The sequence below is a fragment of the Rhizobium mesoamericanum STM3625 genome, assembly GCF_000312665.1.
In the GTDB taxonomy this organism is placed as follows: domain Bacteria; phylum Pseudomonadota; class Alphaproteobacteria; order Rhizobiales; family Rhizobiaceae; genus Rhizobium; species Rhizobium mesoamericanum.
In genome coordinates, this window is the sequence record NZ_HF536773.1 from 521,997 (window position 1) to 579,667 (window position 57,671).

Below are 57,671 nucleotides of genomic sequence, written 5' to 3' on the forward strand. Positions count from 1 at the left end.
CGAATGCCCGCATCCAGTGCGTACCCCTTCCCCCGCTCAAGCCGGTTTTGGCGCTCGACAACCTCTGCTCCCTCGGCGCGGGCGATATCAGCCGTATTGTCGCTACAGTTATCGGCAACGACAACGAGCCGGTCGCAGTGCCTCATCTCCCGCCTGATATTGCGAACGGTCTCGGCGATGCCGGAACTTTCGTCATGTGCCGGAACAAGAACCGCCACCGCGGGTCGGATTGCTATGGCCTCCGTTCGGGCTTTGCCTGCAAGCAAGCTTCCAGCCAGGCATTCGATCGCAAACACCATGATTGGAACAGCAAGTAGTAAAGACAAGATCGCAGAGGCGAACAGTATTGCCATATACAACAAAGTATTCCCCCTTGCGCGCCATCATGTTCTCGAACAATATCACGCATTGCTCCATTTATCCCACAATCATGACGTAGTTCTTTCTGCGTAATTCTTTCTGCTGACATCCGATCCGCTGTCTCCTCGCGAATACGCCCAATTGCTGACCGCAGGATAATTGCGCCAATACGGCGATCTCGTAGTCTGTAAATCGAGCACAAAATCAAATGCTTGGCTTACACGCTACCGCAGCCGAAATGCGCCCTTTCGGCAACTCAATGTGCACGGGGAAGATCATGCCGATATTGGACAGTCCTCTCGCTCGAAATGTGCCCGTCGGTCGACGGAATCGCCATTATTTTCTTGGCGCGCCGTTCGATAACATCGGTCAGGATGCGGCCGTCAGGCTTGTCACGGATAGCGACGGTTCGACAAAATTCCGCTACATCGTGACGCCCAACGTTGATCACGTGGTCCGCCTTAGCGGAAACCGCAAGCTTGCTCCGTACTACGACGAAGCCTGGATGTCGCTCTGCGACAGCAAGCCGATTTCGACGCTGTCGCGCGCTGTTTCGCTCGGCCTTCCTCTTGTCACAGGCTCGGATCTAACCGCACGACTTTTCAAAACCGTGATTAAGGATGGCGACTTGATAACGTTGATCGCTGCCAACGCTCAGATCGTGCGCGATTTGGAAAGCGCTTATCCTGGAATTCGTTTCAGAAGCATGGTGCCTCCATCAGGTGTCTTGCACCATCCCAGCGCGCTGCAGGCATGCGTCGACTTCGCTGCGGCAGAAAAGGCTCGCTTTGTATTCATCGCAATCGGGGCCCCACAATCGGAAAAGATCGCGCATGCCCTCTCTCAACGGCCGGATGCCTGTGGCATTGGGCTCTGTATCGGGGCATCTCTCGAGTTCCTCGTTGGAGCACAAAAGCGTGCGCCTTTATGGATGCGCCATGTGGGGATGGAATGGGCGCACCGGTTGGCGTCCGACCCTAAGAGGCTTTGGCGGCGATACGCGTTTGCGGTGGCGCCGCTCGCCCAGCTCTTCGTGAAGGAGCTCGTCAGCCGCGCCCGGAAGCACCCTTCATAGTTTCGCAAAACGACGGCGGCATTCAGCGGCGCCACCCCGGCAATTCCGGTTTCCTCCGCACGACACCTGCTGGCCGATTGCCAGCATTGAGCTTTGCGAGAATCTGCCGTAGAGCTTCTTGCCAACGGGAGGAGGAAAGGCCCAGGTGAGTGTCGTCGGTTCGAGATTGACGGAGTGGCTCGTGCGGGTGATCTGCGCGATAGCATTGCTGTTTGCCGGCTCCTCCTATCAAGCTCCAGGCATCACGAGCAGCGCCGCAGCCGCCGCGGAGTTTGCCCAATACATTCTGCCGGACGGTACGCTGCCGGTCATCTGCACGGACGGCAGCAAAGGTGCCGCCGGTCATCACGATAAGTCGCATGCCCGTGGCTGCGAGGCGTGCCGGATTAGCCCGTCGATCCTTCTGCCTTTGCCCGACGCGAGCAAGATCGCAGTCCTTCGCATCAGTACCCGCACCGCTCCGCCGACGATGGTTGAGGGAAGGCGCGAGGGGCCGCACCCGCCCAATAAAGGGCCAAGAGCGCCCCCCACCCCGATGTTTTAGAGTAGGCCGCGTTGCGGTCGACGCCCTAGCCCAGTGCCGTTGTCGGTTGCCGGTGACCATCACGCCGGCCGACTGGGCCACGGCGCAATTTGCGTCTCTTTACACCCAGGCACGTTGCAAGATCGGTACAATCGCAGTCAACCACAACGCGACGGCCAAACCGAGAATAACCATCATGAAAAAGCTAATGATCATCATCACCGGCCTGGTCTTTGCCGGTCTGTTTGCTGCAAGTGCTTCCGCCAATGACATCAAGGTGGGCGCCATCGAGATACACAACCCCCGTGCTCGAGCAATGGTGCCCGGTGCCAAGGTCGGCGGTGGCTACCTGAACCTGACCAATACCGGTTCGACCGAAGACCGACTCGTCAGCATCACGTCAGATCGCGCCGCGACGACCGAGGTTCACCAGATGAGCGTCAACAACGGCGTGATGACAATGCGCCCAGTCGCCGGCGGTCTCGTCATTCCCGCTGGTCAAACGGTTGAGCTGAAGCCAGGTGGCTTCCACATCATGTTCATGGACGTTGCGCAGCCATTCAAGCAAGGGGAAACGATCAGGGCCACCCTGAGCTTCGAGAAGGCGGGATCGATTGGCGTCGAGTTTACAGTCGACACTGCTGGCGGGGCGAATACATCCACAAGGGACGGCCACTCGGATATGGGCGGCATGGACATGTCCAAGCCGAAGTAGGGCCGCGACCGGCACGCTTGCGTGCTCTAGCGCATTAGAACCATGATCAGAATATGAGACAGAACATGTCCAAACATACACGCCTGACCCTACTCTCGGCTCTTGCACTCGTCATTTTTGCCGGCCAAGCCTTTGCGCACGCTCATCTGGCCAAGAGCGTGCCTGCCGACAAGGCAACGGTCGCAATTTCCCCTGCCGAACTTGATCTGCACTTTTCCGAAGAGCTGGATCTCAAGTTCTCCGGCGTGGAAATCACCGCCTCGGACAATGCTTCGGTAAAGACCGGTGATGCCATGCTAATGGATGAAGGAAAGACCATGATTGTTCCTCTTCCAGAAAAGCTCGATCCCGGCGCCTATAAAGTGGAATGGCACGTTCTTTCGAAAGACGGACATAAGACCACTGGCGCATATGGCTTCAGGGTCAAGCCATGACACCAGACGTGGCGCTTATCCTGTGCCGCTTCCTGTTTTATGGCTCCGCCATATTTCTTTGGGGCGCGTCAGCTTACATCTGCTGGATTGCGCCTGCAGATCTGGCGGCACAGGTGAGCCGACGGCTCCGCCATTGTTATACCCTCTCAACGCTTCTGATCATCATCACGACCGCGTCTCTCCTCCCGCTGAGAGCGGCGGCGATCGGCGAGGGCTGGGCCGACGCATTCGCACCGCAAATGCTGCTCTCCGTCCTTACTGGGACCAACGTCGGGCAGGCCTGGAGTGTCCAGGCCGGTGCCGCGTTCCTATTCATCGCATCTTGCCTGGCAACAGGCCGTTTCAGGTACAGCGCGCGCGCGGCGAGCGCCGGGTTGCTGCTCGTCAGCGTCACGATCAGCGGCCATGCCGCAATGAACAGCGGTTGGTTACGGATGGTGCATCGTCTCAACGATGGGGTTCATCTCCTGTCGGGTGGCGCCTGGCTCGGCGCTTTGGTCCCCGTCTTTATCACCTTGCCGATGTTGGGAGATGCCCGATGGCAGAAGGATGCACGGAAAACGCTGATGCGATTTTCGACAGCGGGCCATGTTGCGGTGGCACTCGTCATTACGACCGGCATTATCAATACGGCTCTGATCGTCGGATCCGTTCCGATGGATTGGCAGTTCGGTTATCAGTTCCTGCTCAGCATCAAGATCCTCATCGTTCTCGCCCTCATCGCGCTTGCGATAGGCAATCGCTACCTTCTTGTTCCAAGGCTCGCTCGCAACCCGTCACTCGAGCCCCTCCAGTGGGCGACTGCTGCCGAAATAGTCCTCGGGTTCGCCGTGCTTGGCCTTGTCTCCGTGCTTGGCACGTTGCAGCCGGTTTGAGCGTTCGATGTCGTGGTGTCGCTGATCTTTCGCTTTATCCCCCTGATCCAGCGTGCCATTTTCGGGACAATCTGCACAAATTAGGGGCGAGACGCTCAACTGCACGTTGCGAGCTGATAACGCGTTGGCCATGACATGTTCCGCAATGAGGCGGAATGATTTAGCCATCATCTTTAAGGTGCTTGTCGGCGCACGCTGGCTGCAAAATACCAACCAAATTGCCTACTGCTCTTAGACTTGCGCCTGAATCGATGTCGTGCGAGCGTAACTGCGAATGACTTCAGCCCGCGACAGTCGGAGGGGAGCCTTGCCAGATATAGCTGCCTTGACGCCGACATTTCGGCGAGACATCGAATACTTCGAGCAGCTCCATGAATCTGTCCTCAGGTTCACGCCGAGCACCATGGTGCATCATATAATTATACCAGATGAAGACATTCAGCTTTTTTCTCGCTGGAAATCAAGTCGGTTGGCTATTCACACAACGAGCAGTCTTCTTCCAGAAGGTTTTCTCTCAATATCACTCTTGTCAAAGTTTTTGGGGTCACTGCCGTACGCTAGGAGCGTTCCTGCACTGAGATCGCTCAGCCGTGGGGAACTGTTCCTTGACACAAAACGTCCATGGCCCCCAATACGCGGTTGGATACTACAGCAAATATTAAAATTCGCGGCTGTCGGCTCAATGAACGTAGACGCCGTTCTGATGCTGGACTCTGACGTCGTTCTCATTAATCGCATCCTACCGGAGGATCTAGTTCGTGACGGAGCTGTCCGCTTTTACAGAAAGCCGAAGGCGGTTTTTCCTGAAATGACCAAACACATCGCCTGGCATGGGACTGCTAGGCGCATTCTCGGCATCCCGGAGCCTCTTCCTCCTGAGATGGCTGACTACATTTCATCATTCCTTGTTTGGAATCCTTCAATCGTTCGAGCCATCCAAAAACGACTTGAGGAAGTGAACCACAGGAACTGGCCAAATGTATTAGCTCGGGAACTTACATTTTCAGAATGGACAATTTACGGATCGTATGTGGACCATCTCGGTACCGATACCGACCGCTCGTTCGTCTCCAGCAACTCTTTGTGTAGCAGCTATTGGGATGCCAATGCACTCAAGCGCGAGGATATTGCTACATTTGTCGCGTCTGTAAGTCAGTCAGACTTAGCAATATTAGTACAATCGACTTCTAGAACATCCCAAGACATTCGGAAAGAAATCATTGAAGCCGTTCTGACGCGATTCGCGCGACAAGAAAACGAGATGTCTTTCACAGCGTGCCCATTGTAAGCCAACTTGGAGGCTTTCGCCGAATTCCGCCTCTTCCCCACAGGGATCATGAGTGGAAAATTCCAGGTCTGAATGGCCTGGTTCAACGGGGGCAGGTCACCGTCCGATAGCGCGGCCAAACGCTACCATACGCAGCGAGCTCAACCGACGGTCGGTCTCTGAAGCCCAATTCGTCGCAAAAACGATGAGAAGCTTGACGGAACTACTTTCTCACACTTCCGACTTCCGAGCGAGCCGGCTTGATTTTGGCGAGTTTGATAATCGCGAACCAGTCAAGGCTGCACCTGGTGCAAAAGCCGCATCTGGCACGCTATCCCGGATCCAAAGCCCACTTCCAAGAAGCAGCAGAAAGAGGACGTAGACGGCGTCCCAATAGTAGACCGTCATTCCGACCAGGCCCCAATTTAGAACTGTGATGATATATGCAGCGCGGTATTCCGCCTGCTTTTCATCAAGACCGCTTTTCAAAGCGATTGACACAACAGAAATTAAAACCGCCAGCCCCAATAGCAACGCCGCTGGTATTCCATGCATTACTGCGAAGGCAAGCCAGAAGTTGTCAATGCTAGGGGGCATCCAGACGGGCCTGTCCCATCGCCCCAATGCTGTTCCAAATAGAGGGTGATTTGCAACAGATAGCCACGCATAGTCGAAGATCAGGCGTCGTGACCAGTATGACATCGGATCAAACGTTAGTCTTCCAAGTAGGACCTCGATTAACGATCGATTTGACACTATCCAGAAAATCCCTTGCACAACCAAGTAGGCGGTGATCGTGACAATGCTAAGAAATTTTGTCCCGATGGCATCAGCCAGTCGCTTCCAGGCTAGCAAAAGGCACTGAATTGCGATCCCCAATACGGGACCGGCGGAAAGCGAAAGCGCGGCGGTGAATGCCACAATGCCAGCCTTCGCGTATCTCGCGATAAAGCGATTTTGGAAGCCGACGACGAGAAAAGTGAGCGCAAAACCGCTGCTACAAAATGCGCCAAAGAGTATAGAATGGTCAAATGGCCCTTGTACCCTTGCTAAACCAGCTCGGAATTCCATTCCAAAATCGTGATAGGTGGGGAGAATAGTGCCAAATACGTTCAAAATGACCCTTTGCCCGGTTGTGGCTTCGAGGAACGCGAATGGCAGCATTACAGCAATCACAACAAAGAGCGTCGTAGCCATTGCTCGAAAATCATCGGCTGAACGGACGCACGACCGCGCAAGAAAATACGGGCCAATCGTTTCCACAAAGGAAATTCCAATCGCTTGAAATGCGATCGACCCATCCACGACGAGAAACGATGCGGCCCTCCAACAGGCAAAGAGGATGACCGCGAAATCGGCAATTCGCATTTTTCCCGCGCGGCCCATCACCCAAAGAAAGACGCTGGGGAATATCGTAACGCACAGTGTTAAGCGATAGACCGACATCCGAGCGGACCCGATCGGAAAAACCCAAGGAATTGCCAGCGAAACAATGACTAGCGCAATCAGCCGTCGCCGCCATACTGCTCCGGAGTCACAGCTTCTCCCCTCCGATTGTAACTTTGCCTGACCCCGGTGCCGTGTCCCAGTCGGATGTTCGGCTCTTTGAAGCGATGCCGCCGTCTCTGGGGCGGCAGTAAATGCTAAGTCATCGTACATATCTGTTTCACGACCATCCGCCGGTCGACCGCTAGGCTTTGACATGAGGGGATGTCGGGTGGTTTGAGTTGAAACTCCGCTCAGCACTGTCACTGTCGAAGTAAATCCACGCCCTGGCTTTGACGGCTGCAGACGCACCAGGCGTTTTCGATCCGACGGAAGCCGACCGGCCATTGGCAAATTTGACCCTGACGTTAAAAGTTAACTTATTCAATAAACTCGAATTGATTTGGGAGATAGAAATCCTTTCGACGTAGAGGCATAACCAAATCTTGCTTCAACACGAGAAAAGAGCATTCGCGCTTAGTCAAACATGGCATAAGCGCTGCGATTTCTTTGGTGGGGCATCGGTTGGCAAGTCCGGAAAAGAGCGAAGTTGAGCTATCCGCAGGACGCGGTTAGCCATAGTATTTTGAAGTCCGAAGGGTAGCGCCAGTACGTTCCGACAGGGCAGAAGGTCTATAGCGAGACCACAAAATGTGGTTCTCGCTGCGAACGATCTGTCCCTAGTAGCCGGTGCGATGCCAACGCAACTTGCGCCACCTGCCCCGCAAACCTCGATATAGCCGCTCAAGGAAGAATATCGGGTGACAAGCTGCTTTTCCGGGGCCAACGGCCATACGCCATTTCAGACCTCGCCAGCCCGGGACTTGCTCCAGGTTCGGGACTATTTCACGAGCCAGATCGACCATAAGTTCAACCTGCTCTAGGTCGACCTTCCGATGATCATACAATCGACTCGACACCTCCAGGCAGTATCTTGATAGCGCCAGGGTCGCGCTGGCGCGCAGCGTTGCTGCTTCCGGAATGGTCCCTACGATCCCTGCAAAAAGGACATCGAAAGCCGCGCGGCGCTCGTGAAAATCGTTCAGGCTGTCGACACCAGTCGAGAGACTCTTGTTGTGCTCGCGATGCCATGCCTGATCAGCGCCATGAATATAGGCCACGTCCGAATATGCAGATAATCTCAGCCACATTTCCATGTCGTGAGAGTGGGCTAACTCTTTCTGTCCGCCAACTCGATCCACCACACTGCGACGCATCAACACTTCAGGAGAAGTGATGACGTTCCATGCTGTCTTACAACGGTCGGCGAGCCATTCCCTGCCGGGCCATATTGTCCAGCGCCTGGCGGTGGTGCGCGGCACGGGGAATTTACCGCCACTGAAATGTAGTGGATGGCCATAAACCAATCCAACCGACGGAAAGCTGCTCATGACATCGGTTGCGCGCTTCAACGCGCCGGGCGTCAGAATATCGTCGGCGTCGAGTCGAACCAGAAACTCCCCTTGAGCGATCGCCAATCCATCATTGAAGGTTTGGACCGGCCCGGCGTTCGTGCGGTGACCGATCACTCTCACACGGGCGTCGTTCGCCGCAAATTGCTGTGCAACCCGTAAACTTTCATCGGTCGACGCATCGTCGACCACAACGACATCGACATTGACGCCATCCTGGGACAAAGCGCTCTCAACGGCCGCCGACAGGTAGCGTGCGTAATTATAGCAAGGGATGATCACGGTAACCGTGGGCCGTGACAACTGCGACTTCCGTGGCTTGACTGTCAGCCTACGTGAAACACCAGGCACGGCTTCTCCCCGCCATGAAGCGGATCGCATCGACATTGCGTTGTGCGTCGGCAAGCGCAGAAAAGTGTTCATACTGACCTGCCCCTGACCGCGTACCTCAAGGCGTGCCACTCCATTTTCGCCCGGAATTTGGCAACGTCGAATAGGGTGCGGCTCATCGAACCCAGCCTCTTGTCTAATGGCTGCTTCTCGGAAACTGTTTGTTGGTAGATTTCGATTAGCCGATCGGCCATAAAGTCGAGGCTGAAGCGCTCTTCTATTACCGATCGCCCGAAATTACCTAGTATCGTCCTTCTATCCTTATCTACAGCCAGTTTTTCGAGTATTGATCTGAGCTCGACACGACCTCCACCGCCATGACCAAAAAGGCCCTGATATAAAAAGAGGTTCACCGACTGCTCGTCAAACAGCCTCCAGAAACCCGCGGTCCCCTGCACGATCAGAGGCTTTGAAAAGGCCATGCCTTTCAACGCTGAGCTACCCATTCCGAGAACAATGTCCGAAGCCTCATAGACGGCATCAGGTTCAAGGAGTTCCCCTGTTACCGTAATGATCTCGCGACCATGGCGACAATTGACTGAAGCTGCTGCCGTATCGACGTCAGCTTTACCGGCACCGTCCCCGGCGACGATTAAACGCAGCTTGAAACTACTCGCCATACTCCCGACAACGTCAATTGCTTCCAGCACACCTTGGACTTTCTCAAGGTCTGTGGTTAGTCGACAAATGACGCAAACGACTATTTCGTCATCGTGGAATCCCCATCGCGACCGCGCCGCGATCACGTCGCGAGTCTTGTTGCGTTCGTCATCAATCGGCGGCTCAAGTACCCATATTTTCTGGGCCGGTCGGGTCTGCGCGAGTTGTTGGGTACCGACGATGAGCGACACGTGGCGCGGAAAAAGATGCGAAATATCCATGGACAGCACGGTTGCAAGCATTCGCGTGCCTGCGAAAAAATGGGGTCCGAAAGTACATTCGATCGCCGGTCGCCACTCGTAGGTATGTATTAAATCTGCATCAATACGGCGCGCCAACGCCGACAGTTGGAAGGCGGTGGCAACTGAGGGAAAGTAAGGGGCCCTGGGAATGGGCACATAGTCGAGTCCCAGCTGCCGGATCATAGATGACAGCACGCCGTCTGGGGCGGTGATGGTTACATTGTGCCCCCTGTCGCGTACCGCTGCAGCCAGTTCGATCGCGTTAATCTGGCTTCCCCCCATTGCGAGCTCATGCGGATAGACGAGAATATTCACTTCGACGCTCCGACGTTCGCCTGTGTGAAATTGCGAAACAACCGCAGAACATCGTCTCGCTCCCTTGCCTGCGAATATCCTTCGGCAATTGCCTTTGACGCCAGCTCACCCTTTTTCGCACACCATCCATCTGTCTTGTTCTCAATCGCGATGATTCTTTCGACAGATTGGGCGAAATGCAGCACGTCACCGACCTGCACCGGGCTACAAAATTCGGTTTGAAAGAATTCGCCACCGCCGAAGCCATGGTTTCCTATGACATAGCACCCACAAGCCATGGCCTCGGCAGCGGGAAGCCCAAACCCTTCCTGATGGGTAAAGGCCAGGAAAATACGGGATCGGCGGAGTTCTTCAGCGACCTGGCGATGCGACAAGCCATCCAAAGCAGCAATTTCCCAACCTTCCAAGACACCGCGCGCGCGAAGTATTTCCAAAACTTGAGTGGCGTCGTCTTGACCACGGCGCGGCATATAAGCGATCCGCCGTGAACGGCTCGCGCCGCCCGGATAGAATAGGTCAGCGTCTATACCGAGATGAATTCTCTCAAGCCGACATCCGGGATAGGCGTAACGAAGCATTTCGAGATTGTGGTCCGAGACTGTTATGACGCCAGCAAGATCCGGCGTAGCGGCATACCAAGCTGAACTGGGACCGCGTTGCCATGTCATATGTGCATTTTGATTGAATATTGCATATCGCACTCCCTTAGGCAGAGCTGCGAGGACCGCGACATCCAATTCCGAAACAACAAGCAAGTCGCCCTGCCGCACCGTGACGTTTGAAACACCGGCAACTCGCGTGCGGTTCTCGAACCAATTGCACCGAAAATGTGGTTTCTGGTGTAAGACGAACGCGTTGACACCTGCTGCATTTAGAATATCGACAAGTCTGTATATGACGCGAATTCCACCGGCCGGCTTTGGATAGTCGGGCGTCAAAAAGTAGATCGCCGGACTTGTTGACTGTGCGTTAGAAGCAGAGACGCGCAGTGCTCTTCGGCGCGCTTGCACTGTCGTTGCAGCTTTTCGCAGAGCAATTTTCACCTCGTTCGAAAAGTCGAAAGTGTATCTGCTTATCGCATGTAATGAAGCTACCATCCTGATCCAAGCCGCCTCTCGGAAATAATAACTCTAAAATAACGCATACAGCATCCACGTCTTACCACCCTATATCTTAAATATACTTAATATAAACCACCGAATGGCTACGACTTTTTGGTAGCATAATTACCGATTTTTGTTCCGTTTACTGGTAAGCGACAAAGTTGTTTTCTGGCACCAGAGGGGTCGATGGCTGCCGAGCACAAGTCGTATTCGCTTGTTCCCTCTGTGTATCGAGTAAGAGAAAAAGGGAACCATTACGACATGATTGCACCAAGCGTTAGGTTGGGTGACGGCGTCGTTATTCACCATCCAGATCTGGTAAACCTTTACGGTTGCTCAGTTGGCGCAGGCACCCGCATCGGGACATTCGTCGAGGTTCAGAAGAACGCTTCGATCGCAGAAAACTGCAAAATCTCCAGTCACTCTTTCATCTGCGAGGGTGTGACCATCGAAGACGGCGTCTTCGTAGGTCACGGCGTGATGTTCACCAACGATCTGCATCCACGTGCCGTCAACCTCGACGGTTCCCTTCAGTCCGATGCGGACTGGTCGGTCGTGCCAACGCTCGTCAAGCGTCACGCCTCAATCGGCAGCAACGCGACCATCGTCGCCGGCGTAACGATCGGCGAAGGCGCGCAGATTGGCGCGGGTGCGGTCGTCACCAAGGACGTGCCTGCCTACGCAATTGTTGCCGGCGTACCGGCAAAAATTATTGGCCGCGCGAAGGATGCGCCAGTCGAAGTGATTTCATCCGGGAGAGCAAGATGATCGGAGTTGCCGTCGTCGGTTATGGGTATTGGGGGCCTAATCTGGTCCGAAATCTTGCCGAAACGCCCGGTGCAAAACTCATTTGGGTGTGCGATCTCAAGAAGGATCGCCTTTCTGGCGTCCAGCTGCGCTATCCAACGGTCCAGATCACAGATGATTTCGACGAGGTGCTGCGCGACCCAAGCGTTGACGCCGTTGCCATCGCCACACCGGTATCGGCTCATTACATGCTGGCGATGAAAGCCCTGATGGCCGGCAAACATGTATTCGTCGAAAAGCCGATGGCCTCTACCTCCGAGGAGGCTCGCCGGATGGTGGACGAGGCCGCGCGTCGACGTCTCATTCTTGCGGTTGACCACACCTTTATTCACACAGGTGCCGTCCGCAAGATGCGGGAGATCATCGAGAACGGTCTTGGAGACATCTATTACTACGATTCCGTGCGCGTTAATCTCGGCCTGTTCCAGCACGATGTCAGCGTCATATGGGATCTGGCCGTCCACGATCTGTCGATCATGGACTATGTCCTGCCGGAAAAGCCGGTGGCGGTCTCGGCAACGGGCATGGGCCACGTTACCGGCGAGCCCGAGAACATCGCCTATCTGACGCTCTTCTTCGAAAGCAAGCTGATCGCACACATTCACGTCAACTGGCTCGCACCCGTCAAGGTTCGCCGAACGCTGATCGGCGGCAGCAGCAAGATGATCGTCTACGATGATCTGGAGCCGAGCGAGAAGATCAAGGTCTACGACAAGGGCATTACGCTAAACGGCAATCCGCAAACGGACGGCGAAAAGGTCTACGACATGCGCGTGGGTTACCGGACCGGCGACATGTACGCCCCTCAACTCGACATGACGGAAGCACTCGGCCGCGAACTCAAGCAGTTTGTCGATTGCATTGCGACAAACAGCCAGCCGATCGCCGATGGGCATGCGGGACTTCGCGTCGTGCGCATTCTTGAAGCTGCCACCCAGTCGCTTGCACAGCGCGGGCGTGTCATTGAGCTCGAGCCGGCGAGGCTGATTGCATGATCCCCCTTCTCGATCTCAAGGCTCAGTATGCCGCCATCAAGAGCGAGGTTGAGCCCGCGGTACTGCGCGTGCTCGCGTCGGGCCACTACGTCCTTGGCGAAGAAGTCGCTCGTTTTGAGGAGGAATTCGCGGCCTATTGCGATGCCAAACATGCGATCGCGGTCAATACCGGTACGAGCGCTTTGCATCTTGCCCTGCTCGCTGCTGGCGTTGGGCCCGGGGACGAGGTTGTTACCGTTTCTTTCACTTTCGTCGCGACTGCATCGGCTGTCTGCTACACGGGCGCTCGCCCGGTCTTCGTTGATGTCGAGCCGGCCACGCTGACAATGGATCCAGCCAGGCTGGAGGCCGCCATAACACCGCGGACCAAAGCCATCATGCCAGTTCATCTTTATGGTCAGATGGCCGATATGGACGCAATTATGGCCATCGCTGACAAGCATGGAATTCCCGTGATCGAAGACTCCTGCCAAGCTCATGGCGCAGAATACAAGGGACGCCGTGCGGGAAGCATCGGTGTATCAGGCTGCTTCAGCTTCTACCCCGGCAAGAACCTCGGCGCCTGTGGCGAGGGCGGCATCGTCGTTACCAACGATGACGACCACGCCAAGAAGATCAGGATGCTGCGGGACTGGGGCCAGGAGCAACGTTATCACCACACGCTGAAGGGCTTTAACTATCGTATGGACGAGATCCAGGGTGCGATCCTGCGGATCAAGCTTCGACACCTCAAGGACTGGACGGAAGCACGACGCGTTCGTGCCGCTCGGTACACAACGCTTTTGACCAATTCGCGCGCGGTGCGCGTCCCCGTTGCGATGATGGATCGCCGCCATGTCTATCACGTCTACGCCGTGCGCAGCCTCGACCGCGAGCGACTGCAGCACTCGTTACGGTCAGAGGGTATTCAAACCGGGCTCCACTATCCGATCCCGATCCACCTGCAGAAAGCGCATGTTGATCTTGGGTATCGTTCCGGAGATCTCCCGGTATCGGAGGCCGCAGCGCGCGAGGTGCTCTCGCTGCCGATCTATCCAGAGCTGACATTGAGGCAAGTCGATCAGATTGCAGCTGCTGTGGAGCAGGACGCCTATGTCAGCTGACCCCGTCACCGGCGTGCGTCTTGTTCTGGCAGTGCATGGGCGTCAGCAGACCTCCGTGGACCCCGACTATGTCAGTCATCTGGCAGAGGAGTTGACGCGCTCCTATGGTACCGCGGGCCTCGTGGAACTCTATGCGCGCTTCGCGACCGGTGACGGCTTTGTCGATAGCTTCATGCGCAAGTCAATCTGGAAGAGCCTCGCGCGCCAATGCGGCAGTGGCTTGCAGGTTGGCAGCGGAGCCGGTTTCAAGCATCCGGAAACCTTTGAAATCGGTGACGGGGTCTTTATCGGCGCACAAGCCTACATCCAGGGCAGGTATGACGGTACCTGCCGGATTGGAAACAATGTCTGGATCGGGCCCCAGGCCTATTTTGACGCGCGTGACCTCGTTATTGAGGATCATGTTGGATGGGGGCCAGGCGCGAAGGTCCTGGGCTCGAGCCATACTGCAATGCCAATCGACATGCCGATTATTCGCACTGACCTCGAAATTAGGCCGGTGCGCATCGGTGCATGGGCAGACATCGGCACCAATGCCACCATTCTTCCCGGCGTGACGATCGGCAAGGGCGCGATCGTTGGTGCTGGGGCAGTCGTCGTCGACGATGTTGCACCCTTTTCTGTCGTCGCCGGCGTGCCTGCGAAATTCCTGCGCTGGCGAACGGATCAGGATTCGAGCGGCCCAAATTCGGAGAGTTAGAGTATGAAGGACAAACGGATTTTGATCACCGGTGGCGCCGGTCTCATCGGCTCGCACATTGCGGATCTCGTCGCTCGCGAGGAACCCAAAGAAATCGTGATCCTGGACAATTTTGTCCGCGGCAGGCGTGAGAATCTGGCTGACGCTGTGGATCGGGCTTTGGTGACGATTGTCGAGGGCGACATCAGGGACCGTGCGCTTCTCAACGAGGTCAGCCAAGGCATCGATGTTGTCTTCCATCAGGCTGCCATTCGCATCACGCAATGCGCTGAGGAACCTCGGCTTGCTTTTGATGTTCTGGCAGGCGGTACCTTCGACGTGCTTGAAGCGGCGGTTCAGGCGGGCGTTTCCAAGGTTGTGGCGGCATCGTCTGCCTCGGTCCTTGGGCTGGCCGATACCTTTCCGACCACCGAGGACCATCACCCCTATAACAATCGCACCATTTACGGTGCTGCCAAAGCCTTCAACGAAGGTCTCCTGCGCAGCTTTGCGGAGATGTACGGCCTGCGCTACGTCGCGCTTCGCTACTTCAACGTCTACGGTCCACGCATGGATGTTTACGGCGCATACACGGAAGTTCTGATCCGCTGGATGGAGCGCATTGCCGGCGGCTTGCCGCCGATCATCCTCGGTGATGGCACGCAAACGATGGATTTCGTGCATGTGCACGACATTGCACGCGCCAATCTGCTTGCAGCAAGATCTGATGTCACCGATGAGGTATTCAATGTTGCAAGCGGCAGCGAGACGAGCCTTCGTGAACTTGCCGGTCTGTTGACCAGGGTCATGGGCTCTTCGTTGGAACCGCAATTCGGGCCGGCGCGCAAGGTCAATGCCGTGCCGCGGCGCCTTGCCTCGACTGCCAAGGCGGAGAAGCTCCTGGGCTTCAGCGCAAAGGTGACAATGGAAGAGGGATTGCGCGATCTCGTAGCGTGGTGGCGCCTGGAAAAGAGCCTGAACGCAGGAGAGGCAGCATGAGCCAGATCCCGGTTGCCAAACCTGTCCTCGACGAACAGGAGGTCGAGGCGGTTCGCCGCGTCATTCTGTCCGGTTGGGTCACTCAAGGGCCCGAGGTGGCCGCCTTCGAGGAAGAGTTCGCCGATTTTGTCGGTGCCGCCCACGCATGTGCCGTATCCAATTGCACGACCGCGCTCCACCTTGCGCTCAAGGCGGTTGGCGTTGAGCCTGGCGATGAAGTTATCACTGTTAGCCACACGTTCATCGCAACCGCAAATGCGATCCGCTATTGTGGCGCTGTGCCTGTTTTCGTGGATATCGAAAAGGATGGCTACAACATCGATCCCGACTTAATCGAGGCCGCCATCACGCCCCGAACGAAGGCCATCCTTTGCGTCCATCAGCTTGGAATGCCCTGCGACTTGCGCCGCGTCGTTACGATCGCGGCCCGCCATCTAATCCCGGTGATCGAGGACGCAGCTTGCGCAACGGGTAGCGAAATCCTCTGGAAGGGTCGATGGGAAAAGATCGGTAAGCCGCACGGCGATATTGCCTGCTTTTCCTTTCACCCCCGCAAGGTGGTAACGACCGGCGACGGCGGTATGCTGACGACGGCCAACCCGGAGTATGATCGAAAGTTCCGCTTGTGGCGGCAGCATGGGATGAGTGTGACGGATGCAGTACGCCACGGCTCGAAGCAGGTGATTTTCGAATGCTATCCCGAGCTAGGCTATAACTATCGCATGACCGACATGCAGGCGGCGGTTGGGCGTGAGCAGCTGAAGCGGCTGCCGGCAATCATCGCGCGGCGGCGTGAGATTGCGAGGCAATATGCCGAGCAACTTGATGCAACAGCAGCGATCGCGTTGCCAGTCGAACCCAAATGGGCTCGCAGCAATTGGCAAAGCTTTTGCGTAAGGTTGCTGCCTCATCTCGATCAACGTGAGGTCATGCAGGAACTGCTTGATCGAGGCGTCTCTACAAGACGCGGGATAATGAACATCCATACCGAGGAAGCCTATGCGGAAGACGGATCACATCGCATTTCGAGCAGCCTTGAGCGAAGTCTTTCAGCACAACGGCACGCGATAATTTTGCCTCTGTTTGTACAGATGAGAGATAGTGAATTGAACTCCGTCGCTGGGGCGATGAAAGCAGTGGTTCACGTCTGTGACCCGGCTATCAAGCGGGCCGGTTAAGAATAACCCACCCTAGCCCTGACCCGCAGCCGGCGACTTATGATCTGCGATCGAAAACTCGATAGACATCGGCAGTTCCGACTTTGCGGTACATGCGTTCTATCCGTAAAACCTCGTAGTAATTGTTCGCACCCGGCGTAGCAGCATGTGGCGGGGCAACAGCTGTCTGCTGTTATGGTTAGGCCCCGAGTTGTCGGAGGGCGAGGCAGGACCCTCATCAGCAATCAATGCGTAGATTTTGCTCGTAAGGTCGGAGAATCTCCGTCCAAATGGTGCCGGTTCGGCGAGGTACGCTGGCATCAGCGGGTGCTATCCTCTTGCTCGCAGATAACCTCCCCTCACCCGCCAGGACCATAATCTTAGACCAATAAATTTGAGGCCTGGTCCTACGCGCTGCGAATGCTTTGGATCAGCGGCCGAAGTGCCGGTGGGAACATGTCCTGGGGTAGAAGACCGGCAAGGATTCTAAGGGAATAAACTCCTGCCAGAGTGGCAATGACCAAGCCAAGAATTGTGGCTTGCCAGAGCGGCAGTAACTCGAAGGCACAGAACACGAAAGCAGAGACAGGAAGATAGACCAAGATCAGCCGGCGGTTTGCGACCGACCAGCGGAAACGCGTAAGGCGCCGAGCGATCCAATATATCAGTATGCTGTGCCAGACATAGAGGCCGAAGAATGCAAAGCCCGCTCCGGCGGTACCGAATTTCTGAACAAACACCCAGGCAAGGCCAACATGGACCACGGTGGCGGCGACTTCCGTCCAGAAGAAGATTGCTTTGGCGCCTCTTGCCAGGACGATGAACCCAATCGGCCACGCTATGATGCGCAGCATCATTCCCAGACAAATCCATCTTAGGAGGTCGACGGCCGCCTGAAAATCAGAGGAATAGAAGAGCGTCATGACCAGAGGAGCGAGCGTAAGCGTCCCAATCAAGGCGGGGCCAGCCAACAGCATGCTGACTTCGGCCTGCTCGTTGACCAGACGATTGCATTCGAAATTGTCAAACGCAACGGCGGTGAGCCGAGGATAGAAATCGGTACCCATTGCCTGCAAGATGAAGCCGGCATACAGGCCTCCGAGTGCCCAAGCAGCTTGATAGAGGCCCGCAGCATGTATTCCGCTCTCGGAAGAAACGATGAGGCGAACAGCGTAAGCGCTGCCCATCGTCAAAAAGCCGCTCGCCATGAAAACAGCGCCAAGCTTGAAGAGGGCGCTGGTTTCCTGAAGCAGTTGATCCGCAGAAATCGAGCACCTGGATACATCGACCCGGCGACTGAACCACCACGATACTGCAAAGCTAGCGAAGGCGGCAGAAACCAGGCACGGTGCTATACCGTGCTCCCCCAAGAAGTAGATAAGTGGGATGCCAACAACCACGCTGAACAAGCCTGCGAGTACGCTCATGAAGGCAAGACTTGAAATCTCGCGCATCCCCTGCAGGACAGCCGCACAACCTCCAGCAACCACCTGAAAGAAGACCGCCAGTGAAAGAACCATTACTCCCGATGCGTGCTGCTGGTTTCCAAAAGTGAACTGGGCGATCCGCGACGAGGACAGCAGCAACAGAAACGCTCCAATCAGACCAAGGAGCAACGAGGCAGATCGCACTATCGTCACGACCCTTGATATCCGTTCCCTGTCTTCCCCGCCGGCGGCGGCAATCTGGCGAACGCCGCTCGCGCTGATGCCGAGCCCGGCGACCGTCTGCGAGATATCGACGATCGAGCTATAAAGCGCCATCATGCCAACACCCTCTGGGCCGAGAAGCAGGGCCATCGCCTTGTTGCGAAGGATCGAAAATCCCACATTGATGATTGAGGATCCACCGACAAGTGTGGTCGATTTGAGGATCTGACGGTAGCTTTGACCGTCGTTGCCGCTTCTAGATCCAGTCATTGTGCAAAACTGCCTCCACCTGCGACCGGACAATCCCCAAAGATGCGGCCAACATTGCGGAAATGCAGCCCAAGGAGCGCTCTGCCAGCATCATTGGCTCGCCTGAGCTTGGGATGGTGAGGCGGGCGCACCGTCACCTTTGATTACATTGCTATGCGTTATCGCAAGCTCACCTTTTGGAATGCTCCGTGCCACCTTCACGACGTCACCCGGCATCAAGATAGTTGTATCGGATGCCGGAAAGTCATTGAGCTTCCCGTCTTCGCGTCTCAGGATATGGAAGGTTACCCTCTGATCATCAGGATGCCCAATTGAAGGATTAGCCGATAGCGTCTCAAGCAATATGTTTTGATTGGTCTCGCGCTTTAGGCGTTCCTGGGCCATCGAAGCACGCTCCTTCTGTAGTTCGACCGCAGCCTCTGACCTGCGATCGTCATACAAGGCTTGGAGATCCCTGCTTGCTTTGCTGAATTCCTGCCGGGCACGCATAACAGCTGTCTCTAAGTCCAGTCGTTGGCCCTGGTCGGCGCGTAAATCGCGCTCAGTGTCCATCTGCCGCGACGCTGTAGCGATACCGCGCTGAACAAGTTGGGCAGCAGTTGCCAATTTGGCCTCGCTGGATTTGATATTCGCCTCGACGTTCGTCAATTTCTCTTCAAGCGAACTGATCTCTTTCTCCAGGAAATCGCGCAGTTCTGTCAAAGATTTCGCCTGCTGCTCCATTGCCCTTCTTCGCGCACCGAAGATGGTCTTTTCCTGATCGAAAATCGCAGCAGCGAATTGGTTGGTTTCATCGACGGCTTGTGAAAAGTGAAGCTCGGTCGCATCGGACATCTCCGCCTGAAGCCGCTCGCTTCTGGCAGTGCTACGCACGATCGAGTCATCGCTAGCCCTGATTTCTCCGAGAAGTCGTGTAACTTCAAGGGAGCTTTTGCTGTCGGCTCTGACCTCACCGCCGCTGGATGCAAATGCCTGGATTGTCGTAAGGCCCGTGCGATACTCGTACACACCTGGTTTGGCGACGTCACCGACGACATAGATCGGCGGATAGCTGATGATCTCGACCGTCGCCTCAGGTGCCGAGACCAGACCGAGCTTGGTACGCAACTGCTCTGCAATATCAGCCGCCAAACCTGCATTATCATGATTGTTTGTCGCCACCGTTCCCAGTACCGGCAATGAGACCGTCCCCATGTCGGAGATGGTGTACTCACCGCTGATCCCTGCCCAGGGCTCATAGACCCCCTTTGTGGGAACCCACTGTACGATCGAGACTCGTATTTTCGACTGCGGCAGGAGTAGTTCGGCTCGCGCCACATCCGCCTGTAGGACAGCCAGCGGCAGGTAGAGTAACATTGGCGCGACAATCCTGCCGAACGATAGTAATGAAGAAAATACCGTCTTGATGGCCAAAGATGCACCCTCCAACGCAAGACAATTTCCGTGTGCAACATACGCACAGCGCTAATTTGCGAGACATATTTATTCCCGCATTACAATATTTCCAATACAGTAAAGTTGCCGACCACCTACCTATATTTGATAACAATACCAGAAAATTAGCAACATTATCAAAGACGACGTCAATCGAGATTGGCGGAATGCTCTCCAGATCTTCTAGTATCCATACTTATCAATAGTATATCGGCACTTGTTCAATACAACACCCGCCATATTGGTATTGGCGGCGAGTTCCTGTTCGCAGACGTCAACCTCGTTGAGCGTGCTATGTTCGGCCGCGGCAACCAAAATCACGCAATCTACGTTTGGCAGAAATGCCAGAACGTCATCGTTTGAAAGCATCGGCGGCAGGTCATAAAGCAGAACGTCCGGCGCCATAGTTTGCTGGAGGCGTTGCAGCTGGTCATTTGCCTCACTGCTTTGCAGGAGTTCGGCGGCGAATTCGACCGGACGATTGTTGGCAGCAATTGCCAGATTGTCACCATGCCGCCTGAAGGTTTCAGATATGCTGCTATTTCCCTTCAAAAATGCCTCCATGGAGGCAGCATCTTTCATTCCGAGGGACTTCCCAACTTGTGGACGACGAAGATCCAGGTCAAGAAGAAGCGTCCGGCAGTCCTTTTGATGTGCCAGACTGAAGGCCAGATTGAGGGAGACGAATGTTTTCCCGCAAGCTGGCGTGGGAGAGGTGATGGCCACAGATTTCCAATTGTTCTGCCGCAACCGTTGCATCAATTTTGTGCGCAGCATATCAAAGGCGGAATGTTCAGGCACGAGCCGTTCTGCAGCCACAATACGATTACGAGAGAACAGACCACGCTCGACACGAAGTTCGGGCAAGCTCTGCCAATCCATTTGCTCTGACGCTCTCGGTTCTGCCCCCCCCGCCCCAGGCGAACGTCCGCTCGCGAAATGCTTTGCGGCTTCGTGAGTAATGACGTGTGGATACTCCATGTACGGCTTACCCTTCCTTCCAGGAATTATTGAATGTCCCACAACAGTGCCCCGTCCCTCGCATCAGCCAAATTTCAGTCCGGAAAATGCAGATTTTATCCCTCTCCGTAAGAGTCCAGCATCCTGCGACCTCTCTATGTAGGGGATGACTGCCAATGGCTGGCTCTGGAGCAGGGTGGCGAGTTCCTTCGGGCGCCGTATCGTCCGATTGAGAAATTCGAGGAGCGCAACAAAGAGCACACTTAGTGCAATGCCTGCAGCCGCGCCGAATGCGACGATCAGCCTGCGCTTCGGTTTCAGGGGAGTTTCCGGCGGCGTCGCTTCCTCGAGAAGGGTAAGGCGGCCCCCGTTTGAGCGCGTTTCGACTTGCTCACCGAGCGAAGCGTCAGCTCGCCGCGCTATAGCAGCGTCGTATTGGGTTTGAATATGCGCTCTTTCTCGCTCGAGTGAATTCAGGGCGGTTTCTGTAGCCGGGGTCGCATCGATCGATTGCGTGATGAGCGTAATTTCGTCTGAAATCTTAGACCGTTCCGCCTCGATGCCTCGAAGACGCTTATCAATGTCGGCGAGCTGCAGTTCAATTCCGGAACGTGGTCCGATGCCTGTCACGCGGTCCACGTTAGGACCGCCAAGGGGCGCTGCCTCGGCTTGCAGGGATGCGATGCGGGCGCGCAATCTAATAATGTTCGGGCTCGTTTCCGAGAAAATCGCCAATTGGTCTGCGAGAGCCTTGTTCAAGTCGGCCAGCACTTGCTGCTTAGGGGCGACCACACCGGTCGTGGTCTGCCCGGTTGCAGCAAAGGTGTCAACCAAGACGCTTCGCCTTGTGCGAAGATCCGCAGCTTCCCGTTCCAACGACGTTAGCCGCAATTGTTGGTTTTCTTGCTGCTGCCGACGGAAACCCAAACTCTCCGGTAATGAACTTCTCTTTTCCGTTTTGAACTTCAGCAATTCCGATTCTGCACTGTTGAGTTCGTTGCCAAGCCTTGTCACCTCGGCATCGAAAAACTCCAGGGTATCCCCGGCGCGACCCGTTCGTTGACGCTGGTTTGTCAGTAGAATGAGTGACGCAAGCTGGTTTGCGCCCTTTGCTGCCAAAGTAGGTGTATCTGCTTCAAAAGCGACACTGAAAACAGCCGCGGCTCCCAGGCCCAATAGCTGTTGATCGAACACCAGGCGGGAACGCATATCCTTGACGATATCGTCGGTTGGGGGCAGAGCCTTTTCGCGATAAAGTTCAAGTTGCTTGGCAAGTTCAACCAGGTTGGCACGAGTCGTGATTTGCTGCTGCACGATTAGCAATTGATCAAGCGAACTCGTCGGAACCGTCGGTTTCACCATATCAGCAGGGATCACCGGAGCTTCAACGAGGATTTTGGCAGTTGACCGATAGACTCGTGGCATGAGCAAAGCTGCGACAATCGATAACGCAACCGCGGTGAAGAATATGACCGCTATATACGGTGTTCGGCGAAAAAAGATCGCCAGGTAGAATTGAATGTCCGCACCCGTCATAAAACACACCCAACACTTAACTCACGCAATATTGCCCGTCGATATTCCTCGGCTTCATCCCGGCAGGATAGCTCTTCAATAGTATATCTTCGCACTCGCCTAAGCACTCACGCTCATCCTTTTGACTAGCTCCCGCGCTCAAAGGCGATACCTGAGCAGGAAGAGCTCGAGGCGGCGGCACTCGGGCCTTTGAAGCGGCTCCTGGATCACCAAATGGCTGAGCCCCCTCGACCATTGATCAGGCTGATTGCCCAATCCGCTCTTAGTAAGGTCGGAGAAGTTGTATACCGTTGGAGTCGTCCCAAGTGACATTAGAAGCGGGAGGGTGCGGCTTGCCGATTTATTACCACCACGAAGGCGCCGCAGACTTGGTCAAGCATATAATAAATGGACTGATTGTGGAGGCTGGCAACGTCGATCATCTCACCAGGGCACTTCGACGGATGGCCGACGGTGGAACCCTTCGCAACGACTTCGCGAAGAAGATCGCACAGGATGGTGAGCGTTACTTATGATATCGGTAGAATGCTAGTCGAATTGCTTGGTTTATACTGGAACCGCCATGCTGAGATCCAAACCTCATGAGGAACGAAAGCTTCACGCTTGCGAGGCCCATCCAGAGGTCAGCGATGCTAGTATGAAAGAGCAGGTTGCGCATCTTGATGATCATCAATGGCTTCGCGACCCCTTAGGGTCAAATTGCCCTCACATGCAGGCGGTCCGCTCTTGATTTACACGACGATTGCTGCCGCCCCTCTAAAAGAATACGACGCTTGTGTCGTGGGCTCAGGCCCGGCGGGAATTGTTTTCGCGCTGGAAATGGCGAGGTTTGGAAAGAGAACTCTGGTCCTCGAGTCTGGTGGCCTCAGGCCAGACAGGCAGCAGGTATCTCTGTCAGATGCCCTGCTTATCGACCCCTCCAGACACGATGACATGGCAATTGCGGTCTCTCGGCAGTTAGGAGGCACATCAAACCTGTGGGGTGGACGCTGCCAGCCCTACGATCCTATCGACTTTCGAACCAGGCCCGGAGTGGACGCGCAGTGGCCGTTTGCGCTCTCAGAATTGGAACCGTTTTATTCGATTGCTTGTCGTTACTTGTCGGCTGGTAGTCCTGTTTTCAAGGAGGATGAAGTAGACCAACTAGCGAGCTCCGCCTTTGACGTCCGTCTTGAGCGGTTCTCAAATAGACCGGCAATCCAGAAGGCATTTTGGCGTGAGCTGTCCTCGTCGCCACTTATCGACATACGGTTGAACTCGACCGTTACATCAATCGGGTATCTGGAAGGTGTCGTTGCCGATGTTACGGTAAGAGATCCAAGCGGCATAGAGACAATAGTTCCTGTAAAACGCCTCGTACTGGCGAGCGGCGGCCTGGAGAGCACGCGACAGCTACTTGTTCTGCAACGGAAGTACCCCGGCCTTTTTGGCGGCCCTGACGGTCCTCTTGGCAAGTATTACATGGGGCACATAATCGGCGAAATTTCCGATATCGTGTTCAACGATCGGAAGGTCGCCGAGAAATTCGACTTCTTCCTTGATGGCAATGGATCCTATGCGAGGCGACGCTTCATTCCTTCTGATAACACGCAGATGGCCGACAATCTGTTGAATGTGTCTTTTTGGCCTGTTGTCCCACCCGTAGCGGACGCACGCCACGGCAGCGCGACACTGTCGGCCGTGTGCTTGGCTCTCGGCTTCGCGCCCCTAGGCCGCCTTTTGGTGGCTGACGCCATCCGTAAGCGGCATATTCCAGAATCAATTGATTGGTGGAGCCATATCCGCAACGTGGTACTTGGTTTACCGGAGGCTCTCGCTTACATCCCGCGTTTTTTCTATCATCGATATTTCTCATCGATGCGACTTCCCGGTTTCTTCATACAAAATGCAGCCAAGCGCTACGGTTTGTCCTACCATAGCGAACATAGTCCAGCTTCTGAAAGTCGCGTTTGGTTGTCTGATGAAGTCGACCGATATGCCATGCCAAAGCTCGCAATCGATCTGCGGTTCTTTCGCAAGGATGCTGAAGCATTATTAAGAGCACATGACCGATTGAACCAATGGCTATTGGATACCCGCATCGGGCGGCTTGAATATCGCCAGCCGTTGGCGGCGTCTTTGGATGCTATTTTAGCTCAAGCTTCGCATGGGACGCACCAGATTGGCACTGCTCGCATGGGAACAGATCGGCGCAACAGTATTGTAGATAAGAATCTGGCAACTTTCGATTGTTTGAACCTGTATGTTGCCAGCTCTGCCGTTTTCCCGACATCCGGCCAATGTAATCCAACGTTGACGATTGCTGCTCTTTCGGCGCGCTTGGCTCAGAAATTGGCGTGCGATTGATCGCCCGATGGACCAGAATGATTTTCTGCGGGGCAGCATTTTAGGCGATGCTCTCGATGATTTTTCGCCAGGCGACGCGAGCCTGCCGTGGCCGCGTGACGTGATCCAAACATCCCCCGGAAAACCCGGTGCGGCTCACACAGTAACTCATCTCTATACTAAGTTATAATCTTGGAATTCTAAGCTACCGAAATGGGAGTACCATATATTGATGGCTCCAAAAGAAAATGTTTTCTTCAACAATACGATATGTCGCAATTCCGATCGGCTCAGCGGAGATGTCGGAGAGCAGCGACAAAGTGACGGAGCGGCCACGTTCGATTACTAAATCGCAGGAGCAAAAATAATATGACTGCTTCGGTACTGAACGATCATGGCAAAAGCAGCCAGACGCATGAAAGCGGCCGGATTGAACAAAAACCGCTTGCCGTCATTACGGTGACCTATAATAGCGCGGACGTGCTACCTAACTTGCTGTCATCTTTAGAGGAAGGCTTAGTCGGCGTTTCCAGGTTTGAAGTTATTGTCGTGGACAACAATTCGAGGGACGATTCCGTTGCCATAGCGAAGGCGCATCCCATCGGCGCTCGAGTCATTCCAACCGGCCGAAACGGCGGCTATTCTGCCGGCATCAATGCTGGTGCAGCAATCGTACCGGCCGACTGGAACATACTTATCCTCAACCCAGACCTACAGCTCATACCCGGCGCGGCGGTCACAATGTCCAATCGCCTTCGCGATCAGACAGTCGGCGTCGTAGTTCCGCAAATTCTCAATTCGGACGGCAGCCTTTCTCTATCATTGCGTCGCGAACCATCGCTGATGACAGTCTGGAGCGAGGCACTACTTGGCGGGCTCATATCACGTCGACTTGGCACTGGAGAGGTTATCGGGGATTTGAAACGCTATGAATCCCCCACAAACGTCGATTGGGCGACTGGGGCCATTTTGATGGTTTCTGCCCGCGCCCGACAAGTCGTCGGCGACTGGGACGAGCGGTTTTTCCTTTACAGCGAGGAAGTCGACTACATGCGGCGCGTGCGTATGCAAGGTCTCGCCGTCGCGTACGAGCCGCAGGCAAAGGCGATGCACATTGGCGGAGATACCAAGGCGAGTCCATTCTTGTTTGCAGTGCAGACGACCAGTCGCCTACGCGACTTCAACGCGCGCAGCGGTCCCGTACGTCGAATGCTGTTTCGGGCGGGCGTCGCGACGGGCGAGGCTATTAGATCCTTCCGTGATCAGAGCCATCGGGCAGCGCTTAAGGCCGCACTGAGCCCGGTCCGTCCTATTGTTGTCGCCTGATTGCTTCGCGTGAAAGCCCGGTCTTCCTCGGAGCGCCGCGCGCAGCTTGGCTGCCGATTGGCACCGGCAGCGGCCCTATCAAGGGCGATCAGCTGATCTGCCACGGGTAATTTCCTCAGATTGGATTAGAGTCCGGCTGGACAAGCCCGTCAGCAATCGGCCCGCTGATAGCGATCTCGACAGGCGGTCGACGCGCAGCAACGATCGGAGGATGCGCCTTCACTACCGATGCTGCGCTCCATCCTGTCGAGAGCCTCTTTTTGTGCCAAGACTTGCTCGCGACCGATCACTGCCGCCGTTCAAGTGGGCGACCGGCGCAGAAATAGTCTTGGGTTCCGTCTGGCTTGGACTTGTCTCCGTGTTTGGCACATTGCAGCCAATTTGAAGAGACACGACGCCTCGTAAGGGACCTACGTCAAATGACGGTGTGGCCGTTTTTTTGCTTTATCCCCCTGATCCGGCATGCCATTTTTGGTGTAACCATGCAAAAGGTAGAGAACCCACATGTTTTCAAAGACTTCCAAATTTAGCGGCTTGTTCGCAGCTTGCCTCCTTGCTCCATCACTCGCCTTCGCTCATACTGGCGTTGGGCAAACACTTGGTTTCGTTCACGGTTTCGCTCATCCCGTCTCGGGGCTGGATCACGTGCTGGCGATGGTTCTTGTCGGCGTTCTTGCCTTCCAACTCGGCGGTCGAGCGCTTTGGCTCGTTCCGACAACCTTCGTCTCGGTAATGGCCGCCGCCGGCGCGCTCGGCATGATGGGAGTTTCTGTCCCCTTTGTCGAAGCCGGAATTGCATCCTCCGTCATCGTCCTCGGGGCCGTCGTCGGACTTGGTATCCGTGCCCCTGTCGCAGTCGCGGCAGCGCTCGTCGGCCTCTTTGCAGTCTTCCACGGCCACGCGCACGGCTCCGAAATACCTTCAGCGGCTGACGGCATCACCTATGCGGCAGGCTTCATGTTGGCGTCGGCAGCACTGCACGTCGTCGGCATTGCCCTCGGTCGTCTGGTTGGCAAAGTGAGCGAGCCCCAGCAAGCAACTGTCGTGCGCTCGGCAGGCGGGCTTGTTGCAGTCGTCGGCATCGGCCTGCTCACGGGCCTCATCTAAGCGTTGGAACGCCCGGGAGAACAACCCGGGGACGTACCCCTCAGCGCACGCCAATGCCAGCCGTCAGCCCGCCATCGATTCGGTGATCCGATCCAGTGATAAATGCAGCCTTGTCGGACGCCAGAAAGGCCGCAAGTGCAGCGACCTCCTCGGGCTCGCCGATGCGGCCAAGCGGATGCGCCTCGCCAAAACGGCGAAACACGGCATCGATGTCGGCATCCCCTCCTTCAAAGGTGCGGGCGGCGAGTTCCAGGATCGGCGTGCGTACCGAGCCGGGGCTGATCGATATGAGGCGAATCTTGTCGGCCGCGAAATCGATCGCCATTGCCCGCGTCAACGCGTGAATTGCTCCCTTCGACGCAACACAGGCCGAGACGCCGGGCTGACAGGCGAAACCTTGAACACTTGAGATGTTGATGATCGTCCCGCCGGTGGCGACGTCAACATGGTCTCGCTGATCAAGGTGCTGCGCCGAGAGGAGCGCCGCAGGACTACAGTCGGCAGAGCAGACAGCACCATTCCGATGCGCCCCGACCATGGCCACCTTTTGATCGATGATCAGACGAAAAAGGTCAATCCGGGCTATTCATGCATCGGACGGCTCAAGGGCCTGGCGGAGCTCAGAGGCGTGATCGCGGCGGTCGATCAATTGGACGTTCAAGCAACATGAATGTGAAACGGCGGATCGAAGATCACATACCTACCGCTCTGTCACGGCGCGCTCTTAGCGCCTGCATTAGCAAACTCTGCACGTTTGCGGGTGTCGCCGGCTTGCTGACGACGCTCAGTGCTCCTCGAATTCGTCCGGTGACCGCTTCCGGGTTGCCGGTCATGAAAATCACGGTCACGCCGAATTCATCTATGAGACGTCGTCCGATTTCCGGGCCCGTGGCCCCATCAGAGAGATTGACGTCGACAAAAGCAATATTTGCCTTCGGCGCAAGCCTCAGTGCTTGCTCTTTGTTGGTTGCGAGACCAATCACATCGAGCCCCATATCCTTGACAGTCGACTCAAGGTCCATGGCAATGAGAAGTTCGTCCTCAACGATTAACACGCTTTGACTTGCAACCGCGCTTGTGCGTGGTTTGCTTTCGACAGCGCTGTTCATGAAATCGTCCCTTGTTCTACTCTTTTACAACACTGGCTACGCTCAACTTCACGTTGGCCGAGAGATAACGGCGCTCCAAGCGATAGGTTCCCCGTTGTAGCGAAATAGTGCACCTGCAAATCCCTGTTAACATTAACAAATCGTTTACAGCAGGTGGAACGCACGTGAAAGCCCCAGCGATTTTGCCGGGATATCAACCCTTTGTCTTGAGAACGAGAGCGGGTTCGCTGCGGAATTTTTGCGGAAATACCAACTTCAGGTTCTCGATTTTCGGCAGGTCATTAACAACGATGTACGGATAGGTCGGGTGAAGCGTGAGAAAATCCTGATGGTAAGGCTCTGCGGGATAGAAGCCTTTAAGGGGCGCGACCTGCGTTACGATCGGGTCCGCAAAAGCGCCTGCCTTGCGCAGCTGCTCAATGTAGCTCTCTGCGACCCGTCGCTGCTCCGGGCTTACGACGAAGAGTGCCGAGCGGTACTGGGTGCCCATGTCGGGACCCTGCGAGTTAAGCTCGGTCGGATTATGAACGACAGAAAAGAAAATCTGCAGCAGCGTCCCGTAGCTGACCTCGGACGGGTCAAAGGTCACTTCCACAGACTCTGCATGACCAGTGGTCCCGGTGCTGACGGTCTCATAGCTCGCCGTATTGCTGGTCCCGCCGGCGTAACCAGAGACTGCCGATCTCACACCCTTCACATGCTGGAAGACCCCTTGAACGCCCCAAAAACACCCGCCTGCGAAGACGGCAGTTTCCACGCGCGCCTTGACGGGCTCGTCGACAGCGGCCGGCGGGAGAACGACTGCTCTCTCAGCGGCCGAGACTGGCTGCCCGAACAGGAAGCCCGCAGCCAGAATGGCCGGAAAACAACTCTTGCGGAAGAAGAAGGCGGTCATGACGAAGTCTCCCGATTTCTGGATACAAGGATCGTACATGGCCTTGCGCCAAGCAAACGAAAAGCAGGTACCTCACGCCTATGTGAGCGCCGCCTTGGCTCATTGCGGAACAGCGTTTTGTCTGAGTTGACAAGCGGTTGTGGAGTGCAGAAAGTGCAGCCCGGACCAGCGCCAGCACCTTGGGGGGACCTATGTCCGTACGCGCGTTTTTCGCCATCGCCGCCGTTGCTCTCTCGTCAATTTGCGCGAGCCTTCCCGCCAAGGCGGCGGATACGAGGCGCACAATCCTGACGATCCAGGATGCCGATTATTTCGGCTTTGATCTGCGAACCGAGCAAAATCTCACACTCGATCAGTGCAAGGCATCCTGCATCGGCGACAAATCCTGCAAGGCCTTCACCTATAATCCGAAGGTAAAATGGTGCTTCCTGAAGTCCGATTTCAAAACGATGAACGCGTTTCCAGGCGCCATCGCCGGCAAGATCGTCGAAGCAGCATCGACAAAGCCGGAACCAGACATCGGCGCGGCCCCCCGCCTAAGCTTCCTGTCGGGCGACATCATCCAGCAGGCGCGCGATGACAAGGCCAACCTTGAAGTAGCCGACGATCAGCAGGGCCAGAGCGCCGAAAGCCTGATTGCCAACGGCCGCCTTGACCTGACGGCGGGCAATATCGTCGACGCTGTAAAGTCCTTCCGCAGTGCGCTTGCTCTTTCCCCCGACAACGCCGATCTCTGGCTGGAGACGGCACGTGTTGCCGACAGCTTCGCCAAGACCGACGACAACGACGGCAGTGAAATCTACGGCCAGGCCGTACTCGCCGCGGTAAATGGCTACAATTTGACCCGTACGACGTCGAGCCGTGCCGAAGCACTTTCCGTACTCGCCGGAGCGCTCGAGAAGAACACCAACTATCGCGCCGCCCTCAATGCCTACAAGGCAAGCCTGGCGCTGGTGAACTCCAGGGAGATTCAGGCAGCTTTCCTGCAGCTGAAATCGACGCAAGGCTTTCGCATAACCGACCATACAGTCGACGCCGACAGTGCAAATCCCCGCGCCTGCGCGACATTTTCCGAATCCCTCGTCAAGACCTTGGATTATGCGCCTTTCGTGACATTGAATGGTGCCGCGCCGAAAGCGCTCGAAACCAAGGACAAGCAGGTTTGCGTCGAAGGCCTGACCCACGGGGAAAACTACAAGATCACCTTCCGTACTGGCCTGCCCTCATCGGTTGACGAGGTCCTTGAGGCTCCGGTCAGCTTCGATATCTACGTCAAGGATCGCACGGCAAGCGTGCGCTTTACTGGCGACAGTTTCGTGCTGCCGTCGACCGCGCGGCGTGGACTCCCGATCGTTTCGGTCAACATGACGTCGGCCAATCTCAAGCTCTACCGCATCGGTGATCGTGGCATCGCACCGCTTATGACGAGCTCGCAGTTCCTGACCCAGCTCGATGGCTATAGTGCGCAGCGGATCGAGGACGAGAGCGGTGAGCTGGTCTGGCAAGGCTCGATCGATATTGCCAGCGATCTCAACAAGGATGTCGTCACAAGCTTCCCGGTGGATGAGGCACTGCCCGAACGCAAGCCGGGCGTCTATGTGCTGATGGCAACCGCTCCGAACGCGCCGGATCAGGACTGGAATGCGCAGGCGACGCAATGGTTCGTCGTTTCTGATATCGGTATCACGACCTATGCCGGCACGGATGGCCTCAACGTGTTCACCCGCTCACTGGCTTCGGCAAAGCCGATTGCTGGTATCGAGCTGCAGCTTCTGGCAAAGAACAATGAAGTGCTCGGCACCGCGACGACGGATGAGAACGGTCGCGCGACGTTTGCCGCCGGCCTGATACGTGCGACGGCCGCCCTGACCCCCGCGGTCATCACGGCCAAGAACGGCAGCGCCGATTATGTCTTCCTCGACATGACCCGTGCCGGCTTTGATCTCTCCGATCGCGGCGTCACCGGCCGCGCTTCGCCTGGCGCCATCGATGTCTTGAGCTGGACGGAGCGTGGCATTTATCGCGCCGGCGAAACGGTTCATGCTGCAGCCCTTGCCCGCGATAACGATGGCAAGGCCATCGAAAACCTGCCGCTGACCTTCATCTTCCTGCGCCCCGATGGCGTCGAGGACCGCCGGATCGTCAGCCAGACCAGCAATCTCGGCGGCTATGCCATTGACCTGCCCGTTCAGGAAAACGCTATGCGCGGCACCTGGACGATGAACATCCACACCGATCCAAAAGCCTCGCCGATTGCGACGAAAACCTTCCTAATCGATGACTTCGTCCCGGATCGCACCGACATGGAGATCAAGACCGAGGCGAAGGTCATCGGTCCGGAAACGCCCGCGACAATCGACATCAGCGGTAAGTATCTCTATGGCGCACCGGCTGCGGGGCTGTCGCTTGAAGGCGATGTTGTCATCAAGCCGACACGGCAGACGGATGCATTTCCCGGCTATTTCTTCGGCCTCGCCGACGAGGAGGCGAGCGAAGACACACGCCTGACGATCGACGGACTGGCCGAACTCGACGAAAACGGCGAGAGTGCCACGGATCTTACCGTCGGCGATCTGCCGGCCACGACGCAGCTTCTCAACGCCACAGTCTATATCCGGATGCAGGAGGCCGGTGGTCGCGCCATCGAGCGTTCGCTCGTTCTTCCCGTCAAGAACCAGGGCCCAAAGGTCGGCATCAAGCCGGAATTCTCTGGTGAAGTCGGCGAGAATTCGATCGCCAACTTCACCATTATCGGCGTTGATGCAGACGGAAAGAAGCAGGCGATCGGCGGCCTGCGCTGGAAACTCTATAAGCTCAACCGTGACTATCAATGGTATCGTGACGGCACTGCCTGGAAATACGAACCGATCTACACCGCCGAGCAGGTTGCCAACGGCAACGTCGATGCCTCTGCGGACGGGACGAAGATATCGTCTCCCGTCGCCTGGGGGAGATACCGCCTTGAAGTCGAAAGCACTGCGACCGACGGCCCGACCTCCAGCGTCGAGTTCGATGCGGGCTGGTTCGTCCAGACGACGTCGACAGAGACGCCTGACGGGCTTGAGATCGCGCTGGACAAGGACAGCTACAAGATCGGCGAGATGGCCAAGCTGAAGGTCTCGTCGCGTTACGCAGGCGAATTGATGATCGCCGCTGGTACAGAAAATCTCATCGCCGTCCAGAACGCATCAATTGGCGAGAATGGCGGGGAAGTCGACATTCCCGTCACCTCCAATTGGGGTGCCGGTGCCTACGTTACGGCGACCCTATTTCGCCCCGGCGATGCGCTGGATAGCCACATGCCGATGCGCGCCATTGGCGTGAAATGGCTGAAAGTCGATCCGGCTGAGCGTGCAATGCAGGTCAAGATCGACGCGCCGGAGAAGATGCTGCCGCGCGCACCACTACCGATCACGCTTGCCGTTGCCGGTGCAGGCGCCAACGAGGACGCCTATGTGACCGTTGCTGCCGTCGACGTCGGCATTCTCAACCTCACTCGCTACGAACCGCCAAACCCGGAAGACTGGTATTTCGGCCAGCGCCAGCTCGGTCTCGAAATTCGAGACCTTTACGGGCGGCTGATCGATGGTTCGCTCGGCGCCACCGGCAAGCTCAGGACGGGGGGTGACGGAGGTGCCGTGGCGCTTCAGGGAAGTCCGCCGACGCAAAAGCTCGTCGCCTTCTTCTCCGGCCCCGTGAAACTCGACGCGCAGGGCAAGGCAAACGTCAGCTTTGATATCCCGCAGTTCAACGGAACAGCCCGTGTCATTGCTGTCGCCTGGTCGAAGGCTGGTGTTGGCCATGCGACAAAGGATGTCATCATTCGCGATCCGGTCGTCGTGACGGCGAGCCTGCCGCGCTTCCTCGCACCCGGAGATAGGTCCGAGCTTCGCCTCGATATTGCCAACACGGACGCGCCGGCAGGAGACTTTAAGCTGACTGTGACCGGCAACGAGGCGGTGGGCGTCGACCACGCTTCGCAGACGATCCATCTCAAGGTGGGCGCGAAATCTTCACTGACCCTTGCGGTCGCAGGCAAGCAGCCTGGCAATGGTAGCGTTTCGATCAACCTTTCCAACGCCTCGGGTCTGTCGCTGGACCAGACGATTGATGTCCCAGTCCGGCCAGCTGTATTGCCGATGACTGAACGCCGCGTACTGGCGCTCAATCCATCTACCAAGCTGAGAGTCGATAAGGCCTTGTTGGCCGACAGCGTGTTGCCTGGCGCCTCCATAAGCGTCAGCGTCACGCGTTCAGCCGCCTTCGACATTCCCGCTCAGCTGATGTCGCTCGACCGCTACCCGTTTGGCTGCGCCGAGCAGACGACGAGCCGTGCCCTACCGCTCCTCTATCTGAGCGAGCTTGCCAGGCAGGCAGGCCTAGAAGATGACGCCGATGTCAAGAAGCGCGTTCAGGACGCAATCTACCGGGTCCTTTCCTATCAGGCTTCGGCAGGAAGCTTCGGCCTTTGGGGTCCGGATAGCGGCGATCTCTGGCTCGATTCCTATGTCACCGATTTCCTGACCCGCGCGCGCGAGCAGAAATATGACGTCCCGGATCGCGCGTTCGCACAGGCCTTGGAAAACTTGCAGAATGCGCTGAGCTATGACGTCAATGTCAAGGATCAGGGCGATCAGATCGCCTACGCACTCTATGTGCTCGCCCGCAACAAGAAAGCCGCGATCAGCGATCTTCGCTACTACGCCGACACGATGATCAACGATTTCCCGACTCCGCTTGCCAAGGCCCATATAGCGGCAGCACTGGCGCTTTATGGCGATGCGACCCGCTCGAAAAACATCTTCGTCGATGCCCTGCAAATGTCGGAGCAATCGATGGTCACGCGCGTCAATCTTTCCAGGACGGACTACGGCTCGATCCTGCGGGATGGTGCTGCAATCCTTGCTCTTGCAGCCGAGAGCCGCCCGGTCCCGCCGGTGGTGCCTGAACTCGCGAAAGCTGTCGCCAAGGAATGGAATCGTAGCAAATATACCAGCACCCAGGAGCAGGCCTGGATGCTGCTTGCCGCACGTGCCATAGAGGGCGGCGACGACTCGATCAAGATCGACGTGAACGGCGCGCTCCACAACGGCGCCTATTTGGCGAAGATGACCGGGGATGCATTGATGGGCAATGCGCTCACGCTCACCAACCAGACCGGCGAGCCCCTCTCGGCGGTCGTAACAACAGTCGCCGCCCCCGTCGTACCGCCGGCCGCAGGCGGCGACGGCTTTGCCATCGAGCGCACTTACTACACGATGGATGGCGAAGAGGCCAACGTGACAGAGGCAAAGCAGAATGAACGCTACGTCGTCGTCCTGCACATCACCGAAAGCAACGACTGGCCCTCACGCACCGTCGTCACAGACCTGCTGCCGGCCGGCTTCCAGATCGACAATCCTAGCCTGGTCGACAGCGCGCAACTGACGAACTTCGACTGGATCGGCGAGGTGACGGCTGCCCACACCGAGTTCCGAAACGACCGCTTCGTGGCGGCGTTCAACCGCTCAGCAGATGACAATCGCGAAATCAATGTCGCTTATGTCGTTCGCGCCGTCACACCTGGCACTTACGATCACCCGGCTGCCGTTGTTGAGGACATGTATCGGCCGCAGCTTTCGGCACGTACGGCGACCGGCAAGATGGAGGTCACCGCGGCGTCGAAATGAGAAAGAAGAAGAAGCTCGCGATTCTAAGCGTCGCCTGCATTCTCGTTGCCGGCGCCGGGCTGGTCTTGCTCGACGCCGCCGACCATGCCTATCCGCCGCCGCTCGACAATGCTGGAACGGTCTCTGCCGAAGTGCGCGACTCGGACGGTCAGCTGCTTCGGGCCTTCGCAACACCCGACGGTCTCTGGCGCTTGAAGACCACCGCGGCAGATGTCGATCCGCAATTCCTCAAGATGCTGATCGCCTACGAGGACCGGCGGTTCTACACCCATGCCGGCGTCGATCTGCAGGCGCTAGGCCGTGCCGCCATCCAACTGCTGACCAACGGCCGCATCGTTTCTGGTGCATCGACCCTGTCGATGCAGGTCGCGCGGCTGATCGAACCGCGCGAGGGCCGTTCGCTGTCGGCGAAGCTTCTCCAGATGGCCCGCGCCCTTCAGATCGAACGGCGGCTGTCGAAAGAGCAGATCCTTGATCTCTATCTGACGCATGCGCCCTATGGCGGCAATCTCGAAGGCGTGCGGGCTGCAAGCCTTGCCTATTTCGGCAAAGAGCCGCGGCGGTTGACGGTCGCCGAAGCATCTTTGCTCGTCGCGCTGCCGCAGCTACCTGAAAAGCGCCGCCCGGACCGTAATCTCGCAACGGCCGAAGCGGCACGCAAGCGGGTGCTGGAGCGTGCCGCCGTCGCCGAAGCTGTCGGCGAGGGCGAGGCCGCGCGTGCGGAAATCGTGCCGGTGCCATCTCGTCGTATGCAGCTTCCCGCGCTCGCCGCCCATGTCGGCGAAGCGGCGCGACGAAAGGATCCGAAGGCGACGCAATACTTAACGACACTGAAGAAACAGGTGCAGATAGGATTGGAAGCCGTTGCCCGCGCGTCCGCCCTGCAACTCGGCCCGAAGCTGTCGATCGCCATGGTCATGGCCGATGCACAGACCGGCGACATTCTCGGCGAGGTTGGTTCAGCCGACTATTTCGATGCCAGCCGTTCGGGCTGGATCGATATGACGCGCGCTAGCCGATCGCCAGGCTCTACTCTGAAGCCCTTCATTTACGGCCTCGCGTTTGAAGAAGGCCTCGTCAGCCAGGAAACAATCATCGAAGATCGTCCGGCCGATTTCTTCGGCTACCGACCGCGAAACTTTGACATGAGCTATCAGGGCGACGTCACGGTGCGCGAAGCATTGCAATTGTCGCTGAATGTTCCCGCTGTAAAGCTGCTTGACGCGGTCAACCCGTCCAAGCTGCTCATTCGCTTCCGCCGCGCGGAGGTGCGTCCAGTGTTGCCCGCCAACGAGACGCCAGGCCTGGCAATCGGCCTCGGTGGCCTCGGAATTACGCTAAAGGATCTGGTCCAGCTTTATACCGCACTCACCAACCATGGTCAGCCAATCCGCATCGGCGATGGCGTCAACGACCGCCCCGGCAAGATCGACGGCGAAGGCATGCTTGATCCGGTGGCCGTCTGGAATGTCGCCGATATTCTCTCCGGCGTCATTCCGCCGGCCGGCGCCCCCAAACGGGGGATCGCCTTCAAAACCGGCACGAGTTACGGCTATCGCGATGCTTGGTCCGTTGGCTACGATGGACGCTACGTGCTTGGCGTCTGGGTGGGGCGACCGGACAATGGCGCGGTGCCTGGATTGACAGGTTTTGGCACCGCAGCGCCCATCCTCTTTGAAGGCTTCGCAAAATCAGGGATCGCGACGACGCCCCTGCCTCGTCCGCCATTGGGAGCAATGCGGATCACACAGGCCGAGCTGCCGATCAGCCAACGTCGCTTCGCAGTCAATCCAAGTGGCCTGTTGGCAACCTCCGGCCGCGAACCGGCGCCGCAGATCGTCTATCCGCCCGAGGGTGCCCATGTCGATCTCGGGGCGAAGAACGGCGAGCTTTCTCCATTGATGCTGAAACTGCAGGGTGGCCGTGCCCCCTTCCGCTGGCTTGTCAACGGCAAGCCATTACCCGATATCTCCCGGCGCCGCACCAATCAGTGGGTGCCCGACGGCGGCGGTTACTCCAAGCTCACGGTGATTGACGCCATGGGCCGGGCAGCCAGCGTCGGCGTCTTCGTCGACTGAGCGATACGAGCTCGACGGTCGGGTTAGGCTCCTACATCCAAGGATGTAGGTGCCATCAAAGATAAGTTGCGCCTATATTAGTCTCGCCTAAATCTGAGGGTTGTCCTGGTATCACCCTCGATCGTGGTCGATTTCCCTTGTTTGCGTTGTCTGCGTCCAACACCGCATCGTCGAAATGCGGCTCTAAAGAGGTGAGCATGAGCAACAGCGAGGAGCCGCGGTGGGAGCTCGACGATGAGCTCAAGACCTTGTCGATCACATTTCCGACGGATCCACCGGTCGCGTTCGTGCTTGACGCAGAGGCGGTATCAAAGCTCATCGATGGTGTCGGGCAAATCAGGGCTGAGATGCTTCCATACTACCAGGAAAGTTGGAAAGGCGGACAGATGGTCAATGCCGTGCTCGATCCACATTGGTATTCGGAACCTGACGCGTTGCTTGGCGAGTCACTTCTCCACATTCGCGATCCGCGCTTTGGATGGCTGCATTATGCCCTGCCCCGAGAATCCGCAAGGGCCTTGGGAACCCTCTTGCTGCACCAGGCTGATGAGGGACCTGACGATGAGCAAGAACAGCATCGCAAAAACTGATCCTCACCGAATGGTAGGCCCACGTACCACTTTTGTCTGAAGTGTAATCAACGTCAGGTCGTGCTTTTATAATCCGGCAAGATGCGGAATTTGTTTCGAGTAATATTTCAGTATCTGCCATTATCCTTGCAGTTGACAAATGGCCTGCCTCGCGGCAGGCCATTTGTGCTCGTGCAGGCTTCTCACAAAATTCGTCCGGCTTTCCGCTTGACCTTCCAATCGCTGGAAGGTTCATAAGACTATCCACTGCCATCTCAGGCAAAGGAGAATCCGTATGGAGAGCAACCACGATCACCGCCACCACGATCATCCTGGCCATGGTCATGGCGCGACGAATACCGACAGCATCGTGCGCGATCCTGTTTGCGGCATGACAGTCGATCCCGGGGCCGGAAAACCTTCGCTTCAATATGATGGCTTTACCTATCATTTCTGCTCGGACGGCTGCCGGCGAAAGTTCGAGACTGCGCCGCAAGACTATCTGACGGCGACGGATCCGGTTTGCGGGATGACAGTCAAACGCGCCACTGCAAAGCACATGCTGAAGCACAACAGCGAAATGTTCTACTTCTGCTCTACAGGCTGCAAGGCGAAATTCGAAGCCGATCCCAGCGCTTATCGCGACGGTAACGGGCCTTTACAGAAGCCGATGCCGAAAGGCACGCTTTATACCTGCCCGATGCATCCGGAAGTCATCAGCGATCATCCGGGCGACTGCCCGAAATGTGGGATGGCCTTGGAACCGATGGGTATTCCGCCGGTTGACGAGGGACCAAATCCGGAATTGGTGGATTTCACCCGCCGCCTCTTTGTGAGCGGCGCCCTTTCGATCCCCCTGCTTGCAATAGCCATGGGACCGATGATCGGCTTGCCGCTGCGCGACAGGATTGGCGAACCGCAAGCGACTTGGATCGAACTGCTTCTTGCCACGCCGGTCGTGCTTTGGGCCGCCTTGCCGTTCTTCCGGCGAGCCCTTGCATCCCTTGTCAATCGAAGCCCCAATATGTGGACGCTGATTGGGCTAGGTGTAGGAACGGCCTATCTTTACAGTGTCGTCGCCACAATCGCACCCGGTATTTTCCCGCACACATTCCGCGGCCATGGCGATGCCGTTCCCGTCTATTTCGAAGCGGCCGCCGTCATAGTCGCTTTGGTCTTTGTCGGTCAGGTTCTGGAATTGAAGGCCCGCGAGAAGACCGGTTCAGCGATACGCGCACTGCTTGATCTCGCACCGAAGACCGCGCGCCGCATCAATGCAGACGGCACGGAAGTCGACGTCGCCGTGGATGAGATCCAAGTCGGAGATCATGTCCGCGTTCGCCCGGGCGAACGGATTCCGATCGACGGTTCCGTCAGCGAAGGGCAATCGACCCTCGATGAGTCCATGATAACAGGCGAACCGATCCCGGTCGAAAAGCAGAAGGGCGACGCGGTGACCGGAGGTACGATCAACAAGAACGGAACGCTCGTGATGATCGCCGAGAAGATCGGCGCCGACACGACGTTGTCCCGAATCGTCGACCTCGTCGCAAAAGCCCAGCGTTCGCGCGCGCCCATTCAGGGCGCCGTCGATCGCGTTTCAGCGATCTTTGTTCCTGCTGTCGTCGCCGCGGCCGTCATCGCCTTCATCGTCTGGAGTCTTGTCGGTCCAGAGCCACGCATGGCACACGCGTTGCTCGCCGCCGTTGCCGTGCTGATTATTGCGTGCCCCTGCGCACTTGGCCTCGCAACACCCATGTCGATCATGATTGCGACCGGTCGCGGTGCTCAGGAGGGTGTTCTGATAAAGGACGCTGAAGCGCTTGAACGCTTCGCGCGGGTCGACACGCTGATCGTTGACAAGACGGGAACGCTGACCGAAGGAAAACCCAGGCTTACAGATGTCGTGCCCGTTGGCGGCGCCGAGGAAATGCGCCTGCTAAAGCTCGCGGCCAGCCTCGAGCGTGGATCCGAGCACCCGTTGGCCGAGGCCATTGTGTCCGGCGCGCAGGAGCGCGGCGTTGATCTCGGCGAGGTCACCGACTTTGAAGCAAGAACCGGCAAGGGTGTGCGAGGCAAGGCCGAAGGGGTCAGCCTGGCGCTTGGCAACGCCGCAATGATGGACGATCTCGGTATCGACATTACGCCTGTTGCCGATCAGGTTCGCTCGTTGCGTGACGCCGGCAAAACGGTGATGTTCGTGGTCATCGATGAAAGGCTCGAAGGCTTCGTGGCGGTTGCCGACCGGATCAAGCAGACCACAGCGGCTGCCATCAAGGCGCTGCACGACAACGGCCTGAAAATCATCATGGCAACGGGTGACAATGAACGCACGGCGCGCGCGGTTGCAACGAGCCTCGGCATCGACGAGGTACGTGCCGACGTTCTACCCGAAGGCAAAAAGGCTTTGGTCGATGAACTGCGCGCTAAGGGTGCAGTGGTCGCGATGGCCGGCGACGGCGTCAATGACGCGCCTGCGCTGGCTGCCGCCGACGTGGGCATCGCGATGGGCACCGGCGCTGACGTTGCAATGGAAAGTGCCGGCCTGACGCTTGTCAAAGGTGATCTGAACGGGATCGTTCGCGCAAGGCGGCTGGCGATGGCCACGATGCGCAACATCCGCCAGAACCTCGGCTTTGCTTTCGGTTACAACGCGCTCGGCGTCCCTTTGGCTGCAGGCGTACTCTACCCGATTTCCGGACTGCTGCTGTCGCCGATGATCGCTGCCGCCGCCATGAGCTTGTCATCGGTTTCAGTGATCGCCAACGCGCTGCGCCTGCGGCTCGCGAAGCTATAGGAGGTCGCCATGACCACGGCAATGACAGGCCGGATTGCCTAATCCTTAAGGAGAAATTGGACAATCGACCGGACCAAGTCTCTGCGGCGGCGACATTATCTTAGCTGCCCCACTATCTCCCCTGCCAATGCGGGACGCTACTGCGGCTTGTCCGCGAAATGCTCGGCGGCGTATTGTGCAACGCGCTGGTTCGACTGTCTTGCATCATCGATCCAGGAGGGAAAGAGCTGCCACTGATGGATCATGCCTGGCCAGATCTCCGTCTTGACGTCGACACCAGCCTCTCGAGCCTTGTCGGCAAGACGCAAGGTGTCGTCGACGAGCGCTTCGCCTGAACCAACCTGCATCATGAGCGGGGGGAATCCGGTCATATCGGCGTAGAGAGGCGACACCATCGGATCGGTGGGCGAGCGTGTTCCGAGATAGGCCTTGCGGATGCGATCGAGCTCGGCGGCGTCAATCACCGGGTCACTACCTGCATTTGCCTTCAAGGACGCGCCCGTGGCGGCAAGATCGGTGATAGGGCTAATCGCAACCACCGCCGCGGGTAAGGGTCCCCTCACCCGCATTTGCCGCAGGGTGGCTTCAATTGCCAAGTTCCCGCCAGCGGATTCGCCAACTATCACGATGTTATCGTTCTCATAGCCGGCATCAAGCAGCCACCGATAAGCGGCCAACGTGTCATCGATCTGAGCCGGATACGGATTGTCAGGCGCGAGCCGGTAGTCGATGAGCAGGACGTCAGCGGAGGCCGCCTTGGCCAGCGAGCCGGCTATTGCTCGGTGCGTGCGAAGCGAACCACTGTAGAAGCCGCCGCCGTGAACATACAGGATAGCTCTCCGGCCGAGCGGATGATGCAGTCTTGCCGGCCAGATGAGCTGCGCATCGACACCACCAGCATCGACCGACCTGATTTGGACGCGTGTCGGCTCCGGGGTGGTTTCCATCAGGCTTTCGAAGGCTTGCCGCCGGTCGCGCAGACTGTCGCCTTTCCGGTACTGCCCCCAGGTTTGGACAAGCTTCTGGATCTGTTGCTTTGAGGCTGGAGACTGGGGTGGAGGGTCCCATGCCCGGGCAGATACCGGCAAAAGCGTGACGGCAAGGCCTATCGCCATCCACGCACCCCGGACTCTGGTCATGGCGGTGGCAATCGCCGCCGATGCATGACCACGCAACACGTCGGCCCTATCTCGCAAAGCCTCTGCCACAAGCACCACACGCAATCTCCTCGTCCAAGGTCTGTCCAGATGAGCAGAACCTGCCATGACCGCAGGCAGTGTCAAGGCTTGGTGATCGCGATCACAACAGGTGCCTTGCGAAGTGGTTAGTGAGGTTTCGAGGAAGGCTAGCCCTTCGTGTTCAGCTCTTCCATCCGCTTGAGATTGACCACTGCTTTAACAGGCAGGTGGTCGGAAGCGACGCGCGAAAGCGGGGTGTCATGGGCCTCCACTGCTGTCACGACACCCTTGCGGTTTGCCATGATGCGATCAAGGGCAAGAATGGGAAGTCGGGCCGGAAAGCTCGGGACCGCCACGGGCTGCGGGCCGAAAGCCGATTGGATCGTGTGGAGCGATGAACGGTCACCGAGCCGCCATTCATTGAGATCGCCGAGCAGGATGGTGGGGACCTCCCTCTTGTCGGCCATCAGTTCGACAAGCATTTTGGCCTGCTGCGCGCGTGAATGGCGAAGCAGGCCAAAATGGGCGGCGATGATGCGCAAGGCGCCGCCGCGTTCCAACTCAAGTTCAGCGACGAGTGCGCCACGAGGTTCCAGCCCGGGAAGATTGATCTGGTGCACGTCACGAACGAGACCTCGCTTGAAAAGCACGACGTTGCCATGCCAGCCGTGCGCCTTGGCCATGCCGTTGACCGGGACCGGGATCAGCCCCGTCTCCCTCTCCAGCCGGCCAAGATCGAGTATCCCAGTGCGCTCGCCAAAGCGGGTGTCGGCCTCCTGCAGTGCAATGACGTCTGCGTCGATCTCGTGGATGACCCGGCTGGTTCGCTCCGGGTCGAAGCGCCGGTCATTGCCCACGCATTTGTGAACGTTGTAGGAGGCGATCAGCGTGCCTTCCGACCGCGGCCTTTGCTCGGCATGTGCTGCATCCAGCCGCTTTCTTCTATTGCGGATCGACGCGAGGATGTTGGCGGGCAGGTTGTCTTTTTTGGCACGCATCGGAATTTGCTGGCGCTGCATTGGTTAAGGAGAGGTTCGCTCCGGAGTATAGGCCGGGTATAAAAACTTGCCACGCTTTAGGCCGAAGAAATCCGCTACAAATAAGGCGATCCGAGCCACAGCACCTTCTCGAGCAATCGCACAGCGAAGGGGCGCGCACGTAAGCCTTCGAGGGTGACCGGCGAAGCCGACTTGATAACCTCGTCGATATGCTCGTCGATCTCGCTGGCGAAGCCTTCATTCAGCACTTCCAGGTCGATCTCGAAATTCAGCCGCAGCGATCTCGGGTCGAGGTTGGACGATCCGACATAGGACCAGACGCCGTCGATCGACAGAAGCTTCGAATGGCTGAAGGCACCGCCAGAGCGCCAGATGCGACAATAATTGCTGAGGATCTGGTCGAATTGTGCCGTCATGGCGCGGTCGACGAGGACGAGGTTGTTGACAGCCGGGACGACGATGTCCACCTCGACACCACGCCGTGCCGCCGTTGCCAGTGCACTGATGAGCTCGCGGTCCGGCAGGAAATAGGGCGACATGATCCGGATCGATTTACGCGCAATCGAGAAGGCGCCTATCAGCATTTTGTGGTTCGTCTCGATGCTCCGGTCAGGCCCCGAGGCCACGACACGCATGAAGACCGGGTCGCCCGGTTGCCGCTCAGGCATCGCGGTTCGCCACATTCCCCCTTGCAAGATCTCGCCTGTCGTAAAGCGCCAGTCTTCGGCCGCAACATTAAAGAGATCGGCGACAACGGGTCCAGTGACGCTGAAATGCATGTCGCGGGCGAAGTTTTCTCCCGCCATCTCACGCGTGAAGCCGGCGCGAATGTTCATGCCGCCTGTGAGCGCGATGCGGCCATCGACGATGAGAATCTTGCGGTGGGTGCGTAAGTTCGCATAAGGCAAACGCAACCCGATGATGACGTTTCCGTTGAAGACCGATACGGTAACGCCGCCTTCTGCGAGGTAACCGAGAATACTCGGCACGGAATAACGCGCGCCGACGGCATCGATAAGAACGCGCACTTCAACGCCGCGCTTTGCCGCCGCAATAAGGCAATCAGCGATCCTGAGCCCGATCGCGTCGCGATCGAAAATGTAGGTCTCTAGCAGCACGCTTCGCTCGGCGCCATCGATCGCCGTCTTCATCGCGGCGTAACAGTCGTCGCCCGTTTCCAATATATCGATCGTATTGCCCGTTGCGAGCGGGTTACGGGCGACCCGGTCGCCGAGTGTCTGGAGGGCGGCGAAGCGACGGCCGAACTCGCTGATCACGCCATCCGTGTCGGCGTCGAAGCTTTCGAGCTCGTCAAGATCTGCCTCGGGTATCAGCGCATCACGCCGAAGGCTGAGCGAGGCGCGGCGGATGCGGTTGATGCCTGCGATGGCATACAGCACCGCGCCAACAATCGGCGAAAGGATGATGACACCGACCCAACCGATCGCGGCGCGGACCTCTTCCTTGGTCATGGCTGCGTGGATCGCTGCCGCCGCACCCATGGCGAGCGAAACGACGAATAGAATATGCGGCCAGTAGGTCGATATGAGATAAAACATCGCAGCGAAATATAACGACAAAGCTGCGGTGTTCAATTGCGCACTCGAAGGCTGAAAGATGCCCGTGTTGCGTGAAACATCTGATCGCAAGCAAAAAAAGCCGCATTGCGCAGGGCGCAGATGCTGCAATGCAGAATTTCTTTTTGCAGCGTGTCAAAAATTGCTTGAAACAGCGCGATTACTCTGGAACTCTGGGGCTACGTATCGCGTTAAACCACGGGCATTATCTGAGGAGATCGGCGATGACAGAAACTCGTGAAGAGTGGATCAAGAAGCGCGCCTATGCGCTTTGGGAAGAGGAAGGACGACCGGCGGGACGAGATTTCGCACATTGGGAACAAGCTCACGCCGAGCGCAAAGCGCTCGAAGGATCCGCAGCATCTCTGGATGGCAAGGAAGTTAAGACGCGCAAGCGCACCACTTCTCCAAAAGCAAGCACCGCTACTCCAAAAGCAAATGGCGCGGTAAAGGCTGTAGCTCCAAAGAAAACGGTGAGCCGCAAATCGGCGTGACTGTGCCTGTGACGAAGGACGCCACCACAGCGGCGCCCTCCGTCACATGATTGCATTGCTTCTGCTTTATTGATTTCGCGACAGCGCAAAGGGCGCTCGGGGGAAGAACCGCAGATGAATGCCTTAGCCCTGACCTCGCAAGAGAAGTGCGACAGCGACTGGCGATGCAACCAAACTCCGATCCGGGTGTTCACAGCGGTGGGAGCATCGGCGTGATAAGAAATTGCGTCAACGCGTTCACCGCGCCGCTGAGGATAGAATGACTGTTCTCGTCATCGCCGCGATAGCCTATCTGGGCTTTGCCCTCGTTCTCGTCTATGCGATCGACAATCTGGTCGCACTGTTCTTCCCTGATGCGCGTTCTGCCGTATCGCTTAATTTTCCCACCTTTGAAAAGATGATGGCGGCGTCGCGCAAATTTTATCGCAGATAGGCCGGCCTTGCCCGCGCTGCTACCTGTGTTGGCGCCCATTAACGCGACGCTGGAACTTTTTGCGCATCAGTAGGTTGCCCTTTCTCTGTCAGAAAGGAGCAAAGTCATGCCAAGAGGCGATAAATCCGCTTACACGGACAAGCAAAAACGAAAAGCCGAACATATCGAGGAAGGCTACGAAGACCGTGGCGTTTCCACCAAGGAGGCCGAACGCCGGGCGTGGGCGACGGTTAACAAGGAAAGCGGTGGCGGCAACAAGTCCGGATCCGGTCGGGGCAAGAAAGATACCAACGAAGCATCGCAAAAGGGTGGGCGCAAAGGAGGCGCCGCCTCAGCAGCGCGTTCTGCAGCCGACCGCTCGGCTTCTGCCAAGAAGGCCGCGGCGACTCGCAAGCGCAATGCGCAGCACGCGCATCACTGATCTGCAGCAGCAACCGGGAGGGACTTCATGGCATATGAACTTTACTATTGGAACGGCATTCAGGGCCGTGGCGAATTTGTTCGCCTGGCCCTCGAAGAGGCCCAGGCAGACTATATCGACGTCGCCAGGCTGTCCGGGCCCGGGATGGGCACCGCAGCAATGCTGGAACTGATGAGGAGCAAACACGAACCGTACATTGCCTTTGCGCCACCTTTCCTCAGAGATGGCGACCTTATTGTCTCGCACGTCGCTAACATCCTCTTTTATCTCGGTCCGAAACTTGGACTTGCCCCGGGTGACGAACAGTTGCGCTACCTCGCCAATGGGCTGCAGCTGACGATCACCGACCTGGTAGCGGAGGTCCACGACACGCATCACCCAATCGCCACCTCACTCTACTATGCGGATCAGAAAGAGGCGGCGAAAGCCCGCTCCGCCGCCTTTATCAGCGAGCGCATTCCAAAGTTTCTCGGCTACTTCGAAAAGGTGCTGCGACAAAATTCCAAGGGATCGAGCCACATCGTCGGCGATACGCTGAGCTACGTTGACTTGTCATTGTTTCAGGTAGTCGAGGGCTTGCGATACGCCTTCCCGAAAGCGATGAAAGCCTATGCGGGCGATTATAGAGGGCTGGCGGCATTACACGACGCCGTCGCCAAGCGCCCGAACATCAGCGCCTATCTGCGGTCGGACCGTCGGCTTGCCTTCAACGAAGACGGAATCTTTCGCCATTATCCGGAGCTTGATCTGGTGCCGTAGCGGATATGGCATTGCTCCGCGTTGATGGAGACTGATAAGCTCACTGCAACGCGTCACGATCCGTCCCGCCGCATTCCCGGAGGCTATCGCTGCCATGGCAAATCTTGCTCAATTGCTTCAATCCATCAAGATTCCAGATCTCGCCGGCAAGGCCGTGCTGATCACCGGCGCCTCGACTGGCATCGGGGCAGCCCTTGCCCGCGCCTTTGCCGCCCAGCATATGAAAGTCGGCATCCATTACAATGCCAGCCGGGGGCCGGCGGAAGCGTTGGCCGATGAAATCCGGGCCGCCGGGGGCACGGTGCATCTCGTGCATGGCGACATATCACGGGAGGGCGAAACCGAACGCGTTGTCGAGGAGACGGCCAGAACCTTCGGACATCTTGACGGCCTGGTGAACAATGCTGGCGGCATGCTTGGCCGCAAGCCAACAGCCGAATATACTGACGAACACTACATGAAGGTCATGGATCTGAACGCCCGCTCGGTGCTTGCCGCAACGCGCGCGGCCCATCCCTGGCTCAGGAAGCAGGGGGGCTTCATCATCAACACCACCTCGATTGCGGCGCGCAATGGCGGGGGCAACGGCGCCGTGCTTTATGCAGCATCGAAGGGCTTCGTTTCGACCATCACGCGCGGCCATGCCAAGGAATTCGTCCCCGATCGTATCCGCGTCAATGCGGTAGCACCGGGCGTCATCGCCACACCGTTTCACGAGCGTTATACCAACGACGAGCAGATGGAGCTGCAGCGCAAAACCATCCCCATGGGTTTCGTGGGCACGCCGGAGGATTGTGTCGGCGCCTATCTCTTTCTCGCATCGCCTGCGCTTTCGGGCTACATCACGGGCCAGATCATCGAAGTCAATGGCGGCCAACTGATGCCGTAAAGTCGGCCTGGATGATGGATCGTGACGCGGCGGTTCTGCCGCGTCGTTTCTTTTGAGGTCTCTTCACACGCGCCCAAGCGCGATCGCAATTCCCTGCCCGACACCGATGCACATGGTCGAAAGCGAATAACGTTTGCCGGTCTCGCGCAGTTCAAGCGCTGCTGTGCCGGTTATGCGCGCCCCAGACATGCCAAGCGGATGGCCAAGCGCAATGGCGCCACCATTGCGGTTCACACGCTCGTCACCGTCGGCTATCGAAAGTTCGCGCAGAACGGCGAGGCCCTGCGATGCGAAGGCCTCGTTGAGCTCGATCACGTCGAATTTTTCCTGCGTCATGCCAAGACGAGACATCAGTTTGCGCGATGCTGGAACCGGCCCTATTCCCATGATGCGCGGCGGCACGCCGGCAGATGCTCCACCGAGGATTCGGGCGATCGGCGTCAGACCGTATTTCCTGGCAGCAGCCTCACTGGCGATGATCAGAGCGGCCGCGCCATCATTGACACCGGACGCATTTCCCGCCGTCACCGTACCGCCCTCCTTCTTGAAGCGCGTGGAAAGCTTGGCGAGCGCCTCCATCGTGGTTGCACGCGGATGCTCATCCTTCTCAACGACGAGAGGATCGCCCTTGCGCTGTGGAATGGTGACGGCGGTGATTTCCATCGCCAATCTGCCGTTCGCCTGCGCTGTCGCTGCCTTGGCCTGGCTGCGAACGGCGAACGCGTCCTGGTCTTGGCGTAAGACCCTGTGAAGCAAGGGCGATCCTTTCCCGCACCGAGCTCAAGCCCAACACCCCGAACACCAAGACGGACGTGGAAGAGCTGATCGCGGAGTTCCGGCGCGTGCGTGAACAGGGTTGCGCCGTCATCGACCAGGAACTGGAACTCGGCCTTTGTTCGATTGCAGTGCCCTCGAGAATGATCGCTGGCAGACCGTCGCGGCGATCAACATCGGCGCACCGGCCGCCCATGCGCCGGGCGCCGACATGCCTTCCCGCTACCTGCCGCTTCTCAAGGAGACGCAGAAAGCGCTGCGTCTGGTCCTGCGCTAGGGTTAGAACCTAGATACCGAGCTTGGCGCGCTCTGCCGTGCGCCATGCCCGCGGCGTCTCGCCGGCCTGTTTAAGAAAGAAGCGCGAGAAATAGGCGGGATCAGAAAAGCCAAGACGGTAGGCAATCTCCTTGACACTCCCGAAAGTGAAGACCAGCTCTCGCTTTGCTTCATCAAGGAGCTTGCGGGCGATCAATTCGCTTGTGCCGTAGCCGGTCGTCGTCCGCGCGATCCGATTAAGATGGGTCGAGGAGATGCCGAGCGCGTCGGCATAGAAGCTCGCCGATTGATGCGCTTTAAAATGCCGCTGGATCAAACCATGCAGCATTTCCATCCGGCGCTCGTTCTCATCGGCAGCGAGCCGGTCCTGCGACTTCTCAGAAGAAAGTCGAGCGGTAAGTAAAAGCGCCGATGTCAAATAAGCTTCAAGCAGATCGTTGCGTCCGCTTTGACGTTCCATGAACTCGCGGCCAAGCCGCCGCAGCGACGCGGCGGCATAGCGCGCGTCCTCGTCATCCATCTCAAGTTTCGTAAGGTGCGGCAATGCCATCCACGCGCCCAGTCGGCTGCGATCGCCGGGGATCGCCTTGAGGTGCGAACTCAGCACCGTGATAACGAAGCCGTCGATATCTCTGGAAAAGCGAAAGCCATGGTCGAGGCCGGGCGGGACGGTGACGACCGAGTGCGGCTCGATCGCGTGCCAGATGCCGGAGAACATCGCCTCGCCGGAACCGCTATCTATGTACAATATCTGAAAGAAATGATCGTGCCGATGCGGGCGTATCTCCCAGTGATGGAGGCTGCTTCTCGATGGAATCGTCTCGCAATGCAGCCAGAAATCAGGTTTTCTGCCGGTATTCTCGCCGTAAAGTTCATAGGTCGGGACGATCTTTGCCACCGCGAGCTCCTCCATACGATGTTCGATTAGTGCAATTTCATGACGGAATTGTCCATTGTTGATGGTGCTTTGCCGCGTCACAATTTGATAAAAGACAAGTGCGGGAGGACATCATGCACACACAGGTAGCCATCATTGGCTCCGGCCCCTCGGGGCTGTTGCTCGGCCAGTTGCTAACCGAGGCCGGTATCGACAACATCATCCTCGACCGCGTTGGCAAGGAATACATTCTGGGCCGCGTACGCGCCGGGGTCCTGGAGGAAGGCACCGTTAGCCTCATCGACAAGGCAAAGGCCGGTGCGCGCATGCATGCCGAAGGCTTGCCACATGACGGCTTTTCACTCGCCTTCGACGGGCGCGACCACCGCATTGATCTGTTCGGCCTCACCGGCGGCAAGCGTGTCATGGTCTATGGACAAACCGAGGTCACCCGCGACCTGATGGAGCGGCGCGAGGGGAGCGGTGCGCAGACGATCTACGAGGCCGCGAATGTTGAGCCGCACGACTTCGATGGGACGGCCCCCTACGTGAGCTACGAAAAGGGTGGCGTCGCCCATCGCATAGACTGCGATTTCATCGCCGGCTGCGACGGTTTTCATGGCGCCAGCCGCAAGGCGGTGCCGGAAAAATCGCTGCGCGTCTTCGAGAAGGTCTATCCCTTCGGATGGCTTGGAATTCTCGCCGAAGTTCCTCCCGTCAGTCATGAATTGATCTATGCCAACCACCCACGGGGATTTGCGCTCTGTTCCATGCGCTCGCAGCATCGCAGCCGCTACTACATCCAGTGTCCCCTGGACGAGAAGATCGAGGACTGGAGCGATGATCGTTTCTGGGACGAACTGCGCCGACGCCTGCCTGCCCATCATGCCGACGCGCTCGTGACCGCACCGTCCTTCGAGAAGTCGATCGCGCCGCTGCGCTCCTTTGTCGCCGAGCCAATGCGCTTTGGGCGCATGTTCCTCGTCGGCGATGCCGCCCATATCGTTCCGCCGACTGGCGCCAAAGGTCTCAATCTCGCCGCGAGCGACGTGCATTATCTGTTTTCGGGTCTCATAGAGCACTACCAGGATCGCTCGAACGCGGGCGTCGATGCCTACTCGCAAAGGGCACTCGCCCGGATCTGGAAGGCAGTTCGTTTCTCCTGGTGGATGACGACAATGATGCACCGGTTCCCTGACACCGGTGACTTCGATCAAAGAATTCAGGAAGCCGAGCTCGACTATTTGACGCATTCACGTGCGGCCTCGACCGCACTTGCGGAAAATTATGTCGGTCTTGCCTACTAGCTCCCCTTCCGCCATCCACGGAAGGGTGCACGGAGAGCGGCGGTGGTTAAATGCGTCCCACCGCTGCTCGCCGCTCGGACAAGGTATCAAGAGGAGGCAGGCGCCTGGGCGTCAATCGCCGCCATCGCCTCTGCGAGCGCCGCGCGAACGCGGGCGAGCTCATCCGGGTCAAGTTGCGCTACATCGAGATGAAGGTCGAGGCCCGCAAAGTGCTCACTCAGCACACGCAGGTTCTGATCAGCGCCCAACAGTCCATTGACGGCATAAGGCACCACCTCGCGGTGGATGCCCTTCATGGTGATCGGCGGCAGGGGCGTCGCATCGACAATATCCTTCACGAGTGCGTAGGTTTCGTAACTGATGACGATCTTCCCACCCTCGGCAATGGATTGGAGGCGCGCGGCCAGATTGGCTTCGGCGCCGATGATGGTGTAGTCCATGCGATCGCTGCTGCCGAAATTGCCGACATTACAATAGCCCGAGTTGATCCCCATGCGGACCACGAACGGTTCTTCCGTGCCGTCGAGACGCCATTTCTCCTTCAGTTCGCCAAGGCGGCGCTGCATATCGACGGCCATCCGCAGGCAAGCTTTTGCGTCTTCGACCGCACCATTCGTTTCAGGATCGCCGAAGAATACCAATACCGCGTCGCCGATGAACTTATCGAGCGTGCCGCCGTGCCGCAGTGCAATGGCAGACATCTCGGTCAGGTATTCATTCAACATTTCCGTCAGCGCTTCGGGCTGCAGCCGCTCGGCGGTGGCAGTGAAGTCCTTGATGTCTGAAAAGAAGATGGTCAGTCGCTTGCGCTCGGTGTGTACGACGACATCCTTCTGGCCGCTGAAAATGCTCTTGTAGACCTGTGGGGAGAGATAGCGCGAGATCTTCATGGAGATGCTTGCCAGGAACTCGTTAGCCTGCTCCAGTTCGTGATTGACGCCCTGAATAAGGGCGGTCTGGCGCTGCTGGAAAACGATGAAGCCGATACCAAGCCCAGCCATAAACAAGAAATAGAGTAGCAGGTATTTGAAGGCGAATACGTCGTGGGCAAAGGGTTGCTTGATGATCACTTCCTGAATGCCGCGCACGTCGCCGACTTTCCAGTCCGTCTTCGGGCTCTCCGGATGAGTGTTGTGGCAGGCCACGCATGCCTCACCCATGATGACAGGCGTCACAAACCGAAATGTATTCGTAAAGCCGCTTCGGATGATATCAGTCGGTGTCTGCTTCGGATTGGCACGCAACGCTGCCAGTGCATTCGTTTCAAAAGCATCGAGGGGATGCGGCGCACGCCGCTTGAACGGCAGATCGGAAAGGAAGCGATAGGTTATATTGGCTTGCTGCTGCCGAATGACATCACCGAGCTCGAGTGACAGCGTCGCCGGAATAGGGATTGCGCCAGGTGTGTTGGCATAATCGTGTGTCACGACTGTTGCAACGTCGCCACCGGCTGCATGTGCTGCAAGAATGCGGCCGACAACGTTGCTGGCATAATAGGAGCGGATGCTGGTGATCAGCGAGCTCATATCCTCAGCCTGTCGTTTGACGGAGTTTTGTGAGAGCGTGCTGACGTCCATCCAAACGGCAATCGGCAAGCCCGCCAGCAGAGCCAAGATCAAAAGGCTGATGAAATAACCGGTGTTTCGAACGCTCCGGCGACGATCTGTAGCTGGGGTCACGGGAAGCACCGACCATCATCGAGCCACGTTTGCGCAAAACCGGTTCGCCCAAGCGGCCTCGCCATCGGCCTATTCATGCAGTGATCTGAACCTAAAATCGCGCCCATCATCTTTGAAACTGAACCCCTTTATGAGACTTGCCATCCAGCAAGGAGGAGCACGCGTCCATCCATGCCGTCAACTGCTCGCTGCCGGCCAACTTTGGAGACATGAAGGAGGCTCACCCACCCTTTCAGATCTTGCGGAACTCGAGCTCGTATATGACTTCCTCGCCGGTCGTCGGATCGACGCCCGGTGCGCCGCTGATGACCAGCTTATTGCCGTCGATGGAGAATGGCCTGATGAGATCGCTCACGCCCCAAGCCGGATTCCAGCTCGCGTCGACGTGGTGGATCACGCGGCCGTTGTCGAACGTGTAGGTGCCGGCATAGGCGAGCATGCTATCGAAGAGAGCAACCTTTTCGGAAGCGGTCGGCATCTTGCCATTGGATCCCGGTCGCTCGCTGCTGACGACCAACGCCATCATCCTGCCATCTGGTTGGTACGATAAGAAACCGACGGGATCCGGACCCATCGCGTCGGAAATGGCGCCGGACGAAACTATCCTGCGCTTCCAAGACACCATTCGCCAGGTCCCGTGTAAAGCGGCCGCCCTTCCCATAGGCTCCCCCATGCGCAGTTGGACATGAGGAACATATCACGGGGCCAGCACGCGGAACAGGCTATGGCTTTGCCACTTCCGCGGCCGCCTCGCGCAATGTCTGCATGAGGATCGACAGCGGCAACGAGGGGATCGCATCCGTTCGCATGGTCAGGCCGACCGGCCCCTTCGTCTCGCTCGTATCGATTGGCAGGACAGCCAACAAGCCGTCGGCGATATCGGTGGCGACGACGCCGGTGGAAATGATCCAGATGGCGTCGCTCGCGCGCACGAAGGCGCGGCCGAAGGAATCCGAAACAGTCTCGATCTGGTTCGGGAGGCTTGCAACGCCGTTGGCGATCAAAAAGTTTTCCACGAATGGTCTAATGATCGAGGCGCGTGTTGGCATCAGGACGGTATATTCGCCAAGGCTGGCAAACAGCGATCGCTTGGTCTTGAGCAGGGGATGGTCGGCACGCACGGCAAAAACGACCTGTTCCGAATAGAGATGTTCGAAGGAAAAACCGGCCATCTTTTCTGCACTGGCCAGACGCCCGACGACAAGATCAAGGTCGCCGACGCGCAGCTGCTCCAAAAGCACGGCGTTCTCCCCCGTGACGATCTTGATGCGGCTCCAGGTGTTCTCTTTGAGGAACAGTTCCATTGCACGCGGCATGACGCGGGTCGATACGGTAGGTAGCGCGCCAATCCTGATCGGCGGCGCCTCGCCGAAACGCTCCTGCGAGACAGAATCGAGCCCCTGGCGCAAGGCCGTCAGCGCTGCCCCCGCATGACGGAGGAAGACATCACCGTAGCGGGTGATCTTGATGCCGCGGCCGTCGCGTTCGAAGACTGCGACACCCAGCACCTCCTCAAGTTCGCGGATGGTCTTCGTCACGGCAGGCTGGCTGACATTGAGCAGTTCGGCAGCCTTCATCACGCTTTTTTGGCGCGCAACCTCGACAAACGTCTGCAGATGGCGAAACTTGACGCGACTGTCGATCATGGTTTTCATAACTCCAGAGTTATCGAAATACCACGAAATATCATTTTACCTAACCAGATTAAACATTCAATTTGAATCTGGGTCCGCGCAGGATCGGTTATCAAGTCGGTCGCGGCTTGCCTGGGGATTTGGCGCGCAGAGGAGATTTGCAGTGCAGTTTGCCCGCATCAACGACGTTTCGATCCACTATCAGCTGATCGGCGGCCCAGCCGACAAGCCGGTCATCGTGTTCGCCAATTCGCTCGGCACCGATTTTCGCATCTGGCGCGACGTGATCGTGCGACTGGCCGGGGACTATGGCATCATTGTCTACGACAAACGCGGCCACGGCCTATCCGATGTCGGCCAAGTGCCCTATTCAATCGAGGACCATGCCTCCGATCTTGCCGGTTTGCTGGAGCTTCTGGCGGTCAAGCAGGCTTTCATTTGTGGGCTTTCCGTCGGCGGGTTGATCGCCCAGGCGCTATACAAGGTACGGCCTGACATGGTGCGGGGGCTGATCCTTTGCGATACCGCTCCCAAGATCGGTACTGCCGAAAGCTGGAATGCGCGGATTGAAACCGTCGCCGGCAAGGGGATCGGCAGCATCGTCGACGGTATCATGGAGCTCTGGTTTACACCCGCCTTCCGGCGACCCGAGAACACGGCTTATCACGGCTATTGCAACATGCTCGTGCGCCAGCCGGTGGAAGGCTATCTTGCTACCTGCGAGGCGATCCGCGATGCCGACTACACAGAGGCGGCCACGAAGATAAACGTTCCGACGATCTGCATTGTTGGAGACCAGGACGGTTCCACGCCGCCCGATCTCGTGAAGTCGATGGCCAAACTCATTCCTGACGCCCGCTTCGAGATCATCCAAAATGCCGGCCATATCCCCTGCGTGGAGCAGCCGGAGGCGCTGACGGCGGTTATCCGCGCATTCATCGATTTCGCATTGCATGGAGAAGAAAGCCCATGAGTGAACGCCATCCGTCATCCGAGCGCTTTGAGCAGGGGATGGCCACACGTCGTGCCGTACTCGGCGATGCCCATGTTGATCGCGCCGAAGCGAGTTCGACCCCCTTCGACAAGCCCTTTCAGGACCTGATCACGGAAGCCGCCTGGGGACACGTCTGGTCGCGCCCGACACTGACGCGCCGCGAGCGGTCGATCGTGACGATCGCGCTTTTAGCCGCGCTCGGCCAGGACGACGAGGTGGCAATGCACGTCCGTGCCACTGCCAATACAGGCGCCTCGCGCGACGATATCTGCGAAGCCCTGCTGCATGTGGCAATCTATGCTGGCGTGCCTGCCGCCAATCACGCCATCAAGATCGCCAAGCATGTTTTCGAACAGATGGACGCTGGAAAGGCGGCCTGAAAGGCATAGGATGTCCGAACTCACCAACCGTAAGCCCGAAACCGGCGCCTTTTTCGCTCGTGACCGCGCCTGGCACGCACCGGCCCTCACCCCAGGCTACAAGACCTCCGTTCTGAGATCGCCGCAGCGCGCCCTCTTGTCGCTTGATGGCACGATCTCTGAAATAACCGGTCCCGTCTTCGGTCATTCGCTGATCGGCGATTTAGACAACGACCTGATCCATAACTTTGCCAAACCGGGCGAGAGCGCCATCGGCGAGCGTATCGTGGTTCATGGTCGCGTGCTTGATGAACGCGGCCGACCCGTGCCCGGTACGCTCGTCGAATTCTGGCAGGCCAATGCGGGGGGCCGCTACCGCCACAAGAAAGAAACCTACCTCGCCGCTATCGATCCGAACTTCGGCGGTTGCGGGCGCTGCATCACCGACGATGATGGCCAATATGCATTCCGCACCGTTCGCCCCGGTGCCTATCCCTGGCCTAACGGCGTCAACGACTGGCGTCCGGCCCATATCCACTTCTCGATCTTCGGCCATGGCTTCGCTCAGCGCCTGATTACCCAGATGTATTTCGAGGGCGACCCGATGATCTGGAAGTGCCCTATCGTCGGCACCATTCCGGACAAGCGCGCCATTGAGCAATTGATTGCGCCACTCGACTGGGGCAACACGATCCCGATGGATGCACGCGCATACAAGTTCGACATCGTGCTTCGCGGTCGCCGCTCGACGATGTTCGAAAACCGATTGGAGGGGAACTGATGGTGCAGCAGCTCGACTACCTCAAGGAAACACCATCACAAACAGCAGGTCCTTATGTCCATATCGGCCTGACCCCAAACTTCTGCGCTATCAACGGCGTCTACGAAACCGACCTCGGCTCGGTGATGACCAACGACAAGACGCTCGGCGAGCGCATCACCGTGACTGGCCGTGTTTTTGATGGCGCAGGTGCGCTGGTGCGCGATGCCGTCGTAGAAATCTGGCAGGCCGACAGCGTCGGTCTTTACAACAGCCCGGCCGAGCTGCGCGGAACGGCCGATCCCAACTTCAGCGGCTGGGGACGCTGCCCGACACGCGCCGACGACGGCGTTTTCACCTTCGAGACGATCAAGCCCGGCTGCGTCCCTTACAAGGACGGGCGCAAGATGGCACCGCACATCACCTTCTGGATTGTCGCCCGCGGCATCAACATCGGCCTTCATACGCGGATGTATTTTCCCGAGGAGGTCGAGGCCAACAAAGCCGACCCGCTGCTTCTGCGCATCGAGCACAGGGAGCGCGTGGACACGCTGATCGCTCAACGCGAGGGATCGACCTACACCTTCGATATCCGCCTGCAAGGAGACAGGGAGACCGTGTTCCTGGATATTTGACCACATGGGCCGTGCGCCGAAAGCATTGCAGGCGCAGTGATCGGCCCTAGCAAGAAAGACGCCGATGACTATCTCAGCTTTCGATCACCCCTTTCTCTCCGGACTGCTTGGCGACGACGAGACGGCATCTTATTTTTCCGCGGCGGCGGATATACGCGCCATGCTCGGGTTCGAAGCGGCACTCGCCAGGGCCGAGGCCATTCATGGTCTGATTTCGCACGAGGCCGCACGCCATATCGACATCTCCTGCGCAAGGTTTGAACCGGATGTTGTCCGTCTGAGAACAGCCACTGCCCGCGATGGAGTTGTGGTTGCAGAACTCGTCAAGCAGCTTCGGGAGGCGGTCGGAAGTCCGTATTCGGATTGCGTTCATCTCGGTGCCACGAGCCAGGATCTCATTGACACCAGCCTCATGGTGCGCCTCAGGGCTGTCGCGTTCCTGTTTTCGAGCCGCCTTTCAAGGATCTCACAGGAATTCGACAGTCTCGACGCACGGTTTGGCAAAGTTGCCCTGATGGGGCGAACACGCATGCAGGCGGCCATCGCGATTACCGTGTCGGACCGCCTTCGTGCCTGGCGAGCGCCGCTCGAGGCTCATCGCGACAGGCTGACCCAACAGCGGTTTGTCCTGCAATTTGGTGGGGCCGCGGGCACGCTCGAGAGACTTCAAGACAAGGCTCCGGCCATACGGGCCGCCCTTGCCCAGGAGCTCGGCCTTTCCGATGAGCCGCAGTGGCAAAGCCAACGGGGATTGATCGCTGACCTTGCCAATCTGTTTTCTCTCATCAGCGGAAGCCTTGGCAAGTTCGGCCAGGACATCGCGCTTTTGGCGCAGGCGGGCGACGAGATCGAGCTTGCAGGTGGCGGTGGTTCGTCAGCCATGGCGCACAAGCACAATCCCGTCGCAGCCGAAACGCTGGTCGCTCTTGCACGCTTTAACGCAACCCAGCTTTCCGGCATCCATCAGTCGCTGGTGCACGAGCAGGAGCGATCAGGTGCTGCCTGGACGCTGGAATGGCTCATTCTGCCGCAAATGGCTGTGGCGACCGCCGCTTCTTTGCGTCTGGCGCTCGAGCTGGCGGGTAGCATCCGGCGAATTGGGCTTAAATCATAACCGCCAATGCATGAGTTTCGCCATTTATTTCATTTTACATTACCGTTTTGAATGAGACACAATCGCCGGGATTTAGCCCCGGGCTAATCCGGCGTAGGAGTGCGCCATCGATATGGGAGGATTTATGAAACGGTTTGTCCTGACCGCGGTTGCGGCAATAGTCATGAGCACAGCGGCCTACGCCGATGCCATC

The 57,671-nt window shown here is 57.6% G+C and carries 50 protein-coding genes and 4 pseudogenes (2 of these 54 cut by a window edge); 34 read left to right on the top strand and 20 right to left on the bottom strand.

Annotation, left to right across the window (positions count from 1 at the left end; genetic code table 11):
* Positions 1–353 carry the beginning of a glycosyltransferase gene (locus tag BN77_RS32420; RefSeq protein ID WP_040678336.1) on the bottom strand. It extends 838 nt beyond the left edge of the window, so only the first 353 of its 1,191 coding nucleotides appear in the window; its start codon is at positions 351–353; the stop codon falls past the left edge of the window.
* Positions 354–637: 284 nt separating this feature from the next.
* Here BN77_RS32420 and BN77_RS22745 point away from each other — a divergent pair, with 284 nt between their 5' ends.
* From BN77_RS22745 to BN77_RS31520, 6 genes are all read left to right on the top strand, one after another.
* Complete coding sequence (locus tag BN77_RS22745) at positions 638–1,435, top strand: WecB/TagA/CpsF family glycosyltransferase (RefSeq protein WP_007536459.1); 798 nt, start codon at positions 638–640, stop codon at positions 1,433–1,435.
* A 145-nt stretch (positions 1,436–1,580) separates the two neighbouring features.
* Positions 1,581–1,979: a hypothetical protein gene (locus tag BN77_RS22750; RefSeq protein WP_007536462.1), complete on the top strand. Its 399-nt coding sequence runs from the start codon at positions 1,581–1,583 to the stop codon at positions 1,977–1,979.
* A 175-nt stretch (positions 1,980–2,154) separates the two neighbouring features.
* Positions 2,155–2,673, top strand: a complete 519-nt coding sequence (locus tag BN77_RS22755; RefSeq protein WP_040678661.1) for a copper chaperone PCu(A)C — start codon at positions 2,155–2,157, stop codon at positions 2,671–2,673.
* A gap of 65 nt (positions 2,674–2,738) precedes the next feature.
* Entirely contained in the window at positions 2,739–3,107 is a 369-nt protein-coding gene (gene copC / locus BN77_RS22760; RefSeq protein ID WP_007536466.1) for a copper homeostasis periplasmic binding protein CopC, read from the top strand.
* On the top strand, positions 3,104–3,982 hold the full coding sequence (gene copD, locus BN77_RS22765; protein ID WP_007536468.1) for a copper homeostasis membrane protein CopD: 879 nt from the start codon (positions 3,104–3,106) through the stop codon (positions 3,980–3,982). The genes copC and copD overlap by 4 nt, the downstream gene beginning before the upstream one ends.
* Before the next feature lie 274 nt (positions 3,983–4,256).
* A complete protein-coding gene (locus BN77_RS31520) occupies positions 4,257–5,270 on the top strand; it encodes a DUF6492 family protein (RefSeq protein WP_007536470.1) in 1,014 nt (337 codons plus the stop codon).
* Positions 5,271–5,480: 210 nt separating this feature from the next.
* On the opposite strand, the gene BN77_RS22775 is transcribed toward BN77_RS31520, so the two are convergent.
* The 4 genes from BN77_RS22775 to BN77_RS22790 all read right to left on the bottom strand — a co-directional run bounded on the left by BN77_RS22775 (position 5,481) and on the right by BN77_RS22790 (position 10,850).
* Positions 5,481–6,695, bottom strand: coding sequence for a hypothetical protein (locus BN77_RS22775; protein WP_007536472.1), 1,215 nt, complete (start codon positions 6,693–6,695; stop codon positions 5,481–5,483).
* A gap of 719 nt (positions 6,696–7,414) precedes the next feature.
* Positions 7,415–8,569 carry a glycosyltransferase family 2 protein gene (locus BN77_RS22780; protein ID WP_007536474.1) on the bottom strand — a complete coding sequence of 385 codons (1,155 nt, stop codon included), beginning with the start codon at positions 8,567–8,569 and terminating at the stop codon, positions 7,415–7,417.
* Entirely contained in the window at positions 8,566–9,753 is a 1,188-nt protein-coding gene (locus tag BN77_RS22785) for a glycosyltransferase (RefSeq protein WP_007536476.1), read from the bottom strand. The genes BN77_RS22780 and BN77_RS22785 overlap by 4 nt, the downstream gene beginning before the upstream one ends.
* Positions 9,750–10,850, bottom strand: coding sequence for a glycosyltransferase family 4 protein (locus BN77_RS22790; protein ID WP_081593592.1), 1,101 nt, complete (start codon positions 10,848–10,850; stop codon positions 9,750–9,752). Before BN77_RS22790 ends, BN77_RS22785 begins: the two co-directional genes overlap by 4 nt.
* Positions 10,851–11,117: 267 nt before the next feature.
* On the opposite strand from BN77_RS22790, the gene BN77_RS22795 reads away from it, so the two are divergent.
* The 6 genes from BN77_RS22795 to BN77_RS22820 are packed head-to-tail and all read left to right on the top strand — an operon-like array spanning position 11,118 to position 16,617.
* Positions 11,118–11,624, top strand: coding sequence for an acyltransferase (locus tag BN77_RS22795; protein ID WP_007536481.1), 507 nt, complete (start codon positions 11,118–11,120; stop codon positions 11,622–11,624).
* Positions 11,621–12,658 carry a Gfo/Idh/MocA family protein gene (locus BN77_RS22800; protein ID WP_007536482.1) on the top strand — a complete coding sequence of 346 codons (1,038 nt, stop codon included), beginning with the start codon at positions 11,621–11,623 and terminating at the stop codon, positions 12,656–12,658. The genes BN77_RS22795 and BN77_RS22800 overlap by 4 nt, the downstream gene beginning before the upstream one ends.
* Positions 12,655–13,761 carry a DegT/DnrJ/EryC1/StrS family aminotransferase gene (locus BN77_RS22805; protein WP_007536484.1) on the top strand — a complete coding sequence of 369 codons (1,107 nt, stop codon included), beginning with the start codon at positions 12,655–12,657 and terminating at the stop codon, positions 13,759–13,761. The genes BN77_RS22800 and BN77_RS22805 overlap by 4 nt, the downstream gene beginning before the upstream one ends.
* The gene (locus BN77_RS22810) at positions 13,751–14,461 is read left to right on the top strand and encodes an acyltransferase (protein ID WP_007536485.1); all 711 of its coding nucleotides are present in this window, start codon (positions 13,751–13,753) and stop codon (positions 14,459–14,461) included. Before BN77_RS22805 ends, BN77_RS22810 begins: the two co-directional genes overlap by 11 nt.
* A gap of 3 nt (positions 14,462–14,464) precedes the next feature.
* Entirely contained in the window at positions 14,465–15,439 is a 975-nt protein-coding gene (locus BN77_RS22815; RefSeq protein ID WP_007536487.1) for an NAD-dependent epimerase/dehydratase family protein, read from the top strand.
* Positions 15,436–16,617 carry a DegT/DnrJ/EryC1/StrS family aminotransferase gene (locus BN77_RS22820; protein ID WP_007536489.1) on the top strand — a complete coding sequence of 394 codons (1,182 nt, stop codon included), beginning with the start codon at positions 15,436–15,438 and terminating at the stop codon, positions 16,615–16,617. Before BN77_RS22815 ends, BN77_RS22820 begins: the two co-directional genes overlap by 4 nt.
* 386 nt (positions 16,618–17,003) lie before the next feature.
* Here the strand turns inward: BN77_RS22820 and BN77_RS22825 are convergent, their stop codons facing one another.
* From BN77_RS22825 to BN77_RS22840, 4 genes are all read right to left on the bottom strand, one after another.
* Complete coding sequence (locus BN77_RS22825) at positions 17,004–18,515, bottom strand: O-antigen translocase (protein ID WP_007536490.1); 1,512 nt, start codon at positions 18,513–18,515, stop codon at positions 17,004–17,006.
* A gap of 90 nt (positions 18,516–18,605) precedes the next feature.
* Positions 18,606–19,928: a polysaccharide biosynthesis/export family protein gene (locus tag BN77_RS22830; RefSeq protein WP_007536492.1), complete on the bottom strand. Its 1,323-nt coding sequence runs from the start codon at positions 19,926–19,928 to the stop codon at positions 18,606–18,608.
* A gap of 204 nt (positions 19,929–20,132) precedes the next feature.
* Positions 20,133–20,930, bottom strand: coding sequence for a CpsD/CapB family tyrosine-protein kinase (locus BN77_RS22835; RefSeq protein ID WP_007536494.1), 798 nt, complete (start codon positions 20,928–20,930; stop codon positions 20,133–20,135).
* Between the two features lie 63 nt (positions 20,931–20,993).
* On the bottom strand, positions 20,994–22,445 hold the full coding sequence (locus tag BN77_RS22840; protein WP_007536496.1) for a GumC family protein: 1,452 nt from the start codon (positions 22,443–22,445) through the stop codon (positions 20,994–20,996).
* Between the two features lie 305 nt (positions 22,446–22,750).
* On the opposite strand from BN77_RS22840, the gene BN77_RS35945 reads away from it, so the two are divergent.
* The 4 genes from BN77_RS35945 (at position 22,751) to BN77_RS22860 (ending at position 27,203) form a co-directional block, all read left to right on the top strand.
* A complete protein-coding gene (locus BN77_RS35945; RefSeq protein ID WP_425280251.1) occupies positions 22,751–22,960 on the top strand; it encodes a glycosyltransferase in 210 nt (69 codons plus the stop codon).
* 211 nt (positions 22,961–23,171) lie between these two features.
* Entirely contained in the window at positions 23,172–24,791 is a 1,620-nt protein-coding gene (locus tag BN77_RS22850; RefSeq protein ID WP_167540379.1) for a GMC oxidoreductase, read from the top strand.
* Between the two features lie 348 nt (positions 24,792–25,139).
* The gene (locus tag BN77_RS22855) at positions 25,140–26,096 is read left to right on the top strand and encodes a glycosyltransferase family 2 protein (RefSeq protein ID WP_007536502.1); all 957 of its coding nucleotides are present in this window, start codon (positions 25,140–25,142) and stop codon (positions 26,094–26,096) included.
* A gap of 504 nt (positions 26,097–26,600) precedes the next feature.
* Positions 26,601–27,203: a HupE/UreJ family protein gene (locus BN77_RS22860; protein ID WP_007536504.1), complete on the top strand. Its 603-nt coding sequence runs from the start codon at positions 26,601–26,603 to the stop codon at positions 27,201–27,203.
* Between the two features lie 40 nt (positions 27,204–27,243).
* Here BN77_RS22860 and BN77_RS22865 read toward each other — a convergent pair.
* Positions 27,244–27,633: pseudogene (locus BN77_RS22865) on the bottom strand (SDR family oxidoreductase); the annotation flags it as partial.
* A gap of 3 nt (positions 27,634–27,636) precedes the next feature.
* Between BN77_RS22865 and BN77_RS32425 the strand changes: the two are divergent.
* A pseudogene (locus BN77_RS32425) lies at positions 27,637–27,873 on the top strand (mannonate dehydratase); the annotation flags it as partial.
* 22 nt (positions 27,874–27,895) lie between these two features.
* Here the strand turns inward: BN77_RS32425 and BN77_RS22870 are convergent.
* Positions 27,896–28,312 carry a response regulator gene (locus BN77_RS22870; RefSeq protein ID WP_007536507.1) on the bottom strand — a complete coding sequence of 139 codons (417 nt, stop codon included), beginning with the start codon at positions 28,310–28,312 and terminating at the stop codon, positions 27,896–27,898.
* Positions 28,313–28,505: 193 nt separating this feature from the next.
* Positions 28,506–29,207 carry a peptide-methionine (S)-S-oxide reductase MsrA gene (msrA, locus tag BN77_RS22875; RefSeq protein WP_007536508.1) on the bottom strand — a complete coding sequence of 234 codons (702 nt, stop codon included), beginning with the start codon at positions 29,205–29,207 and terminating at the stop codon, positions 28,506–28,508.
* Positions 29,208–29,398: 191 nt separating this feature from the next.
* On the opposite strand from msrA, the gene BN77_RS22880 reads away from it, so the two are divergent.
* The 4 genes from BN77_RS22880 to BN77_RS22895 all read left to right on the top strand — a co-directional run bounded on the left by BN77_RS22880 (position 29,399) and on the right by BN77_RS22895 (position 40,320).
* Positions 29,399–34,876: an alpha-2-macroglobulin family protein gene (locus BN77_RS22880; RefSeq protein ID WP_007536509.1), complete on the top strand. Its 5,478-nt coding sequence runs from the start codon at positions 29,399–29,401 to the stop codon at positions 34,874–34,876.
* Positions 34,873–36,954 carry a penicillin-binding protein 1C gene (pbpC, locus tag BN77_RS22885; protein ID WP_007536510.1) on the top strand — a complete coding sequence of 694 codons (2,082 nt, stop codon included), beginning with the start codon at positions 34,873–34,875 and terminating at the stop codon, positions 36,952–36,954. Before BN77_RS22880 ends, pbpC begins: the two co-directional genes overlap by 4 nt.
* A gap of 197 nt (positions 36,955–37,151) precedes the next feature.
* A complete protein-coding gene (locus BN77_RS22890) occupies positions 37,152–37,544 on the top strand; it encodes a hypothetical protein (protein ID WP_007536511.1) in 393 nt (130 codons plus the stop codon).
* A gap of 274 nt (positions 37,545–37,818) precedes the next feature.
* Positions 37,819–40,320, top strand: coding sequence for a heavy metal translocating P-type ATPase (locus BN77_RS22895; protein WP_007536512.1), 2,502 nt, complete (start codon positions 37,819–37,821; stop codon positions 40,318–40,320).
* Between the two features lie 137 nt (positions 40,321–40,457).
* On the opposite strand, the gene BN77_RS22900 is transcribed toward BN77_RS22895, so the two are convergent.
* The 3 genes from BN77_RS22900 to BN77_RS22910 all read right to left on the bottom strand — a co-directional run bounded on the left by BN77_RS22900 (position 40,458) and on the right by BN77_RS22910 (position 44,055).
* The gene (locus BN77_RS22900; RefSeq protein WP_040678674.1) at positions 40,458–41,435 is read right to left on the bottom strand and encodes an alpha/beta hydrolase; all 978 of its coding nucleotides are present in this window, start codon (positions 41,433–41,435) and stop codon (positions 40,458–40,460) included.
* A 230-nt stretch (positions 41,436–41,665) separates the two neighbouring features.
* The gene (locus BN77_RS22905) at positions 41,666–42,496 is read right to left on the bottom strand and encodes an endonuclease/exonuclease/phosphatase family protein (protein ID WP_040678676.1); all 831 of its coding nucleotides are present in this window, start codon (positions 42,494–42,496) and stop codon (positions 41,666–41,668) included.
* Between the two features lie 95 nt (positions 42,497–42,591).
* Positions 42,592–44,055, bottom strand: coding sequence for a phospholipase D-like domain-containing protein (locus BN77_RS22910; RefSeq protein WP_007536515.1), 1,464 nt, complete (start codon positions 44,053–44,055; stop codon positions 42,592–42,594).
* Between the two features lie 242 nt (positions 44,056–44,297).
* Here BN77_RS22910 and BN77_RS22915 point away from each other — a divergent pair, with 242 nt between their 5' ends.
* The 5 genes from BN77_RS22915 (at position 44,298) to BN77_RS22930 (ending at position 47,069) form a co-directional block, all read left to right on the top strand.
* Positions 44,298–44,567 carry a DUF2934 domain-containing protein gene (locus BN77_RS22915; protein WP_007536518.1) on the top strand — a complete coding sequence of 90 codons (270 nt, stop codon included), beginning with the start codon at positions 44,298–44,300 and terminating at the stop codon, positions 44,565–44,567.
* 259 nt (positions 44,568–44,826) lie between these two features.
* Positions 44,827–45,000 (top strand): hypothetical protein, encoded by a 174-nt coding sequence (locus BN77_RS34205; protein ID WP_007536520.1) that lies wholly within the window; start codon positions 44,827–44,829, stop codon positions 44,998–45,000.
* A 106-nt stretch (positions 45,001–45,106) separates the two neighbouring features.
* Positions 45,107–45,421 (top strand): hypothetical protein, encoded by a 315-nt coding sequence (locus tag BN77_RS22920; RefSeq protein ID WP_007536522.1) that lies wholly within the window; start codon positions 45,107–45,109, stop codon positions 45,419–45,421.
* 27 nt (positions 45,422–45,448) lie between these two features.
* Entirely contained in the window at positions 45,449–46,180 is a 732-nt protein-coding gene (locus BN77_RS22925) for a glutathione S-transferase (protein WP_007536524.1), read from the top strand.
* 94 nt (positions 46,181–46,274) lie between these two features.
* Complete coding sequence (locus BN77_RS22930; protein WP_007536527.1) at positions 46,275–47,069, top strand: SDR family NAD(P)-dependent oxidoreductase; 795 nt, start codon at positions 46,275–46,277, stop codon at positions 47,067–47,069.
* 63 nt (positions 47,070–47,132) lie between these two features.
* Here BN77_RS22930 and BN77_RS22935 read toward each other — a convergent pair.
* Positions 47,133–47,819 (bottom strand): annotated as a pseudogene (locus BN77_RS22935) (acetyl-CoA C-acyltransferase); the annotation flags it as partial.
* Between BN77_RS22935 and BN77_RS22940 the strand changes: the two are divergent.
* Positions 47,819–48,120: pseudogene (locus BN77_RS22940) on the top strand (IclR family transcriptional regulator domain-containing protein); the annotation flags it as partial. The pseudogenes BN77_RS22935 and BN77_RS22940 sit on opposite strands and share 1 nt — an antisense overlap.
* 9 nt (positions 48,121–48,129) lie before the next feature.
* On the opposite strand, the gene BN77_RS22945 reads toward BN77_RS22940, so the two are convergent.
* Positions 48,130–49,017: a helix-turn-helix domain-containing protein gene (locus BN77_RS22945; RefSeq protein WP_040678680.1), complete on the bottom strand. Its 888-nt coding sequence runs from the start codon at positions 49,015–49,017 to the stop codon at positions 48,130–48,132.
* Between the two features lie 113 nt (positions 49,018–49,130).
* Between BN77_RS22945 and pobA the strand changes: the two genes are divergently transcribed.
* Positions 49,131–50,303 carry a 4-hydroxybenzoate 3-monooxygenase gene (pobA, locus tag BN77_RS22950; protein ID WP_007536534.1) on the top strand — a complete coding sequence of 391 codons (1,173 nt, stop codon included), beginning with the start codon at positions 49,131–49,133 and terminating at the stop codon, positions 50,301–50,303.
* Positions 50,304–50,389: 86 nt separating this feature from the next.
* Here the strand turns inward: pobA and BN77_RS22955 are convergent, their stop codons facing one another.
* From BN77_RS22955 to pcaQ, 3 genes are all read right to left on the bottom strand, one after another.
* Positions 50,390–51,931, bottom strand: coding sequence for an adenylate/guanylate cyclase domain-containing protein (locus BN77_RS22955; RefSeq protein ID WP_425280257.1), 1,542 nt, complete (start codon positions 51,929–51,931; stop codon positions 50,390–50,392).
* A 283-nt stretch (positions 51,932–52,214) separates the two neighbouring features.
* Positions 52,215–52,643, bottom strand: coding sequence for a lipocalin-like domain-containing protein (locus BN77_RS22960; RefSeq protein ID WP_040678342.1), 429 nt, complete (start codon positions 52,641–52,643; stop codon positions 52,215–52,217).
* Positions 52,644–52,704: 61 nt separating this feature from the next.
* A complete protein-coding gene (pcaQ, locus tag BN77_RS22965) occupies positions 52,705–53,628 on the bottom strand; it encodes a pca operon transcription factor PcaQ (RefSeq protein WP_007536542.1) in 924 nt (307 codons plus the stop codon).
* A 151-nt stretch (positions 53,629–53,779) separates the two neighbouring features.
* Between pcaQ and pcaD the strand changes: the two genes are divergently transcribed.
* The 6 genes from pcaD to BN77_RS22995 all read left to right on the top strand — a co-directional run.
* Positions 53,780–54,589, top strand: a complete 810-nt coding sequence (gene pcaD / locus BN77_RS22970; protein ID WP_007536544.1) for a 3-oxoadipate enol-lactonase — start codon at positions 53,780–53,782, stop codon at positions 54,587–54,589.
* The gene (gene pcaC / locus BN77_RS22975; protein ID WP_007536546.1) at positions 54,586–54,990 is read left to right on the top strand and encodes a 4-carboxymuconolactone decarboxylase; all 405 of its coding nucleotides are present in this window, start codon (positions 54,586–54,588) and stop codon (positions 54,988–54,990) included. Before pcaD ends, pcaC begins: the two co-directional genes overlap by 4 nt.
* A 10-nt stretch (positions 54,991–55,000) precedes the next feature.
* The gene (pcaH, locus tag BN77_RS22980) at positions 55,001–55,750 is read left to right on the top strand and encodes a protocatechuate 3,4-dioxygenase subunit beta (protein WP_007536548.1); all 750 of its coding nucleotides are present in this window, start codon (positions 55,001–55,003) and stop codon (positions 55,748–55,750) included.
* A 2-nt stretch (positions 55,751–55,752) separates the two neighbouring features.
* Positions 55,753–56,364, top strand: coding sequence for a protocatechuate 3,4-dioxygenase subunit alpha (pcaG, locus tag BN77_RS22985; RefSeq protein ID WP_208856480.1), 612 nt, complete (start codon positions 55,753–55,755; stop codon positions 56,362–56,364).
* A 64-nt stretch (positions 56,365–56,428) separates the two neighbouring features.
* Positions 56,429–57,478 carry a 3-carboxy-cis,cis-muconate cycloisomerase gene (locus BN77_RS22990; protein WP_007536551.1) on the top strand — a complete coding sequence of 350 codons (1,050 nt, stop codon included), beginning with the start codon at positions 56,429–56,431 and terminating at the stop codon, positions 57,476–57,478.
* A gap of 124 nt (positions 57,479–57,602) precedes the next feature.
* A protein-coding gene (locus tag BN77_RS22995; RefSeq protein WP_007536552.1) for an ABC transporter substrate-binding protein crosses the window boundary here: on the top strand, positions 57,603–57,671 show its beginning. Its footprint extends 1,104 nt past the window's final position; only the first 69 of its 1,173 coding nucleotides appear in the window; the start codon lies at positions 57,603–57,605; its stop codon lies off the right edge, out of view.

Bases quoted from the DNA above. Each gene is read 5' to 3' on its own strand.
- pcaQ (WP_007536542.1), bottom strand. From the start codon at position 53,628: ATGATCGACAGTCGCGTCAAGTTTCGCCATCTGCAGACGTTTGTCGAG.
- BN77_RS22915 (WP_007536518.1), top strand. From the start codon at position 44,298: ATGACAGAAACTCGTGAAGAGTGGATCAAGAAGCGCGCCTATGCGCTT.
- copD (WP_007536468.1), top strand. From the start codon at position 3,104: ATGACACCAGACGTGGCGCTTATCCTGTGCCGCTTCCTGTTTTATGGC.
- BN77_RS22825 (WP_007536490.1), bottom strand. From the start codon at position 18,515: ATGACTGGATCTAGAAGCGGCAACGACGGTCAAAGCTACCGTCAGATC.
- pbpC (WP_007536510.1), top strand. From the start codon at position 34,873: ATGAGAAAGAAGAAGAAGCTCGCGATTCTAAGCGTCGCCTGCATTCTC.
- BN77_RS22855 (WP_007536502.1), top strand. From the start codon at position 25,140: ATGACTGCTTCGGTACTGAACGATCATGGCAAAAGCAGCCAGACGCAT.
- BN77_RS22790 (WP_081593592.1), bottom strand. From the start codon at position 10,850: ATGGTAGCTTCATTACATGCGATAAGCAGATACACTTTCGACTTTTCG.
- copC (WP_007536466.1), top strand. From the start codon at position 2,739: ATGTCCAAACATACACGCCTGACCCTACTCTCGGCTCTTGCACTCGTC.
- BN77_RS22780 (WP_007536474.1), bottom strand. From the start codon at position 8,569: ATGAACACTTTTCTGCGCTTGCCGACGCACAACGCAATGTCGATGCGA.
- BN77_RS22795 (WP_007536481.1), top strand. From the start codon at position 11,118: ATGATTGCACCAAGCGTTAGGTTGGGTGACGGCGTCGTTATTCACCAT.
- BN77_RS22810 (WP_007536485.1), top strand. From the start codon at position 13,751: ATGTCAGCTGACCCCGTCACCGGCGTGCGTCTTGTTCTGGCAGTGCAT.
- BN77_RS22890 (WP_007536511.1), top strand. From the start codon at position 37,152: ATGAGCAACAGCGAGGAGCCGCGGTGGGAGCTCGACGATGAGCTCAAG.
- pcaC (WP_007536546.1), top strand. From the start codon at position 54,586: ATGAGTGAACGCCATCCGTCATCCGAGCGCTTTGAGCAGGGGATGGCC.
- BN77_RS22895 (WP_007536512.1), top strand. From the start codon at position 37,819: ATGGAGAGCAACCACGATCACCGCCACCACGATCATCCTGGCCATGGT.
- BN77_RS22745 (WP_007536459.1), top strand. From the start codon at position 638: ATGCCGATATTGGACAGTCCTCTCGCTCGAAATGTGCCCGTCGGTCGA.
- BN77_RS22800 (WP_007536482.1), top strand. From the start codon at position 11,621: ATGATCGGAGTTGCCGTCGTCGGTTATGGGTATTGGGGGCCTAATCTG.
- msrA (WP_007536508.1), bottom strand. From the start codon at position 29,207: ATGACCGCCTTCTTCTTCCGCAAGAGTTGTTTTCCGGCCATTCTGGCT.
- BN77_RS22880 (WP_007536509.1), top strand. From the start codon at position 29,399: ATGTCCGTACGCGCGTTTTTCGCCATCGCCGCCGTTGCTCTCTCGTCA.
- BN77_RS22905 (WP_040678676.1), bottom strand. From the start codon at position 42,496: ATGCGTGCCAAAAAAGACAACCTGCCCGCCAACATCCTCGCGTCGATC.
- pobA (WP_007536534.1), top strand. From the start codon at position 49,131: ATGCACACACAGGTAGCCATCATTGGCTCCGGCCCCTCGGGGCTGTTG.
- BN77_RS22815 (WP_007536487.1), top strand. From the start codon at position 14,465: ATGAAGGACAAACGGATTTTGATCACCGGTGGCGCCGGTCTCATCGGC.
- BN77_RS22755 (WP_040678661.1), top strand. From the start codon at position 2,155: ATGAAAAAGCTAATGATCATCATCACCGGCCTGGTCTTTGCCGGTCTG.
- BN77_RS22870 (WP_007536507.1), bottom strand. From the start codon at position 28,312: ATGAACAGCGCTGTCGAAAGCAAACCACGCACAAGCGCGGTTGCAAGT.
- BN77_RS22920 (WP_007536522.1), top strand. From the start codon at position 45,107: ATGCCAAGAGGCGATAAATCCGCTTACACGGACAAGCAAAAACGAAAA.
- BN77_RS22900 (WP_040678674.1), bottom strand. From the start codon at position 41,435: ATGGCGATAGGCCTTGCCGTCACGCTTTTGCCGGTATCTGCCCGGGCA.
- BN77_RS22775 (WP_007536472.1), bottom strand. From the start codon at position 6,695: ATGTCGGTCTATCGCTTAACACTGTGCGTTACGATATTCCCCAGCGTC.
- BN77_RS22805 (WP_007536484.1), top strand. From the start codon at position 12,655: ATGATCCCCCTTCTCGATCTCAAGGCTCAGTATGCCGCCATCAAGAGC.
- BN77_RS22835 (WP_007536494.1), bottom strand. From the start codon at position 20,930: ATGGAGTATCCACACGTCATTACTCACGAAGCCGCAAAGCATTTCGCG.
- BN77_RS22960 (WP_040678342.1), bottom strand. From the start codon at position 52,643: ATGGGAAGGGCGGCCGCTTTACACGGGACCTGGCGAATGGTGTCTTGG.
- BN77_RS22930 (WP_007536527.1), top strand. From the start codon at position 46,275: ATGGCAAATCTTGCTCAATTGCTTCAATCCATCAAGATTCCAGATCTC.
- BN77_RS22910 (WP_007536515.1), bottom strand. From the start codon at position 44,055: ATGTTTTATCTCATATCGACCTACTGGCCGCATATTCTATTCGTCGTT.
- BN77_RS22990 (WP_007536551.1), top strand. From the start codon at position 56,429: ATGACTATCTCAGCTTTCGATCACCCCTTTCTCTCCGGACTGCTTGGC.
- BN77_RS22820 (WP_007536489.1), top strand. From the start codon at position 15,436: ATGAGCCAGATCCCGGTTGCCAAACCTGTCCTCGACGAACAGGAGGTC.
- BN77_RS22925 (WP_007536524.1), top strand. From the start codon at position 45,449: ATGGCATATGAACTTTACTATTGGAACGGCATTCAGGGCCGTGGCGAA.
- BN77_RS34205 (WP_007536520.1), top strand. From the start codon at position 44,827: ATGACTGTTCTCGTCATCGCCGCGATAGCCTATCTGGGCTTTGCCCTC.
- BN77_RS22840 (WP_007536496.1), bottom strand. From the start codon at position 22,445: ATGACGGGTGCGGACATTCAATTCTACCTGGCGATCTTTTTTCGCCGA.
- BN77_RS31520 (WP_007536470.1), top strand. From the start codon at position 4,257: ATGACTTCAGCCCGCGACAGTCGGAGGGGAGCCTTGCCAGATATAGCT.
- pcaH (WP_007536548.1), top strand. From the start codon at position 55,001: ATGTCCGAACTCACCAACCGTAAGCCCGAAACCGGCGCCTTTTTCGCT.
- BN77_RS22860 (WP_007536504.1), top strand. From the start codon at position 26,601: ATGTTTTCAAAGACTTCCAAATTTAGCGGCTTGTTCGCAGCTTGCCTC.